This window comes from Priestia sp. FSL H7-0729 (genome assembly GCF_038005685.1).
Classification (GTDB): domain Bacteria; phylum Bacillota; class Bacilli; order Paenibacillales; family Paenibacillaceae; genus Paenibacillus.
This window is the reverse complement of record NZ_JBBOTQ010000016.1, coordinates 57672-108677: the sequence shown is the minus strand read 5'-3', so window position 1 is coordinate 108677 and position 51006 is coordinate 57672. Positions and strand designations below refer to the sequence as shown.

The following is a 51006-nucleotide window of genomic DNA, read 5'->3' as shown; positions in this document are numbered from 1 at the left end:
CGCCCGCGTTAGCCAATCCGCCGTTCGTATTCGGCTGATTCAACTCACCTGCCTGGGGCCCGGCGAGCGCTACCACATCTTCGCCCGCGCCTTGCGCCATGGTGAAGCCAGGTGTGGCCTCGAACGGCATCCAGCCTGCACCTGGAAAATACACCTCTACCCAGGAGTGTGCATCTCCTTGGGAAATGATGTACTGACCAGGTGTATTCGGGTCAGCCATTCCAGACCCAAAGCCCTTAACCCAACGTGCGGGAATTCCCTCTGCACGAAGCAACACAATCATGGCTGTTGAGAAATGATTGCAATACCCCTGCCGTGTGACGAATAGAAAATCGTCCACAAAATCTGTTCCACGCGGTGGCATACGGGTATCCAGCGTATATCCGGCATGAGCAGCCAGATACGTCTTGACGGCTTGCACAGCGTCATACCGAGTTTCACTGCCTTGAATGATTTCCTTGGCGAGCGTCTGCACCCGACCCGGGAGAGATGTGGGCAATTGTAGATACGTCCTCCGAATAGATGCGGGATCTTTCCCTTTATTCGCATTCTCTAACAGACGTAACTGTTCTGGCGATGCCACAGGAATCATGACGTCTGCCGTATAATTTTTAACCGTATTATCATCCCCAGAGCTTGCAAGCCACAACGTTGCGGAATCTCGATTAGATAGCAAAGTACGCATGTTCTCCTCATTATTGCTGTTCTTATCCTGAAACGATACATTCAGTGGGACTCCCCCGGTAAATAACGGATTTGGCCCTTTCCAATCCCGTTTCATCGTGACCGTTTGGCGGATACGCTTCCAATAGGTTTGATTCTCCCAACCATCAGCACGCAGTATTCCGGAGGGACTGGCCGTTTCAAAGCTTTGCTCAGGGTCACTCCAGGTACTACCGTTATAATATGAACGAGTCTCCCCTCGCCAATACGTCACTTCCGGACTCTTCGCTGTAAAAAAGAGGGCATCCCCCTGCACCAGAGGTGCTCCCATAGGAGCATCTGCGGTACTATATCCCGTAACCGCCGTTGTAGCGGGGATACTACTGTGCTGCGTATAACCTGCCCAGCGAGCAATGCGTTCACCCATCTGCTCCAGGGATATGCGTTCCGGTTGAGGTATGGAAGCGAACTGACCAGGTAACGCAGAGAAAAGTACCATACCTGTGGAAGCAACAATGGTTATAACGCTCCAACGGCCATAGGGACTGCCACGATAACTCGGAGTAGTTACTCCTCCGTTGAGGCGTAGTAGCTGGAGCAGAGCCTGAATTAGAAAAGTCCATAACACAGATCTTATTACCGAAGCATATACATCCAACCCCGCAAAGGATTCAAGCAGAAGCAAATATACCAGCGTTGCACTGCCAAACAGCATAACGCTTCTACGTAGCAATACAAGGGATTGCACAGAAGCCATGAGCATGCTCCAGCCGCACATCATGAACAACCCTCTCGTTTCTGTACTAATCGAGTGGAATCGCCAGTTATTTATAAAGGTGTCCATATCCGATGAAAGTACTCCCGGGTATGCAACCGCCCAACGGACAGGATCACTTCCTCCGTACATCAGACATAGCGCAGCAAGTGCAATGAATAATCGGATCAGTACTCCGGTAATCCATCCTGTACGAAATAATCCCGCGAGCAGCAATGCTCCCGTTAATCCCGCCATTACGGACAAGAATCGTTCACTGCCCTGCTGATCTGATGACGTAACAGGATAGATCCACTCCAGAGACAGTATAAGTAAAATGGCCGAAATAAAGATTCTGTACAGGACAGGAATTATAACAGTTCCCCCATCCTTTATGTCCGTCACAGCATTCTGGTTCACAGCTTTATGTACAGAATGGGCCGATTCTAACCTCATACAAGCCGTTGAACCTTTGTCGGACACAATGGAATTCGGTTGCTGGTTACCATTACGCTCCCACATCTGTTACCTCCACCTTTCCCAATGAAGATAACGCATGGTCTGTAACCGCATGGATCGACACCCCACTGTGACGAAACTGCTCCAAAGGATAGCTGTCATATCCCAATCCAGTCACCGATCGATCTGTTGTTGATCCTGACTGGATCGCTTCAGTCAGCTGCACCTCTACGCGGTGACCTGACCCGATTGCAGACATGATCCATTCCGCCAAAGCCTGATCCAGCTTACCTGTGAGAACCACAATTCGCGAACCACTTGCCAGTCCATCCAGCATATCTGTTCGGAGCGAAACAGAGACAGATCGTGCCTTGGCTATGCGCGCCCCCGCTAGTTTGTCCAGTCCATGATTCTCAGCATCTGCATGGAAAGGCCCATGCTGCCATGGATCTTGTGCATCATAGCTCTTATCTCCGCCTTCCATCCACAGTTGATAAGGAATATCATCCCGCTCAGCGGTATGAATCCAGCGGGCAGCTGTACGAACCACTCGTTCAAAAGCAGGTGCATTCATGATCTCCGGCTGTTTTACGTCGTAACCCGACGCACCTTCATACACAAGGATGCCTAGTGAAGCCAGATCCGTGGTATCGGGCAGAAAGGTCTGGAGTTTTCCCGTTTTGGCTGTACTTTTCCAATGAACACGTCCCAGGGGGTCACCTTGCTGATATTCGCGGAACTCAGGGCTACGGTTTCCCTGGTTATTTCTTCGCTCCGACAGAGTCCCTTCGATCATCGCTGCAAATTCTGCTGAATCGCCATTCCCCCAAGCTGTTGCTTGCGGAACAACAATCAAGGGTGTACCTCCTGCGGTCTCTGCGGAGAGCGTATTCCAGCCAAACATATCACCCCAGTACAATCTGCCCGTATCCCATCTGTAGACTCCTCGGCGTAAACCAGAACATTCATATTGATAGGTAAATTGTCGCCGTGTTCCCGGGAAAATCAATTTGCGATGAACACCTGCAGGTGAGTTCTCACACAGAACGATCCATAACAATGGAATACGGCAATCGAATTCCAACTCGACCAGAACCCGTACCCGCTCACCTGCCTCAATCCGGTCTGCGTGTATTTTCCGTCGGATGTGAATACGCCGTGGTCTGAACCAGTGGAGAAACAGACCTCCTGTGAACATCAGGAAAGCCATAATGGATAGAAACAACGCCGCTTTGCCCCCATGCCACTGATACAAGGAAGCGAAAGCAACTACCAAGACAGCACTCACCATCCGTTGTCCCAGCGCATCCATTACCTCCGTCCCCTTCCCTGTGACGCCATTTGTACAGGAACTGGGACCGATGACAACGCTTCTTCAATGACTTGAACCTGCCCCCAAACCTCCGCTCTGTTCTGGGCCTTCAATTGAATACGATGTGAAAGAACAGGCACAGCCACTTCTTTCACATCATCCGGAATGACATAACTGCGTCCTTGCAGGTAGGCAAATGACTGCGCCGCTGCCATCCAGGCTAGCGTTCCACGCGGGCTGATGCCCAGTCTGACCGCCGGAAGGCTGCGAGAGGCTACAGCAACGGCCACCAGATACTGCTTGATGACCGGATCAACATGTACCTGTTTGACTTCACGTTGCATGGCTACGACTTCTTCAGCAAGCAGGACAGGACGAAGTTCATCCAGTGCTTCTCTACCTTGCATGCGGCTTAGCAATTCCAATTCCTGTTCCGGATCGGGATACCCCAGTCCAATCCTCATGATAAATCGATCCAGTTGCGCTTCAGGCAGACGGTAAGTACCCTCGAACTGTAACGGATTCTGCGTCGCCAGCAGAAAGAACGGGCGTGGCAGGGCATAGGTTGTGCCATCAACCGTAATACGTCGTTCCTCCATGGCCTCCAGCATGGCAGACTGGGTACGGGGTGAAGCGCGGTTTATTTCATCAGCCAGGACAACGTTGGACATGACAGGTCCGGGCCGAAACTTGAATTCACCTGTATGTGGATGATAGATTGAAGTGCCCGTAACATCTGCGGGCATGACATCGGACGTGAATTGAATACGGCCCATGGAGCAGTCCAGCGCAGAAGCGACGGCACGAACCAGCATGGTTTTCCCGGTGCCCGGCACATCTTCCAGAAGTACATGCCCCCCACTGAGCATTGCAGTGAGCACATAACGAATCTCTGTTTTTTTGCCAATAATCACACTCTCAACACGCTTCATGACCCTGTTTAACAATTCAACCGCATGTTCATGTTCCATTCGGATATAAGACATTTCTCCTGATCTCCTTCCATTCCTGAGCCATAGTAATCTATGATTCAGTGTTGCCCGGAAGTAGAGAGAATAGTCCTGCAAGCATGATTTTCTTCAGATCATTTTATACTTAAATATGAGATTCATTGCTGAAATGGATCTGGAAGAGCCCGCCTTTACCGTCCACTCTGCCTCATTACTGGTTAAGGAATCCACTTTTAATCCCATCTGTTCCAGTAACTCACGTAACGGAACCCAGATCGTCCCCCCCTGACTCTGTACTGCTCCCGTTTCAATTCCCCCTGTTGAGCTCAGTGTTCCGCTCACACTGTCTGCATGAATCGTTCTTTCCTTCCATACTGCTGTGGCTGTCCTTGTCTCCGGGTCCCAGCGAGTACTGCCCCCGAATTTTTTCATGAATGTACGCAAAGGCACCATGATTCGCTGACCTTCCATGCGAAACTCGCCTGGTTGCAATGTAGCCGCGGCTAATCCCACCTCTACCTTCAGCTTCTTGGTTGCAAGCCACAACGTCGCATTTGCTTCTACATGTTCTGCAATCCATGCCTTTCCAGGCGCTTTGCGGGATTTATACTTCCCATCTGGATGTGTACGGAACTGAACCGGTTGATCCGTACTCTTGATGATGTCAAAACGGTATCCGTGATCACGATAATATTTGATAATACCGGGAAGTGCCTTTACCGTTTCAGCATGTGCACCACCGTCATGCATCAGGACAATGACTGAACGTGCTCCCGCAGGTACTTTGGTCGAATTTTTAAGGATTTCTTTGGCAGGAACCCCTTTTCGTTTGGAATCCCCACTGTCAACATTCCAGTCCATAACGGTGTATCCGCCCAGTTGCAGCAAGTCAAAATAACTCTGGTCAAAATGTCCGTAGGTACCTCCTGGCGCTCGCACCAGATTCGGACGGAAGCCCGTGATACGCTCCAGCACGTCCTCTGTCTGCTTGATCTGTTTCCAGAATACTTTAAAATCACTATACAGCTGTTCGTATTGATGATTGAACGTATGATTGCCTAAAGCATGTCCTTCCTCCACCATTGACCGGATTAGCTCAGGATAACGCTCCGCTTGCTCGCCCAGCACAAAAAATGTAGCCGGAACCTGCTCCTTGTGTAAAATATCCAATACTTCACGGGTATGGTTACCCGGTCCGTCGTCAAAACTCAGATAGACTACCTTGTCTTGCTTATTCTTTGCTGCCGAGGAAGGCTCTGCTGAGCCGGAAGCAGAAGATGCATCAGCTATGACTGCATACGCAGAAAATGCAGCATATACAGCGAATGCACATAGCAATATCGCAATCCGCACTAGAAAGACAGACCATTGTCCAGATAAAAACGTATGTATGGTTGTTAAGGAGATTTCCTCTTTTTCCTTGATTCTCAATTCCGGTCTCTGTACCATTAACGAATCGACCTCCACCGTCTCTAGTAATTTGCTGATAGACTTCAGCAGATTTGTTAGAATTATATGGAGACGCCATTGAAAAAAGACGCGATTTTGTTTAATAATTTTTCACAATTTGGTATGGAGCGTGATTGATTCTTCGCTGCGGATTAGGTAGCATAATGGACAGGCAGAGCGTATTCAAAACACCTTGGAGAGGAATTAGGCTCCCACCCCGTCTTCAGGAGAGTGAAATCTATTGGAATTGCTTGAGAAGATCCAGCATCTGTTTGGATCCTACGGATACAGCGTATTGTTTTTTGGCTTGTTGCTTGAATTCATCGCACTTCCCTTTCCCGGTGAAACGACGATGGCTTACGCAGGGTTTCTCTCCTATAAGGGACATCTTGATTTTGGAGTCCTCACCATACTGGCTTTTCTGGGAACGACGATTGGCATGACTATCACTTATTTTATTGGAGCCAAAGCAGGACTGCCCTTTATAACACGATACGGAAAATGGTTTCTGCTAAAACAGGACAAGCTTGATAAAACGCAAAAGTGGTTTGCCAAGTATGGTAATGCCTTGATCTTCATCGGTTATTTCATTCCGGGTGTAAGACATTTCACCGGATATTTTGCGGGTATAGCCGCTGTTCCGTTTCGCAAGTTCGCTCTATACGCCTATTCAGGCGCACTGTTTTGGGTTGTACTTTTTCTGGGCATTGGCAAAATATTCGGCCCCCAGTGGAATGCCGTATTCCATCTGGCTCATCAATATGCAGCGTATATCGTGGGAGGAATTGGCCTATTGCTCATCGTAGCCGTGCTTTACCGTTACCGCAAAGCATGGGCATCAAGGTCCACCGTATCCAAATCAGCCCCTGTTCGACAAAGACAAAAGTAAATGCGGACAAACGTCCATCTATAAAAACAAGCAAGGAGTCGCGAGTAGTCGCGGCTCCTTTTTTTTCATTTTTCTGAAACAGTGCACGGACGATTCATTCTTTTTTGTTTTTTGTGATAATACGAATTCATCCAGGTCATACTAACTTGCAAATATAGGGTGTATAGGGAGGTGAAGGTATGCGCGAATCGAAACTGGACCATCAAGATCACAGGCCAATCTCTCCGGATCTTCGCGAAAATATGGAATACTGCAAGCGCGTGATGGGGAACAGCAACGACTTGATGATGCGCCCTCTCCAGTGTCTACATAAATGGCCTGCCGTCATGTTGTACATCGATGGGATGGTTGATGTGAACATTCTGAATCATTCCATCATGGAATCATTATTACAAAAACATGATCTCCCTGATTTCTCTGCCGACGCTGAGCATCTCAGTTACCTTCAGAATGATATCCTCATCGCCAGTAATGTCATGCTGGTGGATGATATAGAGGATGTGCTGAATGCACTTCTTTCGGGATCGGCCATTTTATTGCTTGAAGGGTCAGTAAAAGGGTTGAAAATTGGTGCAGCAGGATGGGAAGATCGATCCGTTGGAGAACCCGTCTCTCAAACCGTCGTTCGTGGACCGATGGAGGGCTTCAATGAGAACCTGCGTACCAACACCTCATTGATTCGCAAACGAATCCGCGACCCTCATCTTTGGATCGAAGAAAGAGAAATTGGTCGAGTAACCAAGACTCGGGTGGCTGTGCTCTATCTGGAACACATTGTGGATCAGGAGATTGTCAAGGAGCTTCGTCAACGGCTCGATGAGATCGACATTGACAGCATCCTTGAGAGTGGCTATATCGAGGAACTGGTACAGGACAAGACGGGAACGATTTTCCCCACAGTCTACAATAGTGAACGACCGGATACCGTGTCTGCCGCTTTGCTTGAAGGGCGAGTTGCAATCATTGTGGATGGGACACCATTTGTATTACTTGTTCCCGCTTTGTTTGTTCATTTCTTCCAGTCACCAGAGGACTACTATCAACGAGCAGATATCAGTACACTGATCCGAATGATCCGCTATCTGGCATTTTTTATCGCACTGCTTGCTCCATCCTTTTATATAGCCATTACCACGTTCCATCAGGAGATGCTGCCTACCAACCTGCTTATCAGTTTGGCGGCTCAGCGAGAGGGCGTCCCTTTTCCCGCTTTTATTGAAGCCCTCCTAATGGAGCTAACTTATGAGATTCTGCGTGAAGCGGGCATTCGGATACCGAAAACAGTCGGTCAGGCCGTATCCATTGTGGGAACGCTTGTTATTGGTCAAGCTGCGGTAGATGCGGGAGTTGTATCTGCTGCAATGGTCATTATCGTATCCATCACTGCGATATCGAGCTATGTAATCCCAGAAAATGGGCTCTCCATCTCCGTACGTATTTTACGGTTCGTATTAATGATATTGGCCGCTGCCTTTGGATTCTATGGCATCCTGATTGTGCTCTTAATTACCGTGACCCACCTCTGTAGCTTGCGTTCTTTCGGGGTGTCCTACATGTCTCCTTTTGCACCTTTTATTCAGAAAGATCTCAAAGACACGATCTTTCGTGTGCCCTGGTCCCATATGAAAACTCGCCCACTCTCTACTCATGCAACCAATGAAGTCAGACAGTCCACTAAAAAAACGAAGCGGTAGAAATTCGGTAAGGAGTGCCTATCCATGAACAGATGTTTACGCTTAATTTTATCCTTTGCCCTTCTGCTTCCTCTCCTTACCGGATGCTGGGATCGCCAGGAATTGAATGAACTCGGCATTATGCTGGGTCTCGGCGTGGACAAAGATGGCGATATGATCAAAGTGAGTGCTCAGGTCGTTGTTCCCAATGAGGTATCTTCCAAGGCGGGGGGAGGGAAAGGTACGCCCGTTACACAGTATGAAGCATCCGCCTACACCTTATTTGAAGCCATTCAGAAATTAACGGAAACTAGTCCGCGCAGAATTTTCCTTGCACATATACGAGTTCTCGTGTTTGGCGAAGAATATGCGCGCAAAGATGGAATATACGACGTTATCGAAGCGTTAATGCGTGAGCCTACAGCTCGACCAGATTATTACGTTATGGTGGCGAAGAACACAACCGCCTCACATGTACTTGATGTACTTACACCTTTGGATAATATTCCAGCTGAGAAGTTATTCAACTCCCTGGATGTATCTTCCAAAACCTGGTCCCCAACCACTACGGTAACCGGGGATGAATTAATGGAGTTTATGTTATCTCCAGGCATCCAGCCTGTCATTACGGGGATAGAGATCATCGGGAACAAAGAACAAAGCGGTCGTAAAGAAAATATCGCCACCATTCGATCACCTGCAAGACTCAATACAACGGGACTAAGTGTATTTCACAAAGACAAGCTGATTGGTTGGTTAACGGAGGATGAATCCAAAGGCTACAACTACATCCGTGACAATGTGCAATCTACCGTTAACCATATGCCCTGTCGTAATAAAGGTAACGTGACGTTTAAGGCACTTCGTACAACTACGAAGAGAAAAGCCAAACTCGTAAATGGCAAACCTGTAATCCACATTGATCTCAAAAATGTCTCTTCCATCGGTGCTGTTGAATGTGGAATCAAGATCGGTTCAATGAAAGTCCTCAAAGAACTCGAAACAGATAGTGAAGAACGGTTAGTCGAACTGATGCAGAAATCTGTTAATTCAGTAAGACGCAAATTCCATGTCGACATTTTTGGTTTTGGACAGGAAGTGTACCATGCAGATCCCAAGTTTTTCAAAACGGTCGAAAACGACTGGGATAAATATTTTGAAGAACTGGATATTAAATACACTGCCAATGTGCAGATCAAACGTGTAGGTACACTGGACGATTCATTTAAAAACCAGATGAAGGAGTGAGAGAAGTGTGCTGATTACCATTGCAGTTATCGTCGTAGCGGCAATTATTGGCTGGATTGATCTGCCTGGCCTTATTCGCCGGAAGGAATGGAAGGAAGTCGCCGTATACTCTGCCATGCTTCTCACTGCTACATTCTTTGGTGTCATTGCATCTAATCTATGGGAGTTTCCCAGTCCCCTCTACATCATTATGTGGATTTATGATCCCGTGAACCATTTATTAGCCCGTTTGACTGGAACTTAGGAAGGAGGGAGGGTACATCATGCTCGAAAAAGGACGGATCGGTACACGACAATTATCCACCCTTACATTTATGTTGGTCGTTGGAGATATGATGCTGATCTACCCTTCCGTTATCACATCCTATGCCAAGCAAGATGCCTGGATATGCGCTCTTATTGGCGTTCCACTGGGAATGGCGCTCATGGCTCTGATTATAAAATTAGGCAGTATGCATCCGGAGAAAAATCTGGTACAACTTGCTCGAAGTACATTGGGTTTTTGGCCTGGCACCCTGTTTTCCTGCTTCTACCTGTTCTTCTTTTTGATTGGCACAGCTACACATACCAGGGAAGTCGGGGATTTCATGACGTCCCAGATCTTCCAGTACACCCCTATTCGTGTCATCATACTCATTTTTGTGATTGCCATCGGTTGGGCTGTGTACCATGGCTTGGAGACTGTCGCGAGAACGAGTGAATTACTCATGCCTATCGCTATATTGTTCATCGTGATACTGGCTTTCTGTCTTCTTCCACAGGTGGACACCAGTAATCTTAAGCCCGTAACAGATACGGGCGTTGTCCCCATAGCGCAGGGCATTCTGGTTAGCATCATATATCCCATCGGCGAAACCATTCCCATTTTGATGATCCTGCCCTATGTTACACGGAGCCGTCATCTGATGCGTGACATGATTATTTCAGCAGGGCTCGGTAACCTGATTCTTGCCATTTTAGTTACGATATCCATGCTCGTACTCGGCCCCTTCCTTACCCAACATAATATATACGCTTCGTTTATTTTATCTCAGAAGATTAGCATTGGCGGATTTTTTGAACGAATTGAGGTGATTATGGCTAGCTCTTGGCTCATCTCTACCTACTTCAAAGCGATAATCTACTTATACGCTTTTATTGTTGGATGCGCAGAACTCTTCAAGCTAAAGCAGTTCAAGATGCTCATTCTCCCCTCGACCTTGCTCGTATATGGAATGGCCAATCTCGTTGCGCCGAGTCTGACATTTATTATCATCACCATCGTTCCGTACTGGGTAGACTGGGACACAACATTAGGTATCATTCTTCCCGGTATACTGTTTTTGATAGCATTAGTGAAGTCCCGCAGAAAATCCAACTCAACACCCCAACCAACAACTGAAGGATAACTCCGGAGGCTAATTAGGACATTCATTCATGGAAAGGAGCAGAAGAACATGCTGATACAAGAAAGACTCACCATACGGCAGTTCACACTGCTCACTTTCCTGGTCATGGTTGGAGACATGATTCTGATCTACCCTTCACTCGTTACGGCAATTGGCAAGCAAGACGCATGGCTCTGTTCTCTGCTTGGTCTGCCCATTGGTCTTGGGATCATGTGGGTTCTCTATAAACTCCACCGAACATATCCCCAATTATCTCTTTTTGAAATCTGTACCAAGATACTTGGCACCTGGGTCGGTTCTGTACTTTCGGCTGGCTATCTGTTTTATTTCGCCATTGGTGCAGCCATATGTGTTCGTGAGGTCGGTGATTTCATGACCACCCAGATCTACCTTCAGACACCCATCCGGGTCATTATTCTGATGATCGTCTGTTCCTTGGTCTGGGGATTAATGCATGGTTTTCGCACAATAGGATTAACTTCAGAACTGTTAACGCCCATCGTTGTCGTATTTATAGCTTTTCTCTTTTTGGGGTTACTTCCTCAAGCCCAAAGCGCAAATCTTCAGCCATACTTTGACATGCCCTGGATACGCCTAATTGAGTCCACGATCCGAGGAGCCTTCACTTCCTTTGGTGAACTAATTGTTCTTTCGGTGTTTCTCCCATATGTGAACCCCGGGTCCAATTTCAAACGAGACTTTTTGCTGGCTACCTTCTTAGGAGGTTTATTGTTAAGCTTCCTATTGCTTCTCTCACTTATGGTGATTGGGCCAACAGTGACGCAGCACAGCATCTATATCTCTTACGTCCTTTCCCAAAAAATTAATATCGGTAATTTCTTCGAACGAATCGAAGCAGTCATGGCTATCGCCTGGTTGATCTCTACCTATTTTAAAACCCTGATGTATCTATTCGCTTTTGTGCTAGGCACGGCACAATTATTTCGATTAAAGACGTATAAGCCTCTCATCTTGCCTTCTTCTCTGCTGTTATTTGCCTTGGGTGTGCTGATCGCTCCAAATGTTATTTTCTATACAGATACTATCATGCCTGCTTGGGTAGATTGGGATATCACCGTCAGCTTCATTATTCCACTCTTCCTCTTACTGGTTTATCGTATTCGTTCCCGCAACCGCAAAACGATCTCCTCGAATCGTATAGTTCCTTAGACATAAGTTGCTGATAACATGCTACAATCCGACAACGAAAAGGCTGTGCTCGCGGAATTTACCGTGAACACAGCCTTTGATAGTTTGTTGAACATTCTGCCGGGCAGACTATATGGCCTTCAAAGCCTCAAGTGCAGCCTCAATATGTCCTTTGACACGAACCTTGGACCAATCCTTGATCAATTTCCCCTCTTCATCAATCAGAAAAGTGGAGCGAACCATACCCATGTACTCCTTGCCGTACATTTTCTTCAGCTGCCATACACCGTATTGCTCGGCTACTATATGCTCTTCATCTGATAACAAGGTGAACGGCAGTCCATACTTGGCGATAAACTTGTCATGCTGTTTCATCGGGTCTGTACTAATCCCGAGAATGACGGTGTTCAGCCCTTCAAATTCAGCATGTCGATCCCGGAAATCACATGCCTGTTGTGTACAGGACGAAGTCATATCCTTAGGGTAAAAATAAAGCAGCACCCGCTGTCCGCGGTAATCCGAAAGCTTCACCGGTTCTCCCGTACTGGACGGAAGCTCAAATTCCGGTGCCAATTCGCCTACAGTTAACGTCATGTCAATTCCTCCCTAGTCTAGCCCACGAATTGCGTTGAGGGCATTTTATGATCCTGCTCCACGATACCGTTTCACGCCATAATTCCACAAAAGCAAACCCACGGAACCAAACACCAACCCCATCACAGGTGTCAGCAGTGCCATGCGATGCATCTCGGATCTTTCCAGGAACAGTGCCGCTGGATAAATGCCAACGAAGGCAAACGGAATGACCCAGGTCAGCAGCACCTGAATGGCACGGTTGTAGATCGTTACCGGGTAACGCCCATATCCCTGGATGTTATACATCAATGGCAGAATACCCGTTGGTGCGTCCGAATAAAAGGACAACGAAGTCAATGTGGTATAGATGCCGGCATAGATCATGACTGAGCTAAGTGCCAAGATAATCAAGGCAGGGACATGCCACCATTCTAGCACCAGACCCATCTCTGCTCCGCTGAAGATCATGATGATCAAGCCGATAAACGAGCCCACGAGTGCAGGCGGGTCTACATTTTCAAGCAGGATCTGGAACAGATTATGTGCAGGGCGTGTCAGGATACGATCCATCTCGCCTTTGACGATATACCGCTCACTGAATCCCCACAGATTGATAAAACAACTGAAAATGCCATAGGGCACCATAAAATATCCATAAACAAAGAGCACTTCACTCTCACTCCAGCCGCCCAGGTTATCCGTATGGCGGAAGACCACAAAGATAAAGATCAGGTTGGTTGCCTGGAACAGCAGATCCGATAGGATCTCCACCCAGAAATCAGCACGGTACGTGAGTCGTGTTTTCATGTAGTTCTTCAAATATTCCCAGATCAGACCCATATAGTACATTCCGTTATCCCCCTTGCACGAACAGACGCTTGCGCGCCTTACGCCAGATCAGTACCATCGGAAGCAGCAACACGGCAAACCAGAACACCTGAATACCGAGTACATTCCAGATGGCGGTACCTTCCACTCTTCCAGTGAAAACCGAACCGGGCAGATACGTAATGGCCTGAAAAGGCAATACCTTCATCACCGCGGACATCCAGCCTGGATACAGGCTGATCGGGATGATTAGACCGGAGAACAGATCAACCACGACGCGTTTCATGCGCATCATGCCTTCATTATTCTCCACAAAGAATGCCGCCAGTCCCGTAATCACATTAATCTGGGAATTAATGAGGAAACTGAAGAACAGCATGACGAGAAAGCCAATCCACGCTGACGGCGCCGTAGGCAGTTCAACCGGGAACAGCAGAATGGCAATGAGCATCCCCGGAATCATGAGCAGCAGGAAGCGGAAAATGCCTTCGCCAAGCCCCTGCATCATTTTGACCATAACGTAATTGATCGGCCTGATGAATTGAATCGCAATGGAGCCATCCCGTATGTCTGCGGCAATCTCCCGGTCCAGGTTGTTAAAGTAAAAAGCACGTGCCATCCAGGATACAGCGATGTAAGTCGTCATCTGTGCTGCCGTGAAGCCCCCAAGTTCACCACTGCTGCCGTAAATGGCTTGCCAGGTAAAGTAATACACGCCGATATTCAGCGTATATATCAAAATGCCAGAGTAATAATTCACCCGGTATGCCAGCATCGTTAGAAAACGGATGCGCATAAAATCAATAAATGCACTATTCATCTCAGGATACACCCACCGCTTCTTTCCCTGCTCCCACAATCTCGGGACGCTCGGCGGAACCGGACTGGTAGATACTCCGCACAATCTCATCCGTGTTGATCTCGATAATCTGAATATCGGTAATATCAGCCTGTCCAACGACACGTCCGAGTACATCCGAAACATTCAGTTCAAGCGGAATCCATACCGATGCGGACAATTCATTCTCTACCGTCCAACGCACAGGCAACGCAGCAGTCCATTCCTGCATCTGACTGATGTTGTGAGCTGAGCCAAACTTGAAGCGGATTTCCCGTTCCTTGCCCCATTGGGACTTCAGATGATCGAGACCACCATCATAGATGATGTTGCCTGCATCCAGCATGATGACCCGGGAACACAAGGCCTCAATGTCCTGCAAATCATGGGTTGTGAGCAAAATAGTCGTTCCATGCTCCTTGTTCATGTCTTTCAAGAAATCCCGAATTTCCGACTTTACGACAATATCCAATCCAATGGTTGGCTCGTCCAGAAAAACAATACTCGGGTTGTGCAACAATGCTGCCACTAACTCACAGCGCATGCGCTGACCGAGACTGAGTTTCCGTACTGGACGGCTTAGCAGATCCTGAAGCTGCAATCGCTCAACCAGTTCATCGAGCCTTTTACGGAAATCGACTTCTCCGACACGATATACTTTGCGCAATAAATGGAAGGATTCGATAACGCCAATATCCCACCACAATTGACTGCGCTGACCAAAAACAACACCAATATTCTGTACAAACTTCTCCCGTTCCTGATACGGAACATATCCACCAACTGATATTTGCCCTGAAGTAGGCACCAAAATGCCGGTCAACATCTTGATTGTTGTTGATTTACCGGCACCGTTCTCCCCAATATATCCGCATATTTCGCCCTGCGGAATCTGAAATGAAATATCATTTACAGCCAATACCTCTTGGTATTGACGTGCAAACAGGTCCTGGAACGCGCCCTTCAGCCCACCTCGGCTTTTCTGGACGCTAAACGACTTGCGCAAATCTTTGACATCAATCGCCAGCATGATTATACCTCACTTGGATTTTGTTGAAATTGCTTGTAGCCCAAAAAGAAATTATAATGGTATCAGTCAAAATTCAGCAATACCCGAACTCGTTTTTTTATTTCATCTCAAATACAAAGGAGAGCTAGCATGACCAGAAAGACGAAGAGAACCATCTGGATTTCTCTTGCCGCCTTCGTGTTGATTATCGGAGGAGCTGCGGCATACTATTTCGGTTCTATTCTCAATCAGTTGGACGGTTTGGCAAAAGACGGTGACGAATCCCCATTCGCCGGTATCGAGAATGTGGAGAAAGTAAATACGCCTGACCCTCCCAAATGGGAAGGCACAGAAACGGTAAATATTCTCGTTATGGGTGTTGATGCGCGCGGATTGAAAAAAGGTGAAGTTCCCCGCTCCGACAGCATGATGGTCGTATCGCTTGACCCTCTTACCAAAAAAATCAATCTGTTCTCCATTCTTCGCGACACATACGTCGATATTGACGGGTATGGCAAGGAGCGGATCAACACCGCCATTACTCATGGCCCTAACGCAGCCATGCAAGCTGCCGGCGATCTGCTCGGCATTCCTGTACAGTATTATGTGTATACGGATTTCCAGGGATTCATCAAATTGGTGGATGCCGTTGGCGGTGTCGATTTTGATGTGGAGAAAGACATGCACTATACAAGTAAAGCAGACAATAACGAATACGATATTGATCTCAAAAAAGGATATCAACATCTGGATGGCGAGACTGCCCTCATGTACGTTCGTTTCCGTCATGATGCAATGTCGGATTTCGCTCGTTCCGAGCGTCAGCGTGAATTGCTGAAAGCCGTAACGGCAAAAATGCAGTCCACGACTACCATTGCCAAACTGCCTGCCATTCTGGAACAGGTCAATCCGTATGTAGATACGAATCTGACGCTTTCCGATATGTGGAAGCTGGGTGGACTTGGATACCAGAGCAGCATGAACGGCAGTGAGCAGATCCCACCAATGAACCTGTTGAAAGAAGAACGTACAGCCGGCGGTGCACAAGTATTGACGGTTACAAATGAAGAAAAATTGAAGCAGCATATTCAGGATATTATTCACCCGCCTGCTACAACGGATGATAGTACGACCAGCACCGAAGATAAAACAGCCAGTGGTGACGATCAGAAGTCAGAACAACCGGCTCAGTAATCTAAACATGCAGAGGGCAGCCATTACGCTGCCCTCTCGTTGTGCCCAGTTATAATATTATGAGAAAATCATCATATCTTTCTGTGGCTTGTACCTTTATCATATTTTGAATTACGAAAGGAAGTTATCTTATGAAACCATCACGTTCCCGTTCCGAACTTCTATACGCAGAAACACTTGAGCATATTGTAGGAGGTGTGAACAGCCCTTCACGCTCGTTCAAAGCCGTTGGTGGCGGTGCACCTGTATTTATGAAAAAAGCCCAGGGCGCCCACTTCTGGGATGTTGATGACAATCGTTATATTGATTATCTGGCCGCTTACGGTCCGATTGTTACAGGACATGCCCACCCTCATATTACGCAGGCCATTACGGAAGCTGCAGCAAATGGAGTACTGTATGGTACCCCAACAGAACTTGAAATTAAGCTTGCCAAAATGTTGAAGGAAGCCATTCCTTCCATGGATAAGGTTCGTTTTGTGAACTCCGGTACAGAGGCGGTCATGACCACAATTCGGGTAGCTCGTGCCTACACCAAGCGCAACAAGATCGTAAAGTTCGCCGGATGTTACCACGGTCACTCGGATCTGGTGCTTGTGGCTGCCGGTTCTGGCCCGTCCACGCTGGGTATCCCGGATAGTGCAGGCATTCCCACCAGCATTGCGCAAGAGGTCATCACCGTGCCTTACAATGACCTGGATAGCCTGAAAGCTGCACTGGAGCACTGGGGTGACGATGTTGCCGCGGTCATGGTTGAACCGATTGTTGGTAACTTCGGTATGGTGATGCCGGAACCCGGCTTCCTGGAAGGTCTCTGTGCGATGACACGCGCCAACGGCTCACTGGTTATCTATGACGAGGTTATCACGGCTTTCCGTTTCCATTACGGTTCTACGCAGACGTATGCGGGACTCAATAATCATGCGGAGATTGAACCGGATCTGACGGCGCTTGGTAAAATTATTGGGGGCGGCCTGCCAATTGGCGCTTATGGCGGACGCAAACATGTTATGGAGCAGGTTGCTCCGCTCGGCCCTGCTTATCAGGCAGGAACGATGGCTGGTAACCCTGCATCCATCTCGGCTGGTATCGCATGTCTGGAGGTCCTGCAAGGCGCGGGTGTATACGAAGAGATGGAACGCCTTGCTATCGACCTGACAGCAGGTCTACAGGCTTCTGCTGACCGTCATGGGATTGCACTGACGATCAATCGGATTCGCGGTGCATTCTCCACCCACTTCTGTGACCATCCCGTTACGAATTATGATCATGCTCAAGACACGGATGGAGAACTGTTCGCTTCCTTCTTCCGTCACATGCTGGACCGTGGCATTAACCTCGCTCCATCCAAATATGAGGCCTGGTTCCTGACCACGGCTCATACAGACGAGGATGTTCAAGCAACATTGGAAGCTGCTGAAGCTTCCTTCAAGGCGATGGCTCAGGAATAACCCGAATAATTAATTCTCATTCAGATGTAACCTACAAAATAGTTGAGAGACAGCAACTACGAAAAGAGGCGTCCAACAAGTGTTCAACTTGTGCGGACGCCTTTGTTTTTTACAAATAGGGTGATTGTCTAGATAGGGTTAGGATGAGATGTTATGCAACACCTTCAAGCGTAGCTTATTGAATTGATAGGGTGCACTGTTATGATCCTGCCATTACTTAACTTATCTCTGACTGATCTGCAGTTTCAAAATCTCCTCCCGGATTACCTGCATACCCTCTTCGATTCGCTGCTTCGGCACATTGGAGATGTTCAATCGCAGCATATGATCCTCATGCACCTGATATGTCCCCTCCGGATAATACCGTTCAGTCGTATCAACGATGACTCCACGCTTTTGGAGCCTGGACAGCAGAACACGAAGCGGCATATCACTCGCCAAAGGTAACACCGTATGCTCCCCTCCTGTTCGAGGAGCGTCCATAAACGGAGCAAAGTCTGGATATGAGTCCAGTTGCTCATGCACCGTGTGCATCCGGGCAGCATAGCGGTTACGAATCACTTTCCTGTGATGAGCAAACATTCCACTGTGCACATAGATCTCCAAAGCAGCTTGAGACAAGACGGAAGTGTCGATATCGAGCATTTTTTTGTAAGCACCAAACGATTGAATTAGAGGTGAGGGCAGAACTGCTACACCAATGCGCAAGCCTGGAAACAAAATTTTGGAGTAACTCTTCAGATAGATGACCCGGCCTTCCGTATCATAGGACCATAGCGGGTCCTGTTTCGTATTGTCCTCCAAATCAGCCAGATAATCATCCTCCACCAGATACACATCGTACCGCTGAGCAAGCCGGATCAGTCTCTTTTTCTCAGCAACAGTTAACGATGTGCCAATCGGATTGTGAAAGCGCGGCATGACATAGAAAAACTTAATATCTTCCTCCGCGAACTGACGTTCAAGCGATGCCCAGTCCAGCCCGTCCAGGGCACGTCTGACACCGGCAATAGGCACATTCAATCCACTCAGCAGGGAGGGCATATTGTGATACGTCGGTAGTTCCACCAGTACTCTTCTCTTTCCATTGGGGAAAGGCATCAATGCAAGTACAGCCAATGCCTGCTGCACACCTGATGTGATAAAGAACTGCTCCGTTCTCGCAAACACCTGATAATCCGCAAACTGCTTCTGCAACAGCAGAATAAGCGAAGGTAATCCCTGATCTGTGCCGTACATGAATAGCTCTGCCTGCTTCTTCTCCATCGCCTGATCCACACAATGACGAAAGTCTGCATACGGGAACACCCGTGGATCAGGGGCAGCCGAAGCGAAGTCCAACGATCCCTGCCAGTCCATATCCTGAGCACCTGTCCCATTCTGTACGGCATAATAACCGGATTGAGGTATGGCGTACACCAAATGCCGCTGTTCCAGCCACTCATATGCACGAATTGCTGTGCTTACACTGCATTGATACTGTTCAGCTACAACTCGAACGGCTGGCAATCGAATGCCCTTATCTGCCCACTGGCGACGATCCTGCTGCTGCATCTGTTCCTGAATCCATTGCTTTAACGCCTCGGCAATCACTTCGTATTTTCTCAATGCACCCATCCCTCTCCAACAACTGTACCGATACAGTTTAACCTTTTATCTATTGTAGCACGATGCACCTGGCAGTATATTGAATAAGGCCAGCACATGCCTCGAACCTGACATAATTCGGGATAATGAAAGATAAAGCACTATGACTACTGTATTGGAGGAGCATATATGAACACAGCACAAACTCGGGGATACGCTTATATCGCTGCTGTATTGTACGCGGCTATTATCGGTCTATCTTTTTTATTTGTTAAACTGACTGTCACTGTTGCACATCCAATTGATGTGCTTGCCCACCGATTCGCGCTGTCGTTGATCGTTGTCAGCATTCCTGTCATTTTTGGTTGGATCAAGATCCGACTGAGCCTTCGTGATCTGTGGCGAATCATTCCACTGGGGCTGTTATCTCCCGTCCTATTTTTTGCCTTTCAAGCCTTTGGACTCGTATCTTCCAACTCATCGGAAGCGGGTATTATTCAGGCTATGGCCCCTGTATTCACACTCGTTCTGGCTTCAGTTTTCCTGAAAGAACGCACTTCCACGATGCAGAAGCTGTTCCTGCTTCTGTCTGTTGCTGGAGTGGTCTTTATTTTGATAATGCAAGGAAGTGGCATGTCTATAGGTAACCTGAAGGGTATAGCATTATTGCTGCTATCCACAGTCTGTTTTGCAGGGTATGGTGTGCTTGCAAGGCCATTAACCCAGAAGTATAAACCGATGGAATTAACATGGGTCACACTGATGGTTGGCTGTATTGTGTTTAACGCTGCTTCCCTGATCCGCCATGCTTCCAGCGGCTCCATGATGGATTACATCAAACCATTTGGTGATGCATCCTATCTGGGTGCACTCGCTTATCTGGCGATCCTCTCCACCATGATCTCCACCCTGCTTGCGAGCTATGCCCTGACCCATCTGGAGGCTTCCCAAATGAGTGTATTCAGCAATCTGTCCACGCTCATCTCTATTGTAGGAGGAGCATGGATACTGCATGAACCTGTTGGTGGCTACCACTATATTGGTGCATTGTTAATTATCGCTGGTGTGCTTGGCACCAATATGAGCGGTCGCAAACATAGGCTGGTCAGTGGGATCAAAGCGTGATATAATCCTGGAAATTGTAAACATTTGTTATCCGCGATGATGAAGAGAAGTACATATGTCAGGATGCTACAGAGAGCCGGCGGCTGGTGGGAGTCGGTGCATCGGATATGTGGAAATGGGCTTCGGAGTTCCAAGTTGAACAAAGTCTGTATCCTTTCCTAGGAATACACACTTTCAGTAGGCGAGGCGGCATGTCCAGCCGTTATCCATGGACAGGATATCGATAGGCATGGAAGCTCATAAAAGAGCTCCTGGTAGATACCTCATCCGTATCCCTCAAGCGGGCCGCAACAGAGCGGCCAATGAAGGTGGCACCGCGAGGCACAAGCTTCGTCCTTTATTCTGTTCCCAACCGGGGAATGGGATAAAAGACGAAGCTTTTTTGATTTTTTTGCAGGCTGAAAGGAGGTGATGGTCGTGGAAGACGGCTGGTGGCGACAGCTCAATGTTGAAAAATCACAAAACCAAAGGAGAATAAACCATGAACAAAAACAAGGATATTATTTTGACAGGAGATCGGACTACCGGACAACTTCATCTCGGCCATTACGTAGGCAGCCTGCGCAGTCGGGTACAATTGCAGGAAGAGTACAAAACCTATATTTTACTGGCAGATGTTCAGGCACTCACCACCCACTATGATCAACCTGGCCTGATTGCAGATAGTGTTCATCAAGTCACGCTTGATTACCTCGCCGTAGGCATTGATCCGAACAAAGCTACCCTGTTCATTCAATCCATGATTCCGGAAATTGCGGAATTGACTGTGATCTTCTCCATGTTTGTTACCGTCAATATACTCCGGCATAATCCGACCATCAAGAGCGAAGCACGTGATCGCGGATATACCGACCTGTACTACGGCTTTCTTGGATATCCGGTCAGTCAGGCTGCTGATATTGCATTCTGTAAAGCCACCCTTGTTCCGGCAGGGGAAGATCAGATTCCTCACATTGAGACAGCACGAAAATTGGTTCGCCGGTTCAACGAGTTATACGCTCCCATTCTCCCCGAACCTCGCATTTTGACCGGAGAGCGGCTTGGAGGACTGGATGGCGTTGGTAAGATGAGCAAAAGCATGGGGAATGCGATCTCATTAAATGCAAGTCCTGAAGATGTAAAAGCCAGATTGATCAAGGCCAAGACTGATCCTACCCGCATCCATCGTTCTGATCCAGGACACCCGGATATCTGCCCTGTTTTCGCCTATCATCAGCTTTTCCGCAAGGAGAACGCAGACGAAATACATGCCAGTTGTAGTCAGGGGCGGATTGGATGCAAAGATTGTAAACAGATCGCAGGTGAAGCCATCAATGATCTGCTTGCTCCTTTTCGCGAACAACGGAATTATTATGAACAACGTGATGATCAAGTGAAAGAGATTCTTATCGAGGGTACCCGTGAGGCCAGGAAAGCGGCCCGGGAAACGATGTTAGAGGTAAGAGAAGCCATGGGTATTCGTTATTTCGTCTGACGGTATGAAGCACTCCAATCACGTTAACACTGCTGAGGACAGTCTACTGGGAAAAGGGGACCCCTCAGCATGAAACGAACACAGCCTTCTTTTTTACAAGCTATGATGTTGATTATGTTGTCCGTTGGCTTGATCAGCCACGTTCTGATTATTCCTGCCCTTTTGGCTGCGGCCAAAAGGGATTCTTGGATTTCCGTCCTACTATCGGCCGGACCATTTCTGATATTTGCGCTAATGCTCGCTTATGTCTCTCGTTTCCTCCAGCATCAAACCCTGCACGAATGGCTAACATCCCGTCTCGGCAAGCCCATTGGCATGTTATTTCGAGTTGTTAACACTCTCTTTTTTCTAAGCGTCATCTATTTTACCCTGCATGAAACCACGACTTGGGCCAAAACCAACTACCTGACCGAAACACCCGTTTTGGTAACCAGTATTGCCTTGATGTCTCTCTGTGTCTACGCTGCGTATAAAGGTATTCGCTCGCTTGCCTTTACCGCAGGGTTAATTCTGCCACTCGTTGTCTTGTTAGGCTTCTATGTGTCTATCGTGAATACCCAATACAAGGACTATAGTAGACTGTTGCCTGTTCTTGAACATGGCTGGCATCCCGTTCTTAACGGCATGGTCTACAGTCTTGCAGGCTTGTTTGAACTGCTGTTTATCTGGTACATCCAGCCTCATCTCACCAAACGTATACGGGTATGGCAGTATTTGATGCTCGCAATCATAATTGTGGGATTGACCGTCGGCCCCCTCATTGGGGCAATTGTGGAATTCGATCCTTTTGAAGCCGCCAAAATGAGATATCCCGCCTTCGAAGAATGGCGAATTGCCTCTTTGGGCAAATACATTGCCCAGACCGATTTCTTTTCCATCTACCAATGGCTCGCAGGGGCGTTCACCCGGATTAGTCTGGCTATGTATATTGTAGTAGAAATATGGAATATTAAGAATTCTACCAGAAGGCTTATCAGTTGCATCTCATTAGGTGTCTTTTTTATTCTAAGCATGTTGTACCCAATGGATGATATGACTTTCGTAAATCTTCTGGTCAAATACATATTCCCGTTCAATCTCGTATATCTGAGCGGACTTGCGATTATAGCAACGACGGTTGCCTTTATCCATTCACGCCATCAGAGGAGGAATCATCATGGAGCATCAAAAGATTGACACCACGTCCCATGAAACACTGCTTGCCTCTTTGAAAGAGCAGTTTAATCCCTGCGCAGATGTAGTTGTTCAGACCTTTCCGGTCAAAGATGAATCCGATCAGCCCGTTATTTTGCTCTATTGCGAAGGACTGGTCGACGGGAAACAAATCAACCAATTTGTTATTCCCCGTCTGGAACAGCACTCCATGATCATTGAAGAATCACATCCCAAAGAACTGGGATTAACCTTAAATCCGATTGAGGATATCACAGATTCCAAGAAACTTAATCTGTTGATTTTTAGTGGACAATTACTGATCATTTTCGGTAATGGCGTTCAGTCCTGCAGTCTGGATATCGCTGATATTCCGGGACGAAGCCCAGAAGAATCAGCCATTGAGACATCAGTTAAAGGCCCGCGGGATGGATTCACCGAAGAACTCACGACCAACGTGGCCCTTATTCGCAAACGAATGAAAACCTCTTCAATGTGTTATGAGAAATATGTCAAAGGCGGCCGTACTCAAACTGCCATTGGACTTCTATATGTAAAAGATATTATCAATCCAGACATTCTAAAAGAAGCACGACACAATCTGAATCAGATTGAGATTGACGGCATTATGGGCAGCTCCATCATGGAGCGAGCTGTCATGGGAGGGGTTCGGAGTATTTTTCCACTCACAGATAATACCGAACGGCCTGATTTTGTCGTCGATTCCCTGTTAAATGGACGTTTTGCCGTTCTCATTGAAGGTTCTCCTGTGGCGGTCATCGCACCAACTACACTTTTCAATCAGTTGAAGTCCCCGGAAGACGAAAGTACACCTTTTTTCATCGTTACTTTTGAACGAATCTTGCGCATATCCGGACTGCTGATTGCCTGTTTCTTCCCAGCCTTCTACATCGGCCTAACCAGCTTCAATGTGGAGCAGATCCCGCTACCTCTCTTGGCTACAATTGCGGGTACTCGGATGGGCCTGCCCATGCCGGTGACGCTGGAAGCATTTCTAATGATTTTTATGTTTGAGCTATTTAATGAAGCCGGTCGCAGGTTACCACGTGCATTAGGGCAGACGGTCAGCGTGGTCGGTGGACTTATCATTGGGGATGCTGCCATTCGAGCCGGTATTACATCCCCTACGATTATTGTCACCGTGGCGATCTCGGTCATCTCTAGCTATATTCTGGTGAATACGGTGCTTAGCGGGGCTACTGCTCAAGTTCGGATCGGCATGCTCATTATATCTTCGATTCTTGGATTATTTGGATTCATGATCGGACTGTTCGCTCTGTTGGTACACCTCGTATCCTTGGAGTGTTATGGCGTATCCTATCTGTCACCCGTATCTCCCTACATTCCCGGAGACTTCACTCAGGCCGTATCCATGCCCCCTTCCATGAAGAGAACCAAGCGTCCAGAAGCACTTCACACTCAGGATTCCACTCGCCGGAGAAAACGTTCATGAACAGATGGACGTCCATAAGTGTCCTACTTGTGGGGTGCCTGATCCTGCTAACGGGATGCTGGGATTCCAAAGAGGTACAAAGTATTAACTTCATCACGGCCATCGGAATAGACTATGTGGACAACCAATATATTGCGTATGCCCAATTGATTGACTTCTCCAGTATTGCAAAACAGGATACGCCAACCTCCCGGGAAACAAGGGATATTTGGATTGGACGGGGCGAGGGTACAACACTGAGCATGGCTATTAATGATCTGTATGAAACATCACAACAGCAGACGCTTTGGACTCATGTTAAAGCGATTGTTTTATCAAAAAATGCTTTGGATGGACGGCTGGAAGACATATTTAATACCTTGCTACATTCGGGTCAACTGAGATATACACCCTGGATTTACGCGACAGATCAGGACATTCCGGAAGTGCTTTCCCCTTCTGCGCTGCTGAACCAATCCGCCCAAACCATTGAGTTATTTGAGCCCATGAGGTTATACAAACAGCATTCCGGTTATGAACCGATCCGGCTGCATCAGCTTCTCGATGGATTACGGGAACCTGCTTCCGTCATTCTTTTACCCTCGGTTTCGATGAGGAATGAAACTTGGTTTAACGGCGATAAAACGCCCCCCCTTGTTAGAATGGATGGATTTTATGTCATTTCCAAAGGCAACAATCAGGGTAGAGTGGCAGGAGCGGATGCGGACGGTACACGATACGTAAATTATGAACGCGTTCATCACTATCCATTGTACGTGTATGGGAATGATAAGAAGACGCCTGATTTAACTCTGATGCTTCGGCATCCCAAGACCAGAATTAAAGCGAGGAAACAAGGAGACGGCGTCACATTCGATCTGGTTACCTCGGTCAAGGGTTCCATCATCGAAGACCATGGAGCCCCACGCACGCCTCATGCCATGGAGCTAGAAGCCGAAAAAGAGATCGAATCCCAGATCCGAGATACATTCGAAAAAACCAAGTCACGCAAGATTGATTCATATGGTCTTGTGGAACATCTCTATCGCAACAATTTACCCTTATGGCAGGAATTCACCCAACGCGCTGACCCCCTCGAACGTTTCAAGCTTGGCAAAGTGGAGGTCCATGTGGATATTCTGAATGCGAGCACGTATAAATACAGTGACTAAAAGAAGACCTGTGACCTGCATTACATGCAAGGTTACCGGTCTTCTTTGGGGTTGAATTTCATGCCAAGTTGTAATTCTATCCTAATGGATACGCCATGACACTCATCAGAGCCAATTCTGGCTGGGTCGTGTCCAAACGGCTGTACTGGATAATGACAGGCATACTGCTGGAAACCGTAATTGCATAAGGTACGCCTGACGGGATAGATTGTTCTCCAGATTTCAATGATGCGGTACGAATATGTTTTGTTCTCCTCGCAGGCACCTCCGCCACAATATCTTCGAGCGGTTCCCTGTCTTCAAAATATATTGTGATGTGCAGCTCCGCATCCGTTGTTCCTGTGTTTAATACACAGATACTTTCATGACTCTCCAGTGTGCCGCTACTCTCTGGTGGGATGTATCCATCAGGGATAACCCAGTAGGTATGCCCTTTGGCGGTCGGATCATTCTTATGGGCTGATGTGCTTTGGTTAGTCGGGTCCAATGTCATTGAAATATATCCTCCAATAATTAAGTTAAAATCGGGTGGGCTCGCACGGCAGTCGCTCCGGAGGACGGATCGGGCTGTGGGCCGCTGTTGGCTCGGGATTTCTATTTATTCCCCCCCAGCAGGGGAAATCCCGCTCCAAAGGCGGACGCTCTGCTCCCTCTACCCGATTCCGTCCTCCTCCGCTGCTACGCTCACCGAACTGATTTAAAAAAATTATTGCCTTCGCTCTTCGCTGGGCAACTTTTTTGCTTGCTCGTTACTTCATATAACTCGCTACAACTTTTAAACCCTGAATAACTCACACGGCGGTCGCTCCGGTGGACGGATCGGGCTATGGGCCGCTGTTGGCTCGGGATTTCTATTTATTCCCCCCCAGCAGGGGAAATTCCGCTCCAAAGGCGGACGCTTTGCTCCCTCTACCCGATTCCGTCCTCCTCCGCTGCTATGCTCGCCGAACTGATTTTAAAAGATTATTGCCTTCGCTATTCGCTGGGCAACTTTTTGCTTGCTCGTTACTTCATATAACTCGCTACAACTTTTAAACCCTGAATAACTCGCACGGCAGTCGCTTCGGTGGACGGATCGGGCTATGGGCCGCTGTTGGCTCGGGATTTCTATTTATTCCCCCCCAGCAGGGGAAATCCCGCTCCAAAGGCGGACGCTTTGCTCCCTCTACCCGATTCCCCCCTCCTCCGCTGCTATGCTCGCCGAACTGATTTTAAAAGATTATTGCCTTCGCTCTTCGCTGGGCAACTTTTTTGCTTGCTCGTTACTTCGTTTGACTCGCTTCGCTTAGATACAGACGCGCAGGACTTAAAATCCTGCGGTATTTTATCTCGTAGAGTAGTAAAACCAAGTCCTTTACGACTGCGACGATTACTCACCTACCGCAGATACATCTGCAACGGTTGTAATTGTAACTCGCGGATGGCTTCTGCCACCTGCTGGGCAAGGCGGCGGGCACCGCGTTCCTGAAAATGCGTGTTATCCTCCACGCCTGAAGGGAAGTTCACATACTCGCCTGGCAGCACCCACATAAAATCGTCCTTGGTGGCTTCCATGCCCGCCTGCTCGAACAGAATACGACTGCGCTCTGCCAGATCGATCAGCGGAATAGCTTCTTCTTCCGCCAGCTCACGCATGGCGATGATATAATCGCCATGCGTATCGGTCAATGTGCCATCATCCGCGAAATAGCGACGATGCACCGGGGTTATGAGCACCGGACGAGCCTTGGCTTCACGGGCAGCATCGATATACTTTTTCAAATATTCCTTATATGTTGTGAATGGGTCGGTCCCACGTTCAGGGTCCGGCTTCTCATCGTTATGTCCAAATTGAATAAACAGAAAATCTTCGGGCTTGATTCGCTCCATAATGGCGCTGAGTCTGCCTTCATGAATAAAACTGCGGGAACTGCGCCCTGACTGGGCATGATTGTCCACTGCCACATCATGTTTGAATTGTGCTGGCAATAGCTGGCCCCAACCACAATACGGATATCCACTTTCCGGCTGATCTGTTACGGTTGAATCCCCGGCAAGAAATACGGTCATGGTCTGATTCGCAAGAGTAATCTCCAAAGCATTAATTCTTGGCGCGGGACCAGAAAATGACAGGCGAAGTCTGCCGCCGCGAACAACAACCGAGAATCGCACCTCTGCAAATTGCCCAGGGAGTGTACGAATGGTTGGCAGTACTAGCCTGCCTTCACCAGCTTTCACGCGGGTCACTGTCTCAGCCAGTTCATCCCCTGCAACAAGTAATACTTGATAGGTTCCATCGGGGACATCCACGATGAAGGATGCTTTGAGCGGAATACAGAAGCCTGAACGCAATCGGGCAGACATGGTTGTCTGCCCCGGATTGTTATGATGTTGTTTCGTGGAATTCGGCACGTCGTCATCTCCGATGCGTTGTTTCTCATACACCAGAGAACCTGCTTCGAATCCGTATCCTCCACGTTCCTCATATGTGGTAGTTGCAGTTACTTTCAGATAATCCCTTGTCTCATCTGCTCTTCCCGAGTCCGGTCCAAAGTTAAACTTCCAGCTGGTCACGGACACTGCCTGGCCCTCTGCCGTTGCCTCCATGGCAACGGCCTGACTACCCTGAGCTTTATTCAAAAGCGATAACCTCCTTGGTTAACTTTCATAAACGTTCATTCGGGCGAAGATACGAAGATACAGTGAATCCTGCTTATCCTTTCAATCCGCTGGTGCTCATCCCTTGAACAATTTGTTTCTGGAAGATGAAGAACACCGCTACAACCGGTACCAGACTGACGATGGACATCGCAAACATGGCGCCCCAGTTGGAAGCAGATTCGCTATCCAGGAACATTTTTAGTGCCATCGATACGGTATATTTCTCAGGCGAGTTCAGGTACAATACCGGACCGAGCAGATCTTCCCATCTCCAGTAGAAGGAGAAAATCGCTGCTGTTGCCAGAGAAGATTTGATGAGCGGCATAATAATCTGGATATACAGTCTGAATTTGTTACATCCATCGATGGTTGCAGCCTCATCCAGTTCCTTCGGAATCGTTCGAATGAACTGTACCATCAGGAAGATGAAGAACGGCATTCCGAAGAATGTAGGGACAACAATTGGAAGAATCGTATTTAGCCAGCCCAGCTTCGTGAAGATAATGTATTGAGGAACCAATACTACGTCATGTGGCAGCATCAGTGTCAACATCATAATGGAGAACCAGAAGCTACGACCTTTGAAGCTAAGTCTGGCAAAACCAAAAGCGATCAGCGATGACGATATCACAGCACCAATGGTGGAAATAACTACGATTACAAGGGAATTGGTGATGTAATCCATGAACGGTCTTCCTGCTGTGCCTTTCCAACCATCCACATAGTTACTCCAGATCCACTCTGCTGGAAACAGGGTATCTGCGGTAACAAAGATCGTACGACTTTCCTTGAATGAACTGAAGAGCATCCAGAGTACGGGATAGAGCATCAGGAGGGCAAGAGCTGCAACGAACAGGTGATACACGGGCCATTTTACATTTTTCCATACCATCATCGTTACTTCCCTCCTTCAGATTCGTAGAATACCCAGTACTTGGATGTCAGGAACACAGCCACCGTGAGCATACCAATCATAATGAGCATGATCCAGGCCATGGCCGAAGCATAACCCATGTTGTTAAACATAAAGGCCTGACGGAACAGATACAGGGAGTACAGCATCGTACCATCCATTGGGCCACCTTCGCCTTTGGAGATAATGTAAGCAGGTACGAAGGTCATGAATGCTCCAATCGTCTGCATAATCATATTGAACAGGACGATTGGGCTAAGAAGCGGCAAGGTGATGCTGAAAAATTTCCGAACAGGATTCGCACCATCCACACCCGCTGCCTCGTACATCTCAGGGGAGATATTTTTGAGACCAGCCAGGAAGATCAACATGGACGAACCAAACTGCCACACAGACAGTGAGATCAGCATAACCAGGGACGCATTCGGGTCACCAAACCAGCTGATAGGCCCAATCCCAATTGCCGTTAGAGCGCTGTTGATAACACCCTCATTACTGAAGAGGTTACGCCACATAATGGATACGGCCACACTACCACCGATAATGGATGGCAGGTAATACAACGTCCGGTACGTTCCAATCATACGAGAGCCAGTGTTCAGGACCATCGCTACGAAGAGGGCAAAGATCAATCTTAACGGTACCCCAATGAATACATACAGAAACGTCACTTTGACCGAGTTCCAATATTTCGGATCATCAAAAAACATTTTGGTGTAGTTATCGAGTCCAATCCACCGCGGAGAAGTGAACAAGTTATAACTCGTGAACGACATATATAAGGAAACAAACATGGGGATGAGTGTAAAGCCCAGGAATCCAATAATAAACGGGCTTATGAACGCATATCCGGTTAAGTTTCTACGTAACGACGAATACTGCCTCAATGGAACGAACCTCCTTCATGGATCAGCTTGCTCCCTCATCCTTGCTTCGGTCATCTGGACGGGGAAAGGCCCTCGCATTCGCGAGCAGCCCCATTCCCGACCATCCCTGCAGTGGGACGAGCAAGCCATCATTCAACTGTTATTTATTGTTCGCAAGGACAGATTCGGCGTTCTTGCGGAATGTTTCTGCTGCCTGCTCAGGTGTAATTTTGCCAAAGTTCAACTCTTCAACCACGTCTGCCAGAGCAGAGATTACTTCAGGTGAACCCACCGGTGGCGGAGAGCTCATTGGTGAAGCCTTAGGCTCCATGGCTGCTACGAATTCAAAGACCTGTTTTGTTGCGTCACTCAGCTCAGGTGCGATGGCTTCTTTGATCGCTCCAGAGATTGGCACACCGCGCTCCCCTTTGATCAGTTTGTTGGCTTCCACATCATTCACCCAGAAATCAATGAATTTAGCCGCTTCTTCCTTCACTTTGGAGTTGGACGTTACACCCCAGTACATACTTGGTTGCATATAAAGTCCTTTTTCCATATCCGGTCCAGGCATTGGAGCAATTTCGAGCGGACGGTTCGCTACCTGTTGCAAGGCTACGAACTGGTTGGACCATTGCCATACGCCAATTCCTTTTTCCTTCACAAGATCTGATTCCTCAATAATGCCTTTGGTTTGGTTGGCTACATCCGGCGTAGGTGCTGCGCCCTGTTCAATCATGCGGCGCATAAGTCCGAAGAATTCCACAAACAATTGGTCATCATCATAACCAAGACCTGTACCTTCCGCATTGTATAGCGACAACCCTTTGGTACGCAGGAAATAGTGGAAGAAGATATCCGGAGCTACCCCTCCATCCAAATACAGACCTTTCTCAGCGGCTTGTTTACCCAGTGCTTCGTACGATTCCCAAGTCATATTGTCAGGGATTGCATCCGCGCCTGCTTTTTTAAGCAACGCCGGATCATATTGGAAGCCCAGGACGTTAACACCGGCAGGTACACCGTATTGTTTGCCATTAATTACACCTGTGCTAATTACATTCTCGGACACATCGTCCACTTTGATCTGGTTGCCCAGATAAGGAGCTAGATCCTCAAGCTGACCATTCTGTGCATATTGGCTGATGTAGGAAATATCCATCTGAACGATATCAGGCAATTGATTTGCAGCTGCTTGTGGTGCGAGCTTTTTCCAGTAGTCATCAAATGAAGCATATTCCACATCGATTTTGACATTCGGGTTTTTCGATTTGTACAGGTCGATGACCTTCTGTGTATATTCATGCCGTGCATCCGAGCCCCACCAAGCGATCCGCAGGGTAACCGATCCATCCGATGATCCCTGTTCGCTACCTCCACCTGAACTACACGCCGCTGTAAAAACGAGCAATGCAGCCATCATCAGGAATATTGCCTTTTTCACCATGCCAATCTCCCCTTTTATGTTGATATGGTTGTGTGAACGAGTTATCCTCTCGTTTCTGATAACGCTTTCACAAACTTCTTAATGTCATTTTCGCAAATGTACGATCATAGTTGAATACACAAAACCGTCTTGTTGGTTCAAAAAACAGAGGAGGACAACAGTCTCCCTCTCGGTGCTGTTCGTCCTCCCCAGACATGAATCCCATGATTGGTATTCCATTGTTATATGCCGATCCTACGGAATTCCGTAGGTGTCATACCGGTCCACTTTTTGAACACCTGACTGAAATATTGCGAATTACCGCCGAATCCGAACAATTCAGCAAGCTCGAATACTTTCACATCGCCGCCTCTGCGGATATGGTCACATGCGCGTTCAATACGCAGACGATTGACGTAATTGGAGAAATTCTCGCCTGTGACTTTTTTGAAGATTTTGCCCAGATAATCCGGATTCATATACAACATTTGATGGGCGACTCCATTGAGCGAGAGATCTGCCTCTCCATAATGACGATCCACGATATCCATCATCTTCTCCACGGCAGAAGACTGGCGGCTAATATGGTTTTTGTAATACCCGGAAGTTAATCGGGCTGCACTGCTTGCAACAAAAGATTTTAATCCAGATAACGTATCGATATGAGGCAATTCTGCCATACGCTGGGTGAATTCTGTTGCCTCCTCGGGCGGACAGACATGAACCATCGCAGAATACAGCTGTACTACATAAGAACGAGTCACCTCAATTTCCAACTGCTGACGTGATAATAGATCAAACAGACGGTCTACCTCTGCCGCGGTTTCTTCTGTATTGCCCGTTTTGATTAACTGACACAGTTGCTCCGCATCCCGTTCTACATGCACGCCGTCGCATTCTCCGGCCAGAACCAGATCGTTCTTCGTAATCAGCTTACCTTCACCAATAAAGAAGCGATGGTTCAGGTACTGCAATGCCTCACGAAACAACCGCCGGGACTGGATCATTCGATCTGCTTCGCTCAGCGCAGCAGTCACTTGCAATTTATATAGTCTGGTAAACGCAGTACGAACTTCTTCAATGCTTTTTTTCAGTCCAGTCGGATCCGCTGAATCCGCGAGCAGAATCAGGAGTTTGCCTTCAATGGTTGTGCTTAACAGGACATGTGGGAGCAGGTCATTGGCAATGTTTTTGATCGCAAATAAGTGACTGTAATCATGTTCATCTACAATTCGGAACAACAGTAACCGAACTGCGTTCTCTTCAAGTTCCAGATCGAACAGCTCCTGATAATACTCCAGATCAACTGGTCCATAGGTACGGTTGGTCATGAACTCCAGCAAAAATTGCTCCTTCACATGCGGAAGAACACGCTGCAATCGCTGTTTCATCTCACCGGCAACATTCTCCTTCACCTGAGCGTCCTGATGTTCCTGCAACAGTTCAGTTAACGCATCATGGATCTGATTCTCATTGCAGGGTTTAAGCAAATAATGCTTCACACCATATTGCATCGCTCTGCGGGCATATTCGAACTCCTTGTAACCGGATAACATGATGAAACGAACTCCCGGATATGCTTCAGATGCTTTCTCTATGAGTCCGAGACCATCCAGACCTGGCATGGAAATATCCGTAATGATAATATCGGGCCTCGACTGTCCGATTTTATCCAATGCTTCGATCCCGTTCCTCGCCGTTCCCACCAATTCCGTACCTGCCGCGGCCCAATCGACCACTTGGGAAATCCCCTCCAGAATGACACGTTCATCATCTACGAGCATCACTTTGTACATCGTCATCGTCCTCTCTGATCCAAGGTATGCTGATCGATACTACAGTTCCTGATCCGGGCTTGCTGCTCATCACCATACTGCCTTCATCACCGAAGGTCAGTCTGATTCGTTCCTGAATGTTAGATAATCCAATGCCCTGTCCTCTTGTCTGAATACGTCCTTCATGTAACTGTTCCAGGAATTCCGATGTCATCCCAGGACCATCATCCTCGACTTCAATAATGACCTTGTCTCCCTCTGCTCTCGCTCGAATTCGAATCCGGCAGGGGTCAATACTTGGTTCGAGTGCATAATGTATGGCGTTCTCCACCAGAGGCTGTAATGTTAACTTCGGTATCCGGGCCGTCCCTACCTCTGGGGCAATCTCCATATCGAAATCCAGTCTTTCCTCAAAACGAGTGCGCTGAATCGTCACGTAACTGCGGACAATGTCCAGCTCTCTTTCCAGCGTGATCCACTTCTCGGACATATTCACGGAGCTGCGCAGCAGAAATCCGAGAGCCTCAACCATTTCCGAGATCTGTCGTTGCTTCTGTACTTTAGCGAGCCAATTAATCGATTCCAGCGTGTTGTATAAAAAATGTGGATTAATCTGCGCCTGAAGCGCTTTCAACTCCGTTTCACGAATCACCAGTTGCTTCGCATAATTCTCATCAATCAATTCACGTATTCGTTGAAGCATCATCTTGAATGTACGATGCAACAGTCCGACCTCATTCTGTGGAGATATCGGAACATTGCCAAGGGCTGCCTCCTCCAGTTTATCCAGATCGCCTTTTTCGATATTACGCATTTTTTTGATCAACTGCGCAATGGGATGGGTAATACTGCGAGAAAATCTCGCTCCAATGATCAGCGCCGCCAGAAAAATCATGATGAAGATCACCGTGACCAACTGTTTGACAAACTGAATCTGTTTAAACATCTGATCAAAAGGCGTCGTATATAGGTAAGTCCAGTCAGTGTAGGAAGAGTTGGCCCGGGCGATAAAATAACGACCATGCTCAAACATGGCAATGCCATAAGGTTGGGTCCGCTTCAATTCTGACTCTATCTCCGCTTCACTGACTGCTGATTCTGTTGGATAGATCACTTCTTTTCCATCCGTAATAAGTAGTTGTGAGTCCTCAGCCGGTTCTTGCATCTGATCCTGTACAATTCGGTCCAGACGGACACGGATAATCAGCGTCCCGAGCTTTTCGAGCGTAAATGCTCCGCCCGTAAAAGATTTTACCTGTCGGACGGATAAAAGCCTAGCTTGTTGATCCCCGCTGGTATGCCACACATTGGACCCCGAATATCGGTCTCCCAGTGCCACCAGTTCCTTCTGTTTGGTCTCCGAAATTCCTTCCCGGTTCCCTGCAGCCATAACGTTATTATCATTATCGATAAATAGCATGGAATAGACGTATTTCTCAGACCCTGCATAAGCAACTAACCGGTTAGTAATTTTTTTGCGCAGACCATTTTTCTCGTAACCTGTCTCGGCCTTTTCAAGTTGAAGCAAATATTGTTGAAGCGGCTCATCTGACATCACCTTGAAAGAGAGACTGGACATCTCACGCAGTTGATTCTCAATGCCTACTGAAGACATATTGAGGACTTGAGAGGACTTCTCATAAATCTGACGGTCATAGATACTGAACACATATCGGAGTACGGACGCATAAAACGTAAAGCTGATTAACATCAAAATGCCAATGAGAAGAATCGTTTTGTGATGAATCGGCAATGTTGTGAAAGCGTTCTTAATTTTATTCATCCTAAGCGCTCCTTTGGCTTGCGAGGGGGGCCTGTCATACTATGCATTAGTGGTTTTATTGTAAGTTATTTTCATATTTACACATCTGTTGGTCATCTGACAAGATATATTTATGCAACATTTTAGGTCATTAGAGAAGGTATACATCTGTGTCAGCAATTCAAAAAGAACACAAAACAGCCAGAATACCTTGAACAGATCAAGGCATTCTGGCTGTTAAATAACACCATGTTAAAGCATGAAATATATCTTACGGATTAACAAAAACAGTTTTCAGCTTCGCTACATATTGCACATCAAAGCCAAGACCTTCAGCCACCATGGCAAGAGGGACATAGGTTTTGGATTCCTTGCCTACCTTATTCAGGAATGCAGGTGTATCCACGGTAACCGATGCTCCATTTACTTTCACAGCATTGGCACCAATCTTCACAGCCACCTTTCGGTCTCCATATGTAATGGTTGCGGTTGAAGTCTTGTTATCCCATACCGTTGTAGCACCAACAGCGTTCACGATATCTTGGATCGCCACAAAGTTTTTGCCGTTACGAATAATCGGTTTGTACGGTGTATTCAAGGTTTTGCCACTCACGATAATATTCATGGGTTCACCTGTGGCAGGTGCAGTCAGCTTGGTGTAATCTCCCCAGATCGTTTTGGCAAATACTTCGGCAATGGCCGCATATCCGAATTGATTCGGGTGGAAATCACGATCTTTGATCATATGAGTCATTGTGCCTTCACCGCCAACAAACTCTTTGGCCACGTGTGCAACTTTGACATCAGTACCTTGAGCAGAGAATTGAGCCGCGATTCCATCAATCGTCTGAGTGAAGCCTTGGGAGGCCTCCATAAGTTTGGCATAGAGTGCCTTGCCTGCTACTTCTGGCATCGGTTGATACTGGTCGGCGATAACAATTGTAGCGGTTGGATTAATTTCATGGATCGTATTAATCGTTGCACTAACATTGTCTGTATATGTTGCGAGTAATTCTTTTACCTTCGCTTGCAGTTCCTGATCACTCAGTTTGTCGGCTGTACCGAGAAGCTCAGATACATCATTCCCCCCAATGGTAATTGCAACCAGATTGGCCTGTGCCACACTCTCACGGATTGCAGCAGTATTGGCTCCGATCTGCCCCGCTCTTGGATCAGGAAGACTTGGTTGAATGGCTTCAGAAGTCAGCGTTTTGCCATCCTTAATTGCAGTGGTGAAGTTTTTCAGGCCACTGGTCTTAAGTCCCGCAATCCCGTAGTTATCCACCTGTGTACGTCCATGCAGCAAACCTTGCTCCTGCAAACGTTCTACATAACCATAAGGCAACTCTTTCGTGTTGGGCTCATAACCTACCGTTATGGAATCACCCAATGTGACAATGCGGAACTCCTTCGTTACAGCTACTGCATCTTTCTTCGCAGTCAGCGAAGTCTCATTTGAACCCGCAGGCAATATGCCAGTTTTGGCATCTGCAGCGTGTGCAGGCAATGCCGACGATGTGAAGAGCAACATTCCTGCCAACATGCTTACCGTTAAACCAGCAGCAGTATTTTCCCATATACGTTTACGCTTCATTCGGGGTAACACTCCTTTTCGTGAATTCATCTTAATTCACACTAATATATAGTACATCGCTCATTCCAATGATATAAGTTCGTGTTACTCTATTCTATCATTTTAAAGTAGCCGTTGTCCTCTCTACTGAGAGCACACATGAAATAACAGACTCCCTGATGGGGGCCTGTTATTGGTGAAGTACAACTATGACGTTCAGTGATTCATTAAGATTGCGGCTTATCCGAGTCCTCGGTAATTGAACGACCCTTGTCGCTCTCCGGTTTGTTCCCGGCAGCTCGCTCCAGATACCGATCATAACGATCGTCCACTTCGCGTGCCATCTTCCGGTACTTTAACGTTTCCTCGACAATCGGATCACGTTCTGTCTGGATTCGCACTTCATATTTGGGAGGAATCAGCTGGCGTTCACGCTGATCGGTGTCGCCGGACTCTTCCATGTCCCCTTCCGTCAGCATATCACTGAGCCGTCGTTCCAGTTCTTTGGATTCATCCATTGTTCTCGCTCCTTTAATTAAAGTCATACATGCGTTAAATATTGCTATTGTACTTTCACTTCGTATACAGAATCATCTTCCGATCGCTGTTATCCCCAGATTTCTTTGATTCCCTTTTCCAAGGAAGAAATCAGGTGATAAAGGCGAGCACTTCGTTTCTTCAAATGCTTTCTGTCCCCTCCGTTAATGTACAATTACAGGTTATTAAAGCATCGATGAGTTGAACTAACTCACTCCAACCCGGTAGCCTTCGCTTCCTTCAGCACATCCGTCAGTGCATCATGGATTTTGCCATTACTGGCAACGACATGACTTACTGACAGTTGATAAGGTGTTCCGATGGTATCTGTTACCTTACCGCCGGATTCTTCAACCAGCAGCGCACCTGCGGCAATATCCCACGGTTTCAATCCAACTTCGGTATAGGCGCTGAGACGTCCTGCGGCAACATACGCCAGATGAAGGGCAGCAGATCCGCCTGCACGCAAGTTACGAACTTGCGGAGCCAGCGCCTGCACAGCAGCCATATTCAGTGGCAACGCAAAGGTTGTGTCTGCCGGGAATCCAACCGCAATCAGGCTCTGAGCCAGTCCCTGTTCACCGGATACTTGCATCCGGTTGCCGTGAACGTAAGCTCCTTTACCTTTTTCCGCAACAAACATTTCATCACGGGAAGGGTCGTAGATCACGCCGACAATGACTTCACCATTATGAGCCAATGCGATGGACACCGAATAAAACGGGAACCATGTACGAAGTTCGTCGTTCCATCCACAGGATCAACAATCCAGAGGAATTCTTCTTCCTCGGCCTCTTTCAGTGCTTTTGCCGAAGCTTCCGGTCCCGGTTCGACGCCTTCTTCCCCCAGAATGGCATGGTGAGGAAAATGCGTAAGAATCAGGCGGCGGATCATCTGCTCCGCTCCTTTATCCACTTCGGTCACCAGATCTTGGGGTGAATATTTGGTGCCAAGTTCAGCTACCGTCCCAAGACGGCTTTTGATCCATTCGCCAGCTTTGGAAGCTGCATTAATGGCAACGGCAGTATAGCTTTTGCTTGTCACGACATAAGGTGTCTTTTCCTTCTCATTCAAAGCGTTCACTCTACTTTCTATATCAATCTACGAAAAGTTGAAATACTTGTTAAAAGTATACGCCCCACAGGTCGTAAAGTTTCTCGTTGCCCAGGCCCCTTTTGGCACTACGGATGAATGATGACGGTAGACTCATCCACCCACTCCACACCCTCTTCGTGATAGAATGCCAGTTTCTGCATCAGCTGCACAAGTGCCTCATCTTTGCGTTTAGCCTCGATCATCACGTCAAGCCTCGGGGTATCTGCTGCGATATGACGCAAGAAGTCAAGCAAAGGCTCTACCTCCACACCATCGGCATGACCTCGCAGATCCTTTTCACTCTTCGGACTGGAGACATGGATTTTGGGTGGCAATGGCTGATCAGCCGGTGAATCTGCCTGGGCAAGCGGTGACTGCCAGGTCTTCAGAATATCAGCCCACAGATCCCATGCCTGTTCTCCTTCGTTATTCACCCAATGGTGGTGAATATCCAGTACCATTGGCAATCCCAAGCGTTGGCACACGGCAAGTGTCTCAGGCGCATTGAATGTTTTGTCATCATTTTCGAGTGTGAGCCGCTCCTGAATGTCCCGATCCAGCTTCAAAAAGTTTTCTTCAAAACGAAGCGCCGCCGAAGGCTTGTCCCCGTATGCACCACCAATATGTATATTGTTCTTGGCAGTGGCATTCAGTCCCATGGCATCCAGCATCCGAACATGATGACGAAGGTCGCGAATCGAGTTGCGCAGCACTTGCTCACGGGGTGTACTAAGTACGGTAAAATGATCCGGATGAAAGGATACACGCATATGATTTTCCTTCACAAAATCACCAATGGCCGCAAAGTCCTGCTTCAGAGCCGGGAACGGGTCCCAGTCATTCAGATCCTCATGTGTTGCCAGTGGAATCAATTTGGAAGAGAAGCGATATACATGAATATGGCTACCCTTGTTGTGCCTGAGTAAACGTAATGTATTATGCAGGTTCTCGGCTGCAATCCGTTCGAGCTTGCGGATCGCTGCTTCCCTGTCATCTATTTTGTTAAAACTCGACATGGTCATGGTCCGGGAAGGGGAGGCGTTCTCTATAAGCACGGACATGGCCACGTAACCAAAGCGTACGAGCATGAATTTCTTCCTCTCTATTAGGGCGGAGAACCCGCACGGCATATTCAGCCGCAGGATGTACCGTCACTGTATATAACCAAGTTTTACCCTAAAAGAGTGACCATAATCGTATTCTGGCAAATCAGTCCTTCCAACCCGCACTTAAAGTCAACAACTATTCCTGTGCTTGTTCTCCAAAGAACATCTCATCAGCAAGCGCGGTCTGGATACGTGATTCTTCCTCCGTCAATTTGCGGATCAGTTGCATCTCCACTTCAGTTACCTCTTGCCCCTGGAAGTTGATCTCTGCAATGGAAACCACGATCTTCACGATGGCTACAGCCACGTTATCCGGTGTATATGCAATCACTTTCTGGCCGGTAGGAAATACCCGGAAGCCCTGTTTGACCATTTTGCCGCGTCCATATTCAAGCAGTTCGAACAGCTCCTGCTCACTCTTGAACTTGCATACGGAATTGAATTCAGTCTGAAATCCCATGCATATCCCTCCTGATCTTGTGGTTGCAGGCTACGCCTGTACGCCGTTCTCGTAATTCAGTGCCTGCTTGCGGTTGTAACGCTCCAGTGCCAGCTCAATCATGCGATCCAGCAATTCGGCATACGATACACCTGTCTCACGCCAAAGAAGTGGATACATGCTGTATGGTGTGAAACCAGGCATGGTGTTCACTTCATTAATAAGCAATGCGCCGTCATTTTTTCGAATGAAGAAGTCCGCACGTGAAATGCCGTTACCTTCAATCGCACGGAACGCCTGCAAAGCTGCCTCGCGAATGCGATCTGCGGCCTCTGGGTCCAGTGGAGCTGGAATCAGCATCTGTGATTGACCATCAATATACTTGGCTGCATAGTCATAATACTCACCGGAGGATACGATCTCGCCTGGAACGGAAGCCATGGGCTCATCATTGCCGAGGACGCTGACCTCAACTTCACGTGCTTCAACGAACTCCTCAATAACAACCTTCGTATCATACCGTAGGGCGAACTCGACAGCTGTCTTCAGCTCACCGCGGTTACGCGCTTTGGAGATGCCTACACTGGAGCCCAGATTGGCCGGTTTGATAAAACAAGGATACCCCAGTTGATCTTCGACCTGTACGATCATTTCGTGCTCTGTCTGCTTCCATTGTGTAGCATTAAAATACGTAAAGGCACATTGGTCGATGCCAGCCTGTGCGAACAGCTTTTTCATGACCACTTTGTCCATGCCGCCAGCCGAAGCCAGTACGCCTGCACCTACATATGGCATATCCGCCATCTCGAACATGCCCTGAATGGTGCCATCCTCGCCAAACGTACCATGCAGCAGAGGGAACATCACGTCCAGCGCTTCTGCTCCGCCATACAAACGGCCAAACAATGCGTTCAGCGCATCCTGCGTTCCACCCGCCGATTGCTCCAGCTTCAGATCTTCAATCCGCGCGAACGGCGCATGCATGACAGGTCCTTTTTTCCACGTCCCCTGCTTGGAGATATAAAAAGGAACCAGTTCATACTTCTCGTAATCAAATGCGTTTGTTACAGCAAACGCCGTTTGCAGCGACACCTCATGCTCGCCCGATTTTCCACCGTACACGACGCCTACTTTTAATTTATCCATACTCATGTGTACCCTCCGATTATCTGTGCCTGATGCTGTCATGCTTGCATGCTCAGCACCCTTGTTTTTCTGCTTGTTTTACCCTTGTCTTATTTTACACGGAACTGGATGTCTGCGTCACCGCATCCCGAAAATCTTTCGTCATCAAAACTCATCTGCAATATGAAAAAGCCGGTATACCGTCCGCTCCGTCCAAGCGTAAGAATCCCGGTAATCCCAAAATCGGTGACGGCTGCTAACCGTATGTGCGTTAACAAGCGGCATACCGCCCGCATCAAACGCAGTCACAACGGTGCTGTGCTGAAATCGTCCATCTCCATCCCAATCGTAGAGAATAACATCGCCGAGCATCAGCTGCTCAGGACGCTCCACTTCTGTCGCGGTCAGACCCCAGCTACTGCCTGACAAATAACGCTCCAGACTGTTGGAAACTGCCCAACTGTAACTCCACATTTCGGAGCCGTTCACATACCCTTTATACCACCAGCCAGCTTCTCTTCTACCAGTATAGTGGATGGGTGCGCCCCCTGCAAAGAGACATTGGGACACGTAATTGGTGCAATCCACATCAAATTCCTCAAATGCCGGATTCCCCGCATTCCACCACCGATCTGCATAGGCAACTGCCAGATCTCTGCGATATGTCTGTTGCCGTGAACTTCTTCCTTGACCCAACACTTCCCGATTCAGCAGCGGCCGATTCATCGCCTGTACAAAATCAGCTTGTTGAAACGGACGCCCTTCCCCCGCAGGGCGACGCTCCGGCACTTCTCGCTCGACCCGTCCAATGATCCATCCACCACTCTGCCGCAGAAAGGTTAACCGCTCCCGCTCGATCCGGTCCTCCCGGTGGGTGATACCGCTCTTCTCGTAGAACAGTCTGCTGTACAATTGTACATCCACCACTGCTTCTTCCTGTCCATCCATAAGCGTGCGCACAAGCTTGGCGCTGGTCTCGCTGCGAAGAGGCACGGCGCGCCGCTTACGATACCATTCGTCCAGCCTTGCCATACGCTCTCCCCGTTCCACCACGAAGTCAGGATCGGTAACGATCCGTTCGCTAGTCTGTGGACGGTAGTCGATCTCACAGCGATTGTACTGGTTCACGTAAGTATATAAGGCACTCTTCCATTCCCGTTCCAAGCCTGTGTCCCCCTTTGGCATGAGTTATGTCCGGAATATTCATTGCGTATAAACTCCTACTATTCATATGAGAGGGTCTTCGGTTGTATGTACACGGCTCGGGAGACAAATCTAAAATTCGGCAAATACAGGTACACGAGATTTCTTATTCCTGCCCGCTTCACGAAAACGCCTTCATCGGTTCAAAAGCTTGCTTGATCAGGCAAAAAGACCTTTACGTACGGAGGTGAAAACGGTATACTTAATACTAAAGTTATGATTATGAAATTACGTTTCATCTGATGAAACTAACGAACAAGAACACGGAACGATGAAGGCCTGTTCTTCACCTAAATGAACGTTTTCTTCATCTCACCGACACATCCCAAGGAGGTACATGTATGTCAGCAAAGAATCATTTCTCCGCCGCTCGCAGTCTTGAGGTCGGAGGCAAGTCTTACCGCTACTACAGTCTCGATGCTCTTCAGGAAAACGGCCACGGCGATCTTTCCAGACTCCCTTTCTCCATTAAAGTGTTGCTTGAAGCAGCAATTCGTCAATTCGACGGACGTGCCATTACCGAAGAACATGTAAAACAACTGACCGGCTGGGCAGATGGCCGTGACAATAACAAGGAAATTCCATTCATCCCTGCACGTATCGTACTGCAAGATTTCACCGGTGTACCGGTTGTCGTTGACCTCGCTGCAATGCGTGATACCGTGAAAAAAGCAGGCGGCGATCCAAAACAGATCAACCCGCTCGTACCCGTCGATCTCGTTATCGACCACTCCGTTATGGTTGATGCCTTCGGTACCAACGATGCACTGGATTACAATATCAAAGTCGAGTTCGAGCGTAATGAAGAGCGTTACCGCTTCTTGCGTTGGGCGCAAACGGCATTCAACAACTTCCGTGCCGTTCCACCATCCACAGGGATCGTTCACCAGGTTAACCTGGAGTATCTGGCTTCCGTGGCAGCAACGAAAACTGTTGACGGCGAGACCGTTGTATTCCCGGATTCCCTCGTAGGTACTGACTCCCACACCACCATGATCAACGGACTTGGCGTTGTTGGTTGGGGTGTTGGTGGAATCGAGGCCGAAGCAGGTATGCTGGGCCAACCCCTTTACTTTGTAACACCGGACGTTATCGGCTTCAAACTGACTGGCAGCCTGAGTGAAGGCGCAACAGCAACGGATCTGGCACTGACCGTTACCCAATTGCTTCGTAAAAAAGGCGTTGTTGGTAAATTCGTAGAGTTCTACGGACCAGGTCTTGCCAACATTGGTCTGGCTGACCGTGCAACAGTAGCCAACATGGCACCAGAGTACGGCGCTACGATCGGTTTCTTCCCTGTTGATAGTGAAACGTTGAACTATCTGCGCAGCACTGGCCGTCCTGACGAGCAAGTGGAGTTGGTTGAAGCTTACTACAAAGCTCAAGGCATGTTCCGTACTTCCAGCACCGTTGACCCTGAATTCACAGATGTGATTGAACTGGATCTCGGCTCTGTTGTACCAAGTCTTGCAGGACCAAAACGTCCACAGGATCGCATCGAGCTGACACAAATGAAAGAAAGCTTCAACAGCATCATCCGTACACCTGTAGATAAAGGCGGATACGGGCTGAGCGATGAGAAAATCGAACAAACCGTACCTGTCAAGCACCCGAACGGTTCCACCAGTGAACTGAAGGCAGGCGCTGTTGTGATCGCGGCGATCACAAGTTGTACGAATACTTCGAATCCAAGTGTTATGGTTGGAGCAGGACTGCTGGCGAAAAAAGCAGTTGAACGCGGCCTGACCAAGCCAGGATATGTGAAAAGCAGTCTGACTCCAGGTTCCCTTGTTGTTACCGAGTACCTGGAAAAAGCAGGCCTGATTCCATATCTGGACCAACTCGGATTCAACGTTGCCGGCTACGGCTGTGCGACTTGCATCGGTAACTCCGGCCCACTGCCAGACGAAGTGAGCGAAGCGATTGCTGAGAACGATATGACCGTTGCGGCTGTATTGTCCGGTAACCGTAACTTTGAAGGCCGTGTGCACGCACAAGTTAAAGCCAACTATCTGGCATCTCCACCACTCGTTGTGGCATATGCACTTGCAGGTACTGTGAATATTGACTTTGAAACCGATCCAATCGGTTATGATACGAACAATGAGCCTGTATTCCTGAAAGACCTCTGGCCTAGCTCCGAGGAAATCAAGGATACCATCGCTAGTTCCCTGAACGCTCAGATGTTCCGCAACAAGTACGAGAACGTATTTACAGCCAACGAGCGTTGGAATGCGATCTCTGTACCGGAAGGCGAATTGTACGAGTGGGACCCGAATTCCACATACATTCAGAATCCTCCGTTCTTCCAGGAGCTTGGCGACAAGTTGAACGATATCGCAGATATCCGTTCTGCACGCGTGATGGCATTGCTTGCGGATTCCGTAACAACGGACCATATCTCGCCAGCAGGTAATATTGCGGTATCCAGCCCGGCTGGATTGTACTTGAAAGAACATGGCGTAGAGCGCAAAGACTTCAACTCCTACGGTTCACGCCGTGGTAACCATGAAGTCATGATGCGTGGTACGTTCGCCAACATTCGTATCCGTAATCAGGTAGCTCCGGGCACCGAGGGTGGTATCACGAAGTACCTGCCAACGGACGAAGAAATGTCCATCTACGATGCTTCCATGAAGTATCAGGATGAAGGACAGAACCTGATCGTTATCGCTGGTAAAGAGTATGGTACAGGAAGCTCCCGTGACTGGGCGGCAAAAGGAACATTCCTGCTCGGCGTCAAAGCCGTTATCGCAGAAAGCTTCGAGCGGATTCACCGCAGTAACCTGGTCGGCATGGGCGTAATGCCATTGCAATTCCAGGAAGGTCACGGCTGGTCCAGCCTTGGTCTGAACGGACGTGAAACGTATGACATTACTGGCCTCAGCAATGATGTGAAGCCAGGACAAGAGTTGAAAGTTACCGTAACTCGTGAAGACGGTACACAATTCGACTTCCCTGTCATCGCTCGTCTGGACAGCATGGTCGACGTGGATTACTACCATAACGGCGGTATCCTGCAAACCGTATTGCGTCAAATGATGAAAAAAGCTTAATGATATAAGTCATTAATGTGATGAAGTTATACAAAAAAGCTCCTCATTACGTGCAATTAGCACGTAATGAGGAGCTTTTGTTATATATGAAAATGCTCACTTTTGCTCGAACTTTGAACCAACTGCCTGCTAATGCCCGATGTGGTGCGAGGCTTGATCGAACAGTTGAATCGTACCCATGATCAGAAACAGACATGACATCATTATTAGCGAACCTCCGACCCATCTCGACATGATCACTCGCTCTGCAATCTGTTTCTCCGAAGCATCCGTTACCTTGTGTGGATACACGAGAAACATTAGCCCTACGCTAATGAACAGTATCGGGATGATAATCAACGTAATCCCTCCTTACACGTGACTCTCCTTAGTGGTTAACTTCGTCGTATCGCGGGATTCTCCTCCCACCAACACCCTTTTCAGGCCAATGGCCATGGTGAAAATGATATATCCAATCAAGCCGCCTAGCGTATTAAGCAATAGATCATCCACATCGAATATCCCCATGCCAGTCACTAACTGTGTCACTTCATAACCCAGACTGAGAATTAGGGACAGCAGGAACACCTTTACTCCAGAGAATAACTTGTTGCCCGTCAACACAGGAATGAAGATACCCAGTGGGATAAAGGCTAGAACATTTCCTACTAGATGGATTGCGGTGCCCGGACGATGTATCGACAGGCTGTTCCAGTCTCGTGAAATTTCCTGAAATGGCGTCAGGTTGATAGTTCGTGTATGGATCAGACCCGGTTGTTGCAAGAATGCCATAAGTCGAACCTTTACGACGCCAAAGTCGACTGGACTTCCTTTGAACAGAATCAGCTTCGTAAGCAGATATACATAGATCATGAAGACGGCAATCCAAAGGATGTAATGTTTGCTTTTCTTCTGGTTGTTCTGCTTCATGTTGTTTCGCCTCCCTTGCGTTGCCCTGTTATTTCTTTACGGTGACGATGACACCATGCATGTTATCACCCGATATTTCAGTTTGGCCTTGCTCAGGTATGTAAACGGTCATATCTTGGGTGGCTCCATAGTAGCGAATATGATACACCTCACCCTCTACCTCCACATTAATGTTCTCTTTCTCTTTTAGCAAATCCAGATACTCTTCCAGCACCAGATTATTTTTATACATGACAGCACTGTGCGGCAGCCCTACATATCGAAAGTGCCATGGTTCATACTGTATACCCGTGATGCGCACTTTATCCTTCGGATAACGCAAAACAAATCCGTATTTCCATGCATTCTTCTCCAGCCATGCCCCCTCTGGTGCTTCATTCATGGCAGCCAATGTGGAACCGACATCCAGGGATAACCCGAGATTGTGCTCACTGTGACCGGCAGGCAGTGCGTAGTCTTCACCCTTTTCCTGATACAGCTCGTCCTGCTTCGCAAAGTCCCTGTACCCGCTGCTGACAAGAAAATATCGGACTCCCTCTTCGCCTGCTGCTTCAACCATTCTCCGAAACTCCTGTGCCACCTGCCGGGATAACATGATTTTCCGATCCATGATTCCATATCCACGAAGCAGATCATCCTCATCCGCGACATATACAATATCCGATTTAACCCCTTCCTCGTGAACGGGGTATTGCTTATTAACCAGTAACAAATTGCCCTTATGTACCTGATCCTGAATATTTCCCGTTACAGATACCGTATAACCTGCGGGATTTTCACGCGTGTTCTGAATCTCGATAGGTAGCTCATCCTTTTGATGAATCCATCCTGGTGATTGTGTAACGATATATCCGATCAAAACGATACATATTAAAAAGCCCCACTTCTTCATGCTTGTTCCTCCTTTTACCTCATACATCAAGGATAGACAAAACAAGTTAAAGAAAAAGCAGGGCATTTTTAAAGTTTTTCTTAAATTTGACGTCGAACCTCATTGCATTAGGGGCAAACGAACTTCAAATAACGTCCGTACCACATCACTCTGGGCTGAAATTGTACCGTCATGCTGTTCCACGATATTACGTGCTATGAATAAGCCGAGGCCTGTCCCACCCTCCTGAGGGGTTCTGGCACGATCTCCGGTATAATACATATCGAAAATATGTGGCAATTCCTCTGGACGAATATGTCCGCCATAGTTAATCACCTGAATGATAACCTGTTCTGCATCACGATATCCGTTAATATCCACGTACATGCCGTCCTTGCCGTGCCGTGCAGCGTTAATCAGCAGATTCTCGAACACACGAGCCAGCAACTCGCCATCACCGGAGATGGTAAGGTCCGTGTCTATTTCCAAGCGGGTGACCAGTTGGTTCTTTTCAAATACAGGATAGAGCTCTTCGTTCATCTGTTTCAGCAATTCACTAAGATCCAGTGGAGCCTTATTGATCGGTAGCATGCCATAATTCATGCGGGTAATTTCGAACAAATCATCAATCAGCTTCTCCAGACGCTGTGATTTGGTGAATGCAATCGATGTAAAATGCCGAACCTGCTCCTCTGTCAGCTGATCATCCTTCATAAGAAGATCCAGATAGCCCAGCACGGAGGTTAACGGTGTACGCAGATCATGCGCAAGGTTTACGATGAGCTGGTCTTTGCTGTTCTCTGCAAAGTCACCTCGTTCCATCGCCTCCCGCAGCTTCTGGCTTGCCATATTCATATCCTCCGCAATCGAACCCAATTCATCCTTGGACGAAATCTGAACACGATGCTGAAAGTCTCCGTTCGCCAAGTGATTAATGCCTGCGGAAATCTCTTTGAAATACGTGACATAGGGTCTCGTAAACAAGTAGAAAAACAAAATCGCAAGCGGGATGAAGAGCAGCATAAAGACATATAGATCGCCAATACTTCTCATGATATTGCGATATTCCGCCAGCGGATCTTCTCTCCTGACCCCTGCATAATACATCTGCAACAGCCTGTACACGATAAATGTTACGGCGCCAGAAGACAGCATGCTCAGACCAAGCAGCATAATCATCGTTGTGCGAAAGCTTCTGCGTTTAGTCATTGAACGTGTACCCCACGCCCCAGATCGTTTTGATAAACTTGTTCTTGTCCACATCTTCTCCGAGCTTCTTGCGCAGCGTCCGAATATGTACCATAACGGTATTGCCACTTTCGAAATAAGCCTCTCCCCATACCTTTTCAAAAATGCTTTCTGCACTGAAAACCTGTTTTGGATTGCTCGCGAGCAACACTAAAATATCAAATTCCTTCGGTGTTAAATCCAGCGGTTTACCGTAAAGCGTCACGCTATGCTGCTCCGGTACAATGACAAGTCCGCCCTTTTCCAGAATCGAGCGCTGAACCGCCGCTGTGGACTGGCTGAATTGCAATGAGCGCCGCAATTGAGAATTCACGCGTGCTACAAGCTCCATCGGGTTAAACGGTTTGGTCATATAGTCATCGGCACCCATCACGAGCCCCGTAATTTTATCCATGTCCGAGGTTTTGGCACTCAGGAAAATAATCGGAAAATGATGCTGCTCCCGTATTTTGCGGGTCACCTCATACCCGTCCATACCCGGCATCATAATGTCCAGTACGGCCAAATCAATGGCATGTGTCTGAATCGCCTGTAGTGCTGACTGTCCGTCAGATGCCTTGACGGTATGATAGCCTTCTTTTTGTAAATGCAGAGCAACCAGATCTGCGATCTCTACTTCATCGTCCGCAATCAGAATCGTAATTCGCTTCATTGCTTATTTCACTCCTATATGGGATGCTGGGCAATATAATACCTATGAATCTAACAGATAAGTTCCAGATAAACAATTGAAAGCAATGTTATCGCCATAAATGAAAGGACATTAAAACTATGAAACTGGAGCGTTTGTTAGCCATCGTTGTACTGCTTATCAACCGGGGGCGATTACAGGCCAAAGACCTGGCCGATATGTTTGAAGTTTCCATCCGGACGATCTATAGAGATATCGACACATTGGGACAAGCCGGAATTCCGGTCGTGACCTATCAGGGAGCAAGCGGAGGCATCAGTCTAGCGGAAGGGTATCGTCTGGATCGCAATCTGTTAACCGACAAAGATCTTGTTTCCATCGTCACCGCCCTGCGCAGTATATCGACCTCACATACAAATGCTGCACGTGAACTGTTGGTGGAAAAGCTAAGCAGTATCGTCCCGGAAGCCAAAAATGAAGATTTTCAAGCCAGCACGCACCGATTCATCGTGGATCATTCAACGTGGACGCACCCTGAAGCGCTGCAACAAAAATTAAAAGTCATTGATCAGGGAATCGATCAACTACAATGCATTTATTTCGCCTATTGCAGCGCCGAAGGTGCACAGACCTATCGTACAGTTGAACCACACACGCTTGTGCTGAAGAGGCACGCATGGTATCTGTATGCTTTTTGCCATGAACGAAATGAATTCCGCATGTTCAAGCTGGTTCGTATGAAAGACGTTACTCTTACTACAGAGCACTATGAACGAAAATCCATCAACCTTCAAGACCGGCCGTGGCAGCAGGAATGGAGCCGGCCAGACAACCAGATTGGGATTACCCTGAGATTCCATGCCCGTATCCGTCATCTTGCGGAGGAATGGTTCGGTATTGAAAATGTATTGCCTGACAGGAATGGGTATTATATCAGTCAGGTCGCTTTTCCAGAAGATAACTGGCTGTATGGCTTCATCTTGGGCTTTGGGGCGGATGTTGAGGTCCTGGAACCGTTGCATATCCGGGATAACGTGTGCCGTATAGCCGAACAAATTGTTCAAAATTATAAAACCTCCGCTCAAACCTGACAGACAGCTGTCCAGTTCCTCCCCGTATACTTCAAATATGTTCAGGTTGAAGTTGCATATATCCCCAAGGAGGAATGAAAGATGAACGTTACGGTATGTCAAAGTTGCGGTATGCCGCTCACCACCCCTGCCCAATTCGGAACGGAAGCAGATGGAAGTACAACCCGTGAGTACTGTATCTATTGTTACAAAGAGGGCAAGTTCGAGCAGCCAGGTATTTCACTCGAAGGCATGACGGAGATGTGCACCACCATTCTGAAGGACGAGGGTATGGATGAGGAATCCGCTCGTTCGATGTTACGCAACCAACTGCCCTTTTTGAAACGCTGGCGTAATGAAGGAAATGTAGTGAACGGCCAGGACGGGACAGCCACTGTCGCTAATGCACCTATTCATGCCGGAGTACCGTCATCTGACGTTTCTTCTGCGGTAAACGACGCTCTGCTTGCCGGGGAACCCGTTCGCTATGTCACCCTTCCGAGCAAACGCCTAGCCGGACTGTCCGCACGTACGACCAATGCGATTGAGATGAGCGGCCAAGGCAGCATCGGTGCGTTATGGGGTCGTTATTTTGCCTCCGAATATATTCCGGCTGCTGAAGCTGCACGCTACGGCTGTTACACGGATTACGAAGATGGCATTGTCGGAGAATATACCATTTTGATCGGACATGAAGTCGGTGAGAATGAACTGCTGCCTGAAGGATTCGATGAGGTGCAGCTACCTCCTGCTACTTATGCAGTGTTTACTTCGAGAACCGGACCAATGGTTGAAGTGGTCAGTGAAGTGTGGGAAGCAGTATGGGCGTGGAGCCATCAGAGTGACCGCACATTTACGGGAGATTTTGAGTACTACGATGGGCGGAGTTTAGACCCGGAGCATACACAGGTGGATGTATATATTGCGGTAAAAGAACGCAGGTAACAGAAGTACTACTAACGGATGCCCCT

Annotated in this window: 43 protein-coding genes, 1 pseudogene and 1 other annotated feature; of the genes and pseudogenes, 16 read left to right on the top strand and 28 right to left on the bottom strand. The window is 47.9% G+C overall.

Annotation, left to right across the window (positions count from 1 at the left end):
- From MHH93_RS24895 to MHH93_RS24880, 4 genes are all read right to left on the bottom strand, one after another.
- The coding region (locus MHH93_RS24895; protein ID WP_500056202.1) for a transglutaminase TgpA family protein at nt 1-1939 on the bottom strand (1939 nt) is incomplete at its 3' end.
- Nucleotides 1926-3188, bottom strand: coding sequence for a DUF58 domain-containing protein (locus MHH93_RS24890; protein ID WP_500056201.1), 1263 nt, complete (start codon nt 3186-3188; stop codon nt 1926-1928). The genes MHH93_RS24890 and MHH93_RS24895, both read right to left, overlap by 14 nt.
- Complete coding sequence (locus MHH93_RS24885) at nt 3188-4174, bottom strand: AAA family ATPase (protein ID WP_500056200.1); 987 nt, start codon at nt 4172-4174, stop codon at nt 3188-3190. Before MHH93_RS24885 ends, MHH93_RS24890 begins: the two co-directional genes overlap by 1 nt.
- 93 nt (nt 4175-4267) lie before the next feature.
- Nucleotides 4268-5587 (bottom strand): polysaccharide deacetylase family protein, encoded by a 1320-nt coding sequence (locus tag MHH93_RS24880; protein WP_500056199.1) that lies wholly within the window; start codon nt 5585-5587, stop codon nt 4268-4270.
- Between the two features lie 241 nt (nt 5588-5828).
- Between MHH93_RS24880 and MHH93_RS24875 the strand changes: the two genes are divergently transcribed.
- The 6 genes from MHH93_RS24875 to MHH93_RS24850 all read left to right on the top strand — a co-directional run bounded on the left by MHH93_RS24875 (nt 5829) and on the right by MHH93_RS24850 (nt 11955).
- Nucleotides 5829-6476 carry a DedA family protein gene (locus tag MHH93_RS24875; RefSeq protein WP_500056198.1) on the top strand — a complete coding sequence of 216 codons (648 nt, stop codon included), beginning with the start codon at nt 5829-5831 and terminating at the stop codon, nt 6474-6476.
- A gap of 179 nt (nt 6477-6655) precedes the next feature.
- The gene (locus tag MHH93_RS24870; RefSeq protein ID WP_500056197.1) at nt 6656-8170 is read left to right on the top strand and encodes a spore germination protein; all 1515 of its coding nucleotides are present in this window, start codon (nt 6656-6658) and stop codon (nt 8168-8170) included.
- Between the two features lie 24 nt (nt 8171-8194).
- Nucleotides 8195-9397 carry a Ger(x)C family spore germination protein gene (locus tag MHH93_RS24865; protein ID WP_500056196.1) on the top strand — a complete coding sequence of 401 codons (1203 nt, stop codon included), beginning with the start codon at nt 8195-8197 and terminating at the stop codon, nt 9395-9397.
- Nucleotides 9398-9404: 7 nt separating this feature from the next.
- Complete coding sequence (locus MHH93_RS24860) at nt 9405-9641, top strand: hypothetical protein (RefSeq protein WP_500056195.1); 237 nt, start codon at nt 9405-9407, stop codon at nt 9639-9641.
- 19 nt (nt 9642-9660) lie between these two features.
- Nucleotides 9661-10785 carry a GerAB/ArcD/ProY family transporter gene (locus MHH93_RS24855; protein ID WP_500056194.1) on the top strand — a complete coding sequence of 375 codons (1125 nt, stop codon included), beginning with the start codon at nt 9661-9663 and terminating at the stop codon, nt 10783-10785.
- 48 nt (nt 10786-10833) lie between these two features.
- Nucleotides 10834-11955 carry a GerAB/ArcD/ProY family transporter gene (locus tag MHH93_RS24850; RefSeq protein ID WP_500056193.1) on the top strand — a complete coding sequence of 374 codons (1122 nt, stop codon included), beginning with the start codon at nt 10834-10836 and terminating at the stop codon, nt 11953-11955.
- Nucleotides 11956-12063: 108 nt separating this feature from the next.
- Here MHH93_RS24850 and bcp read toward each other — a convergent pair whose 3' ends face one another.
- From bcp to MHH93_RS24830, 4 genes are read right to left on the bottom strand one after another with little or no spacing between them, the layout of a single operon-like run.
- Nucleotides 12064-12528: a thioredoxin-dependent thiol peroxidase gene (gene bcp / locus MHH93_RS24845; protein ID WP_500056192.1), complete on the bottom strand. Its 465-nt coding sequence runs from the start codon at nt 12526-12528 to the stop codon at nt 12064-12066.
- Between the two features lie 45 nt (nt 12529-12573).
- The gene (locus MHH93_RS24840; protein WP_500056191.1) at nt 12574-13359 is read right to left on the bottom strand and encodes an ABC transporter permease; all 786 of its coding nucleotides are present in this window, start codon (nt 13357-13359) and stop codon (nt 12574-12576) included.
- 4 nt (nt 13360-13363) lie between these two features.
- Entirely contained in the window at nt 13364-14158 is a 795-nt protein-coding gene (locus MHH93_RS24835) for an ABC transporter permease (RefSeq protein WP_062837592.1), read from the bottom strand.
- Nucleotide 14159: 1 nt separating this feature from the next.
- Complete coding sequence (locus MHH93_RS24830) at nt 14160-15206, bottom strand: ABC transporter ATP-binding protein (RefSeq protein ID WP_036614079.1); 1047 nt, start codon at nt 15204-15206, stop codon at nt 14160-14162.
- Between the two features lie 129 nt (nt 15207-15335).
- Here MHH93_RS24830 and MHH93_RS24825 point away from each other — a divergent pair, with 129 nt between their 5' ends.
- Both MHH93_RS24825 and MHH93_RS24820 read left to right on the top strand, forming a co-directional pair.
- The gene (locus MHH93_RS24825; RefSeq protein ID WP_500056190.1) at nt 15336-16379 is read left to right on the top strand and encodes an LCP family protein; all 1044 of its coding nucleotides are present in this window, start codon (nt 15336-15338) and stop codon (nt 16377-16379) included.
- Nucleotides 16380-16510: 131 nt separating this feature from the next.
- Nucleotides 16511-17830, top strand: coding sequence for a glutamate-1-semialdehyde 2,1-aminomutase (locus tag MHH93_RS24820; protein ID WP_500056189.1), 1320 nt, complete (start codon nt 16511-16513; stop codon nt 17828-17830).
- Between the two features lie 222 nt (nt 17831-18052).
- Here the strand turns inward: MHH93_RS24820 and MHH93_RS24815 are convergent, their stop codons facing one another.
- A complete protein-coding gene (locus MHH93_RS24815; protein ID WP_500056188.1) occupies nt 18053-19447 on the bottom strand; it encodes an aminotransferase-like domain-containing protein in 1395 nt (464 codons plus the stop codon).
- A gap of 159 nt (nt 19448-19606) precedes the next feature.
- On the opposite strand from MHH93_RS24815, the gene MHH93_RS24810 reads away from it, so the two are divergent.
- The 5 genes from MHH93_RS24810 (at nt 19607) to MHH93_RS24790 (ending at nt 25793) form a co-directional block, all read left to right on the top strand.
- Nucleotides 19607-20542 carry a DMT family transporter gene (locus MHH93_RS24810; protein WP_500056187.1) on the top strand — a complete coding sequence of 312 codons (936 nt, stop codon included), beginning with the start codon at nt 19607-19609 and terminating at the stop codon, nt 20540-20542.
- Between the two features lie 27 nt (nt 20543-20569).
- Nucleotides 20570-20883: a binding site (T-box leader), on the top strand.
- Between the two features lie 140 nt (nt 20884-21023).
- A complete protein-coding gene (gene trpS / locus MHH93_RS24805; RefSeq protein WP_500056186.1) occupies nt 21024-22016 on the top strand; it encodes a tryptophan--tRNA ligase in 993 nt (330 codons plus the stop codon).
- A 69-nt stretch (nt 22017-22085) separates the two neighbouring features.
- Nucleotides 22086-23192 (top strand): GerAB/ArcD/ProY family transporter, encoded by a 1107-nt coding sequence (locus MHH93_RS24800; RefSeq protein ID WP_500056185.1) that lies wholly within the window; start codon nt 22086-22088, stop codon nt 23190-23192.
- Nucleotides 23173-24642, top strand: a complete 1470-nt coding sequence (locus MHH93_RS24795; RefSeq protein WP_500056184.1) for a spore germination protein — start codon at nt 23173-23175, stop codon at nt 24640-24642. The genes MHH93_RS24800 and MHH93_RS24795 overlap by 20 nt, the downstream gene beginning before the upstream one ends.
- Nucleotides 24639-25793, top strand: a complete 1155-nt coding sequence (locus MHH93_RS24790) for a Ger(x)C family spore germination protein (protein ID WP_500056183.1) — start codon at nt 24639-24641, stop codon at nt 25791-25793. Before MHH93_RS24795 ends, MHH93_RS24790 begins: the two co-directional genes overlap by 4 nt.
- Nucleotides 25794-25869: 76 nt before the next feature.
- Here MHH93_RS24790 and MHH93_RS24785 read toward each other — a convergent pair whose 3' ends face one another.
- The 14 genes and pseudogenes from MHH93_RS24785 to MHH93_RS24720 all read right to left on the bottom strand — a co-directional run bounded on the left by MHH93_RS24785 (nt 25870) and on the right by MHH93_RS24720 (nt 42232).
- Complete coding sequence (locus tag MHH93_RS24785; RefSeq protein ID WP_500056182.1) at nt 25870-26286, bottom strand: sensory rhodopsin transducer; 417 nt, start codon at nt 26284-26286, stop codon at nt 25870-25872.
- Between the two features lie 884 nt (nt 26287-27170).
- Entirely contained in the window at nt 27171-28379 is a 1209-nt protein-coding gene (locus tag MHH93_RS24780; protein WP_500056206.1) for a rhamnogalacturonan acetylesterase, read from the bottom strand.
- Between the two features lie 106 nt (nt 28380-28485).
- Nucleotides 28486-29325, bottom strand: coding sequence for a carbohydrate ABC transporter permease (locus tag MHH93_RS24775; protein ID WP_339242906.1), 840 nt, complete (start codon nt 29323-29325; stop codon nt 28486-28488).
- Nucleotides 29326-29330: 5 nt separating this feature from the next.
- Nucleotides 29331-30233 carry a carbohydrate ABC transporter permease gene (locus tag MHH93_RS24770; protein WP_278296989.1) on the bottom strand — a complete coding sequence of 301 codons (903 nt, stop codon included), beginning with the start codon at nt 30231-30233 and terminating at the stop codon, nt 29331-29333.
- 139 nt (nt 30234-30372) lie between these two features.
- Nucleotides 30373-31656 (bottom strand): ABC transporter substrate-binding protein, encoded by a 1284-nt coding sequence (locus MHH93_RS24765; RefSeq protein ID WP_500056181.1) that lies wholly within the window; start codon nt 31654-31656, stop codon nt 30373-30375.
- Between the two features lie 221 nt (nt 31657-31877).
- Nucleotides 31878-33431: a response regulator transcription factor gene (locus tag MHH93_RS24760; RefSeq protein ID WP_500056180.1), complete on the bottom strand. Its 1554-nt coding sequence runs from the start codon at nt 33429-33431 to the stop codon at nt 31878-31880.
- Complete coding sequence (locus tag MHH93_RS24755; protein ID WP_500056179.1) at nt 33406-35193, bottom strand: sensor histidine kinase; 1788 nt, start codon at nt 35191-35193, stop codon at nt 33406-33408. The genes MHH93_RS24760 and MHH93_RS24755 overlap by 26 nt, the downstream gene beginning before the upstream one ends.
- 250 nt (nt 35194-35443) lie before the next feature.
- Entirely contained in the window at nt 35444-36766 is a 1323-nt protein-coding gene (locus MHH93_RS24750; protein WP_500056178.1) for an SGNH/GDSL hydrolase family protein, read from the bottom strand.
- Between the two features lie 206 nt (nt 36767-36972).
- The gene (locus MHH93_RS24745; protein ID WP_500056177.1) at nt 36973-37263 is read right to left on the bottom strand and encodes a hypothetical protein; all 291 of its coding nucleotides are present in this window, start codon (nt 37261-37263) and stop codon (nt 36973-36975) included.
- A gap of 230 nt (nt 37264-37493) precedes the next feature.
- Nucleotides 37494-38356: pseudogene (locus tag MHH93_RS24740) on the bottom strand (inositol monophosphatase family protein).
- Nucleotides 38357-38463: 107 nt separating this feature from the next.
- The gene (uvsE, locus tag MHH93_RS24735) at nt 38464-39465 is read right to left on the bottom strand and encodes a UV DNA damage repair endonuclease UvsE (protein WP_500056176.1); all 1002 of its coding nucleotides are present in this window, start codon (nt 39463-39465) and stop codon (nt 38464-38466) included.
- A 154-nt stretch (nt 39466-39619) separates the two neighbouring features.
- Entirely contained in the window at nt 39620-39943 is a 324-nt protein-coding gene (locus tag MHH93_RS24730) for a hypothetical protein (RefSeq protein ID WP_062837611.1), read from the bottom strand.
- 30 nt (nt 39944-39973) lie between these two features.
- Nucleotides 39974-41074 carry a D-alanine--D-alanine ligase gene (locus MHH93_RS24725; RefSeq protein WP_500056175.1) on the bottom strand — a complete coding sequence of 367 codons (1101 nt, stop codon included), beginning with the start codon at nt 41072-41074 and terminating at the stop codon, nt 39974-39976.
- Between the two features lie 138 nt (nt 41075-41212).
- Nucleotides 41213-42232 carry an amidase domain-containing protein gene (locus MHH93_RS24720; protein WP_500056174.1) on the bottom strand — a complete coding sequence of 340 codons (1020 nt, stop codon included), beginning with the start codon at nt 42230-42232 and terminating at the stop codon, nt 41213-41215.
- A gap of 359 nt (nt 42233-42591) precedes the next feature.
- Here MHH93_RS24720 and acnA point away from each other — a divergent pair, with 359 nt between their 5' ends.
- Nucleotides 42592-45306, top strand: a complete 2715-nt coding sequence (gene acnA, locus MHH93_RS24715) for an aconitate hydratase AcnA (protein WP_124118742.1) — start codon at nt 42592-42594, stop codon at nt 45304-45306.
- 129 nt (nt 45307-45435) lie between these two features.
- On the opposite strand, the gene MHH93_RS24710 is transcribed toward acnA, so the two are convergent.
- From MHH93_RS24710 to MHH93_RS24690, 5 genes are all read right to left on the bottom strand, one after another.
- The gene (locus MHH93_RS24710; protein ID WP_500056173.1) at nt 45436-45645 is read right to left on the bottom strand and encodes a hypothetical protein; all 210 of its coding nucleotides are present in this window, start codon (nt 45643-45645) and stop codon (nt 45436-45438) included.
- A 12-nt stretch (nt 45646-45657) separates the two neighbouring features.
- The gene (locus MHH93_RS24705; RefSeq protein ID WP_500056172.1) at nt 45658-46215 is read right to left on the bottom strand and encodes a VanZ family protein; all 558 of its coding nucleotides are present in this window, start codon (nt 46213-46215) and stop codon (nt 45658-45660) included.
- 28 nt (nt 46216-46243) lie between these two features.
- A complete protein-coding gene (locus tag MHH93_RS24700; RefSeq protein WP_500056171.1) occupies nt 46244-47107 on the bottom strand; it encodes a M15 family metallopeptidase in 864 nt (287 codons plus the stop codon).
- A 99-nt stretch (nt 47108-47206) separates the two neighbouring features.
- Nucleotides 47207-48295, bottom strand: coding sequence for a sensor histidine kinase (locus MHH93_RS24695; RefSeq protein ID WP_500056170.1), 1089 nt, complete (start codon nt 48293-48295; stop codon nt 47207-47209).
- A complete protein-coding gene (locus MHH93_RS24690) occupies nt 48288-48986 on the bottom strand; it encodes a response regulator transcription factor (protein ID WP_500056169.1) in 699 nt (232 codons plus the stop codon). Before MHH93_RS24690 ends, MHH93_RS24695 begins: the two co-directional genes overlap by 8 nt.
- Before the next feature lie 119 nt (nt 48987-49105).
- Here MHH93_RS24690 and MHH93_RS24685 point away from each other — a divergent pair, with 119 nt between their 5' ends.
- Nucleotides 49106-50056 (top strand): helix-turn-helix transcriptional regulator, encoded by a 951-nt coding sequence (locus MHH93_RS24685; protein ID WP_500056168.1) that lies wholly within the window; start codon nt 49106-49108, stop codon nt 50054-50056.
- Between the two features lie 81 nt (nt 50057-50137).
- Entirely contained in the window at nt 50138-50980 is an 843-nt protein-coding gene (locus MHH93_RS24680; RefSeq protein WP_500056167.1) for a zinc ribbon domain-containing protein, read from the top strand.
- Nucleotides 50981-51006 lie beyond the last annotated feature (26 nt).

Bases quoted from the DNA above. Each gene is read 5' to 3' on its own strand.
- MHH93_RS24890 (WP_500056201.1), bottom strand. From the start codon at position 3,188: ATGGATGCGCTGGGACAACGGATGGTGAGTGCTGTCTTGGTAGTTGCT.
- MHH93_RS24885 (WP_500056200.1), bottom strand. From the start codon at position 4,174: ATGTCTTATATCCGAATGGAACATGAACATGCGGTTGAATTGTTAAAC.
- MHH93_RS24880 (WP_500056199.1), bottom strand. From the start codon at position 5,587: ATGGTACAGAGACCGGAATTGAGAATCAAGGAAAAAGAGGAAATCTCC.
- MHH93_RS24870 (WP_500056197.1), top strand. From the start codon at position 6,656: ATGCGCGAATCGAAACTGGACCATCAAGATCACAGGCCAATCTCTCCG.
- MHH93_RS24865 (WP_500056196.1), top strand. From the start codon at position 8,195: ATGAACAGATGTTTACGCTTAATTTTATCCTTTGCCCTTCTGCTTCCT.
- MHH93_RS24855 (WP_500056194.1), top strand. From the start codon at position 9,661: ATGCTCGAAAAAGGACGGATCGGTACACGACAATTATCCACCCTTACA.
- MHH93_RS24850 (WP_500056193.1), top strand. From the start codon at position 10,834: ATGCTGATACAAGAAAGACTCACCATACGGCAGTTCACACTGCTCACT.
- bcp (WP_500056192.1), bottom strand. From the start codon at position 12,528: ATGACGTTAACTGTAGGCGAATTGGCACCGGAATTTGAGCTTCCGTCC.
- MHH93_RS24840 (WP_500056191.1), bottom strand. From the start codon at position 13,359: ATGTACTATATGGGTCTGATCTGGGAATATTTGAAGAACTACATGAAA.
- MHH93_RS24835 (WP_062837592.1), bottom strand. From the start codon at position 14,158: ATGAATAGTGCATTTATTGATTTTATGCGCATCCGTTTTCTAACGATG.
- MHH93_RS24830 (WP_036614079.1), bottom strand. From the start codon at position 15,206: ATGCTGGCGATTGATGTCAAAGATTTGCGCAAGTCGTTTAGCGTCCAG.
- MHH93_RS24825 (WP_500056190.1), top strand. From the start codon at position 15,336: ATGACCAGAAAGACGAAGAGAACCATCTGGATTTCTCTTGCCGCCTTC.
- MHH93_RS24820 (WP_500056189.1), top strand. From the start codon at position 16,511: ATGAAACCATCACGTTCCCGTTCCGAACTTCTATACGCAGAAACACTT.
- MHH93_RS24815 (WP_500056188.1), bottom strand. From the start codon at position 19,447: ATGGGTGCATTGAGAAAATACGAAGTGATTGCCGAGGCGTTAAAGCAA.
- MHH93_RS24810 (WP_500056187.1), top strand. From the start codon at position 19,607: ATGAACACAGCACAAACTCGGGGATACGCTTATATCGCTGCTGTATTG.
- trpS (WP_500056186.1), top strand. From the start codon at position 21,024: ATGAACAAAAACAAGGATATTATTTTGACAGGAGATCGGACTACCGGA.
- MHH93_RS24800 (WP_500056185.1), top strand. From the start codon at position 22,086: ATGAAACGAACACAGCCTTCTTTTTTACAAGCTATGATGTTGATTATG.
- MHH93_RS24795 (WP_500056184.1), top strand. From the start codon at position 23,173: ATGGAGCATCAAAAGATTGACACCACGTCCCATGAAACACTGCTTGCC.
- MHH93_RS24790 (WP_500056183.1), top strand. From the start codon at position 24,639: ATGAACAGATGGACGTCCATAAGTGTCCTACTTGTGGGGTGCCTGATC.
- MHH93_RS24785 (WP_500056182.1), bottom strand. From the start codon at position 26,286: ATGACATTGGACCCGACTAACCAAAGCACATCAGCCCATAAGAATGAT.
- MHH93_RS24780 (WP_500056206.1), bottom strand. From the start codon at position 28,379: ATGGAGGCAACGGCAGAGGGCCAGGCAGTGTCCGTGACCAGCTGGAAG.
- MHH93_RS24775 (WP_339242906.1), bottom strand. From the start codon at position 29,325: ATGGTATGGAAAAATGTAAAATGGCCCGTGTATCACCTGTTCGTTGCA.
- MHH93_RS24765 (WP_500056181.1), bottom strand. From the start codon at position 31,656: ATGGTGAAAAAGGCAATATTCCTGATGATGGCTGCATTGCTCGTTTTT.
- MHH93_RS24760 (WP_500056180.1), bottom strand. From the start codon at position 33,431: ATGTACAAAGTGATGCTCGTAGATGATGAACGTGTCATTCTGGAGGGG.
- MHH93_RS24755 (WP_500056179.1), bottom strand. From the start codon at position 35,193: ATGAATAAAATTAAGAACGCTTTCACAACATTGCCGATTCATCACAAA.
- MHH93_RS24750 (WP_500056178.1), bottom strand. From the start codon at position 36,766: ATGAAGCGTAAACGTATATGGGAAAATACTGCTGCTGGTTTAACGGTA.
- MHH93_RS24745 (WP_500056177.1), bottom strand. From the start codon at position 37,263: ATGGATGAATCCAAAGAACTGGAACGACGGCTCAGTGATATGCTGACG.
- uvsE (WP_500056176.1), bottom strand. From the start codon at position 39,465: ATGCTCGTACGCTTTGGTTACGTGGCCATGTCCGTGCTTATAGAGAAC.
- MHH93_RS24730 (WP_062837611.1), bottom strand. From the start codon at position 39,943: ATGGGATTTCAGACTGAATTCAATTCCGTATGCAAGTTCAAGAGTGAG.
- MHH93_RS24725 (WP_500056175.1), bottom strand. From the start codon at position 41,074: ATGAGTATGGATAAATTAAAAGTAGGCGTCGTGTACGGTGGAAAATCG.
- MHH93_RS24720 (WP_500056174.1), bottom strand. From the start codon at position 42,232: ATGCCAAAGGGGGACACAGGCTTGGAACGGGAATGGAAGAGTGCCTTA.
- acnA (WP_124118742.1), top strand. From the start codon at position 42,592: ATGTCAGCAAAGAATCATTTCTCCGCCGCTCGCAGTCTTGAGGTCGGA.
- MHH93_RS24705 (WP_500056172.1), bottom strand. From the start codon at position 46,215: ATGAAGCAGAACAACCAGAAGAAAAGCAAACATTACATCCTTTGGATT.
- MHH93_RS24700 (WP_500056171.1), bottom strand. From the start codon at position 47,107: ATGAAGAAGTGGGGCTTTTTAATATGTATCGTTTTGATCGGATATATC.
- MHH93_RS24695 (WP_500056170.1), bottom strand. From the start codon at position 48,295: ATGACTAAACGCAGAAGCTTTCGCACAACGATGATTATGCTGCTTGGT.
- MHH93_RS24690 (WP_500056169.1), bottom strand. From the start codon at position 48,986: ATGAAGCGAATTACGATTCTGATTGCGGACGATGAAGTAGAGATCGCA.
- MHH93_RS24685 (WP_500056168.1), top strand. From the start codon at position 49,106: ATGAAACTGGAGCGTTTGTTAGCCATCGTTGTACTGCTTATCAACCGG.
- MHH93_RS24680 (WP_500056167.1), top strand. From the start codon at position 50,138: ATGAACGTTACGGTATGTCAAAGTTGCGGTATGCCGCTCACCACCCCT.